General features: G+C 67.3%; 51 protein-coding genes (2 of these 51 only partly in view). 30 read left to right on the forward strand and 21 right to left on the reverse strand.

Annotation, left to right across the window (positions count from 1 at the left end):
• The 3 genes from KEC55_RS27475 to trhA all read left to right on the forward strand — a co-directional run.
• Positions 1-495, forward strand: the 3' portion of a protein-coding gene (locus KEC55_RS27475; RefSeq protein ID WP_122948294.1) for a carbon starvation CstA family protein. It extends 1,584 nt beyond the left edge of the window; only the last 495 of its 2,079 coding nucleotides appear in the window; its start codon lies off the left edge, out of view; the stop codon is at positions 493-495.
• 12 nt (positions 496-507) lie between these two features.
• A complete protein-coding gene (locus KEC55_RS27480) occupies positions 508-714 on the forward strand; it encodes a YbdD/YjiX family protein (RefSeq protein WP_011353713.1) in 207 nt (68 codons plus the stop codon).
• Positions 715-910: 196 nt separating this feature from the next.
• Positions 911-1,531: a PAQR family membrane homeostasis protein TrhA gene (trhA, locus tag KEC55_RS27485; RefSeq protein WP_282508256.1), complete on the forward strand. Its 621-nt coding sequence runs from the start codon at positions 911-913 to the stop codon at positions 1,529-1,531.
• Between the two features lie 24 nt (positions 1,532-1,555).
• On the opposite strand, the gene KEC55_RS27490 is transcribed toward trhA, so the two are convergent.
• From KEC55_RS27490 to KEC55_RS27500, 3 genes are all read right to left on the reverse strand, one after another.
• On the reverse strand, positions 1,556-2,965 hold the full coding sequence (locus KEC55_RS27490) for an MFS transporter (RefSeq protein ID WP_282508257.1): 1,410 nt from the start codon (positions 2,963-2,965) through the stop codon (positions 1,556-1,558).
• The gene (locus KEC55_RS27495) at positions 2,962-3,399 is read right to left on the reverse strand and encodes a nuclear transport factor 2 family protein (RefSeq protein ID WP_282508258.1); all 438 of its coding nucleotides are present in this window, start codon (positions 3,397-3,399) and stop codon (positions 2,962-2,964) included. Before KEC55_RS27495 ends, KEC55_RS27490 begins: the two co-directional genes overlap by 4 nt.
• 110 nt (positions 3,400-3,509) lie before the next feature.
• Positions 3,510-4,646, reverse strand: coding sequence for an FAD-dependent oxidoreductase (locus KEC55_RS27500; RefSeq protein ID WP_282508259.1), 1,137 nt, complete (start codon positions 4,644-4,646; stop codon positions 3,510-3,512).
• A 65-nt stretch (positions 4,647-4,711) separates the two neighbouring features.
• Here KEC55_RS27500 and KEC55_RS27505 point away from each other — a divergent pair, with 65 nt between their 5' ends.
• The gene (locus tag KEC55_RS27505; protein WP_282508260.1) at positions 4,712-5,176 is read left to right on the forward strand and encodes a MarR family winged helix-turn-helix transcriptional regulator; all 465 of its coding nucleotides are present in this window, start codon (positions 4,712-4,714) and stop codon (positions 5,174-5,176) included.
• 51 nt (positions 5,177-5,227) lie between these two features.
• On the opposite strand, the gene KEC55_RS27510 is transcribed toward KEC55_RS27505, so the two are convergent.
• Positions 5,228-5,581, reverse strand: a complete 354-nt coding sequence (locus tag KEC55_RS27510) for a DOPA 4,5-dioxygenase family protein (RefSeq protein WP_176047735.1) — start codon at positions 5,579-5,581, stop codon at positions 5,228-5,230.
• Positions 5,582-6,080: 499 nt separating this feature from the next.
• Here KEC55_RS27510 and KEC55_RS27515 point away from each other — a divergent pair, with 499 nt between their 5' ends.
• Positions 6,081-6,458, forward strand: a complete 378-nt coding sequence (locus KEC55_RS27515; RefSeq protein ID WP_282508261.1) for a DUF4148 domain-containing protein — start codon at positions 6,081-6,083, stop codon at positions 6,456-6,458.
• A 127-nt stretch (positions 6,459-6,585) separates the two neighbouring features.
• A complete protein-coding gene (locus KEC55_RS27520; RefSeq protein ID WP_282508262.1) occupies positions 6,586-7,074 on the forward strand; it encodes a hypothetical protein in 489 nt (162 codons plus the stop codon).
• A gap of 223 nt (positions 7,075-7,297) precedes the next feature.
• On the opposite strand, the gene hpnH is transcribed toward KEC55_RS27520, so the two are convergent.
• Positions 7,298-8,458 (reverse strand): adenosyl-hopene transferase HpnH, encoded by a 1,161-nt coding sequence (gene hpnH, locus KEC55_RS27525; RefSeq protein ID WP_176047732.1) that lies wholly within the window; start codon positions 8,456-8,458, stop codon positions 7,298-7,300.
• Between the two features lie 12 nt (positions 8,459-8,470).
• Positions 8,471-9,412 (reverse strand): 4-hydroxy-3-methylbut-2-enyl diphosphate reductase, encoded by a 942-nt coding sequence (gene ispH / locus KEC55_RS27530; protein WP_059238498.1) that lies wholly within the window; start codon positions 9,410-9,412, stop codon positions 8,471-8,473.
• Positions 9,413-9,814: 402 nt separating this feature from the next.
• On the opposite strand from ispH, the gene KEC55_RS27535 reads away from it, so the two are divergent.
• Positions 9,815-11,002 (forward strand): glycosyltransferase, encoded by a 1,188-nt coding sequence (locus KEC55_RS27535; protein ID WP_282508263.1) that lies wholly within the window; start codon positions 9,815-9,817, stop codon positions 11,000-11,002.
• A 102-nt stretch (positions 11,003-11,104) separates the two neighbouring features.
• Here KEC55_RS27535 and KEC55_RS27540 read toward each other — a convergent pair whose 3' ends face one another.
• Positions 11,105-12,508 (reverse strand): phage tail protein, encoded by a 1,404-nt coding sequence (locus KEC55_RS27540; RefSeq protein WP_282508264.1) that lies wholly within the window; start codon positions 12,506-12,508, stop codon positions 11,105-11,107.
• A gap of 108 nt (positions 12,509-12,616) precedes the next feature.
• On the reverse strand, positions 12,617-13,624 hold the full coding sequence (hpnA, locus tag KEC55_RS27545; protein WP_011353724.1) for a hopanoid-associated sugar epimerase: 1,008 nt from the start codon (positions 13,622-13,624) through the stop codon (positions 12,617-12,619).
• A 155-nt stretch (positions 13,625-13,779) separates the two neighbouring features.
• Here hpnA and KEC55_RS27550 point away from each other — a divergent pair, with 155 nt between their 5' ends.
• The 3 genes from KEC55_RS27550 to KEC55_RS27560 all read left to right on the forward strand — a co-directional run bounded on the left by KEC55_RS27550 (position 13,780) and on the right by KEC55_RS27560 (position 16,524).
• A complete protein-coding gene (locus tag KEC55_RS27550) occupies positions 13,780-14,076 on the forward strand; it encodes an acylphosphatase (RefSeq protein WP_027781702.1) in 297 nt (98 codons plus the stop codon).
• Between the two features lie 16 nt (positions 14,077-14,092).
• Complete coding sequence (gene rarD / locus KEC55_RS27555) at positions 14,093-14,992, forward strand: EamA family transporter RarD (protein ID WP_176047729.1); 900 nt, start codon at positions 14,093-14,095, stop codon at positions 14,990-14,992.
• A gap of 407 nt (positions 14,993-15,399) precedes the next feature.
• Positions 15,400-16,524, forward strand: a complete 1,125-nt coding sequence (locus KEC55_RS27560; RefSeq protein ID WP_282508265.1) for an OpgC domain-containing protein — start codon at positions 15,400-15,402, stop codon at positions 16,522-16,524.
• 46 nt (positions 16,525-16,570) lie between these two features.
• On the opposite strand, the gene KEC55_RS27565 is transcribed toward KEC55_RS27560, so the two are convergent.
• On the reverse strand, positions 16,571-16,777 hold the full coding sequence (locus KEC55_RS27565) for a hypothetical protein (protein WP_282508266.1): 207 nt from the start codon (positions 16,775-16,777) through the stop codon (positions 16,571-16,573).
• A gap of 119 nt (positions 16,778-16,896) precedes the next feature.
• Entirely contained in the window at positions 16,897-18,417 is a 1,521-nt protein-coding gene (locus KEC55_RS27570; protein WP_282508268.1) for a peptide MFS transporter, read from the reverse strand.
• Positions 18,418-18,917: 500 nt separating this feature from the next.
• On the opposite strand from KEC55_RS27570, the gene KEC55_RS27575 reads away from it, so the two are divergent.
• From KEC55_RS27575 to KEC55_RS27605, 7 genes are all read left to right on the forward strand, one after another.
• Positions 18,918-19,499 carry a cupin domain-containing protein gene (locus KEC55_RS27575; RefSeq protein WP_021162455.1) on the forward strand — a complete coding sequence of 194 codons (582 nt, stop codon included), beginning with the start codon at positions 18,918-18,920 and terminating at the stop codon, positions 19,497-19,499.
• Between the two features lie 179 nt (positions 19,500-19,678).
• Entirely contained in the window at positions 19,679-21,289 is a 1,611-nt protein-coding gene (locus KEC55_RS27580; RefSeq protein WP_282508270.1) for a peptide ABC transporter substrate-binding protein, read from the forward strand.
• Positions 21,290-21,300: 11 nt separating this feature from the next.
• Positions 21,301-22,239 (forward strand): ABC transporter permease subunit, encoded by a 939-nt coding sequence (locus tag KEC55_RS27585; protein ID WP_282508271.1) that lies wholly within the window; start codon positions 21,301-21,303, stop codon positions 22,237-22,239.
• Positions 22,240-22,252: 13 nt separating this feature from the next.
• The gene (locus KEC55_RS27590) at positions 22,253-23,155 is read left to right on the forward strand and encodes an ABC transporter permease (protein WP_282508272.1); all 903 of its coding nucleotides are present in this window, start codon (positions 22,253-22,255) and stop codon (positions 23,153-23,155) included.
• A gap of 1 nt (position 23,156) precedes the next feature.
• Positions 23,157-24,149, forward strand: a complete 993-nt coding sequence (locus KEC55_RS27595) for an ABC transporter ATP-binding protein (RefSeq protein ID WP_282508273.1) — start codon at positions 23,157-23,159, stop codon at positions 24,147-24,149.
• Positions 24,146-25,165 (forward strand): ABC transporter ATP-binding protein, encoded by a 1,020-nt coding sequence (locus KEC55_RS27600; protein ID WP_282508275.1) that lies wholly within the window; start codon positions 24,146-24,148, stop codon positions 25,163-25,165. Before KEC55_RS27595 ends, KEC55_RS27600 begins: the two co-directional genes overlap by 4 nt.
• A 164-nt stretch (positions 25,166-25,329) precedes the next feature.
• Positions 25,330-26,802, forward strand: a complete 1,473-nt coding sequence (locus KEC55_RS27605; RefSeq protein ID WP_282508276.1) for an OprD family outer membrane porin — start codon at positions 25,330-25,332, stop codon at positions 26,800-26,802.
• 58 nt (positions 26,803-26,860) lie between these two features.
• Here KEC55_RS27605 and KEC55_RS27610 read toward each other — a convergent pair whose 3' ends face one another.
• The 3 genes from KEC55_RS27610 to KEC55_RS27620 form a co-directional block, all read right to left on the reverse strand.
• Complete coding sequence (locus KEC55_RS27610) at positions 26,861-27,856, reverse strand: DedA family protein/thiosulfate sulfurtransferase GlpE (RefSeq protein ID WP_282508277.1); 996 nt, start codon at positions 27,854-27,856, stop codon at positions 26,861-26,863.
• 154 nt (positions 27,857-28,010) lie between these two features.
• The gene (locus tag KEC55_RS27615; protein WP_282508278.1) at positions 28,011-28,280 is read right to left on the reverse strand and encodes a hypothetical protein; all 270 of its coding nucleotides are present in this window, start codon (positions 28,278-28,280) and stop codon (positions 28,011-28,013) included.
• A 274-nt stretch (positions 28,281-28,554) separates the two neighbouring features.
• Positions 28,555-30,912: a phosphocholine-specific phospholipase C gene (locus KEC55_RS27620; protein ID WP_282508279.1), complete on the reverse strand. Its 2,358-nt coding sequence runs from the start codon at positions 30,910-30,912 to the stop codon at positions 28,555-28,557.
• Between the two features lie 587 nt (positions 30,913-31,499).
• On the opposite strand from KEC55_RS27620, the gene KEC55_RS27625 reads away from it, so the two are divergent.
• Positions 31,500-32,000, forward strand: a complete 501-nt coding sequence (locus KEC55_RS27625) for a GNAT family N-acetyltransferase (protein ID WP_282508280.1) — start codon at positions 31,500-31,502, stop codon at positions 31,998-32,000.
• A 248-nt stretch (positions 32,001-32,248) separates the two neighbouring features.
• On the forward strand, positions 32,249-33,847 hold the full coding sequence (locus KEC55_RS27630; protein ID WP_282508281.1) for a thioredoxin family protein: 1,599 nt from the start codon (positions 32,249-32,251) through the stop codon (positions 33,845-33,847).
• A 39-nt stretch (positions 33,848-33,886) separates the two neighbouring features.
• On the opposite strand, the gene KEC55_RS27635 is transcribed toward KEC55_RS27630, so the two are convergent.
• Both KEC55_RS27635 and KEC55_RS27640 read right to left on the reverse strand, forming a co-directional pair.
• A complete protein-coding gene (locus KEC55_RS27635) occupies positions 33,887-34,138 on the reverse strand; it encodes a DUF4148 domain-containing protein (protein WP_282511443.1) in 252 nt (83 codons plus the stop codon).
• 342 nt (positions 34,139-34,480) lie between these two features.
• On the reverse strand, positions 34,481-35,884 hold the full coding sequence (locus tag KEC55_RS27640) for a GntP family permease (RefSeq protein ID WP_176047715.1): 1,404 nt from the start codon (positions 35,882-35,884) through the stop codon (positions 34,481-34,483).
• A 316-nt stretch (positions 35,885-36,200) separates the two neighbouring features.
• On the opposite strand from KEC55_RS27640, the gene KEC55_RS27645 reads away from it, so the two are divergent.
• The 5 genes from KEC55_RS27645 (at position 36,201) to KEC55_RS27665 (ending at position 41,940) form a co-directional block, all read left to right on the forward strand.
• Positions 36,201-37,688 carry a sigma-54 interaction domain-containing protein gene (locus KEC55_RS27645; protein ID WP_282508282.1) on the forward strand — a complete coding sequence of 496 codons (1,488 nt, stop codon included), beginning with the start codon at positions 36,201-36,203 and terminating at the stop codon, positions 37,686-37,688.
• Positions 37,689-37,742: 54 nt separating this feature from the next.
• Positions 37,743-38,270, forward strand: coding sequence for a BON domain-containing protein (locus tag KEC55_RS27650; RefSeq protein ID WP_282508283.1), 528 nt, complete (start codon positions 37,743-37,745; stop codon positions 38,268-38,270).
• 61 nt (positions 38,271-38,331) lie between these two features.
• Positions 38,332-38,604, forward strand: coding sequence for a hypothetical protein (locus KEC55_RS27655; RefSeq protein WP_282508284.1), 273 nt, complete (start codon positions 38,332-38,334; stop codon positions 38,602-38,604).
• Between the two features lie 103 nt (positions 38,605-38,707).
• On the forward strand, positions 38,708-39,010 hold the full coding sequence (locus KEC55_RS27660; RefSeq protein ID WP_176047711.1) for an H-NS family nucleoid-associated regulatory protein: 303 nt from the start codon (positions 38,708-38,710) through the stop codon (positions 39,008-39,010).
• A gap of 572 nt (positions 39,011-39,582) precedes the next feature.
• Positions 39,583-41,940 (forward strand): GNAT family N-acetyltransferase, encoded by a 2,358-nt coding sequence (locus KEC55_RS27665; RefSeq protein ID WP_282508285.1) that lies wholly within the window; start codon positions 39,583-39,585, stop codon positions 41,938-41,940.
• 645 nt (positions 41,941-42,585) lie between these two features.
• On the opposite strand, the gene KEC55_RS27670 is transcribed toward KEC55_RS27665, so the two are convergent.
• Together KEC55_RS27670 and KEC55_RS27675 are read right to left on the reverse strand one after the other, a co-directional pair.
• Positions 42,586-43,137: a hypothetical protein gene (locus KEC55_RS27670; protein ID WP_282508286.1), complete on the reverse strand. Its 552-nt coding sequence runs from the start codon at positions 43,135-43,137 to the stop codon at positions 42,586-42,588.
• Between the two features lie 186 nt (positions 43,138-43,323).
• Positions 43,324-44,145, reverse strand: coding sequence for an IclR family transcriptional regulator (locus tag KEC55_RS27675; RefSeq protein ID WP_282508287.1), 822 nt, complete (start codon positions 44,143-44,145; stop codon positions 43,324-43,326).
• A gap of 664 nt (positions 44,146-44,809) precedes the next feature.
• Between KEC55_RS27675 and KEC55_RS27680 the strand changes: the two genes are divergently transcribed.
• Positions 44,810-45,658 (forward strand): ureidoglycolate lyase, encoded by an 849-nt coding sequence (locus KEC55_RS27680; RefSeq protein WP_282508288.1) that lies wholly within the window; start codon positions 44,810-44,812, stop codon positions 45,656-45,658.
• Between the two features lie 81 nt (positions 45,659-45,739).
• Here KEC55_RS27680 and KEC55_RS27685 read toward each other — a convergent pair whose 3' ends face one another.
• Positions 45,740-46,123 carry a VOC family protein gene (locus KEC55_RS27685; protein ID WP_282508289.1) on the reverse strand — a complete coding sequence of 128 codons (384 nt, stop codon included), beginning with the start codon at positions 46,121-46,123 and terminating at the stop codon, positions 45,740-45,742.
• A 251-nt stretch (positions 46,124-46,374) separates the two neighbouring features.
• Here KEC55_RS27685 and KEC55_RS27690 point away from each other — a divergent pair, with 251 nt between their 5' ends.
• Positions 46,375-47,019, forward strand: coding sequence for a CGNR zinc finger domain-containing protein (locus KEC55_RS27690; RefSeq protein ID WP_282508290.1), 645 nt, complete (start codon positions 46,375-46,377; stop codon positions 47,017-47,019).
• A gap of 21 nt (positions 47,020-47,040) precedes the next feature.
• Here KEC55_RS27690 and prpR read toward each other — a convergent pair whose 3' ends face one another.
• Positions 47,041-49,023, reverse strand: a complete 1,983-nt coding sequence (gene prpR, locus KEC55_RS27695) for a propionate catabolism operon regulatory protein PrpR (RefSeq protein WP_282508291.1) — start codon at positions 49,021-49,023, stop codon at positions 47,041-47,043.
• 170 nt (positions 49,024-49,193) lie between these two features.
• Between prpR and prpB the strand changes: the two genes are divergently transcribed.
• From prpB to prpF, 4 genes are all read left to right on the forward strand, one after another.
• On the forward strand, positions 49,194-50,087 hold the full coding sequence (gene prpB / locus KEC55_RS27700; protein WP_166956116.1) for a methylisocitrate lyase: 894 nt from the start codon (positions 49,194-49,196) through the stop codon (positions 50,085-50,087).
• A gap of 115 nt (positions 50,088-50,202) precedes the next feature.
• Entirely contained in the window at positions 50,203-51,375 is a 1,173-nt protein-coding gene (gene prpC, locus KEC55_RS27705; RefSeq protein ID WP_166956119.1) for a bifunctional 2-methylcitrate synthase/citrate synthase, read from the forward strand.
• Positions 51,376-51,456: 81 nt separating this feature from the next.
• The gene (acnD, locus tag KEC55_RS27710; protein ID WP_282508292.1) at positions 51,457-54,054 is read left to right on the forward strand and encodes a Fe/S-dependent 2-methylisocitrate dehydratase AcnD; all 2,598 of its coding nucleotides are present in this window, start codon (positions 51,457-51,459) and stop codon (positions 54,052-54,054) included.
• Positions 54,055-54,080: 26 nt separating this feature from the next.
• Positions 54,081-55,274: a 2-methylaconitate cis-trans isomerase PrpF gene (gene prpF, locus KEC55_RS27715; protein WP_282508293.1), complete on the forward strand. Its 1,194-nt coding sequence runs from the start codon at positions 54,081-54,083 to the stop codon at positions 55,272-55,274.
• Positions 55,275-55,332: 58 nt separating this feature from the next.
• Here prpF and KEC55_RS27720 read toward each other — a convergent pair whose 3' ends face one another.
• Positions 55,333-56,271 (reverse strand): alpha/beta hydrolase, encoded by a 939-nt coding sequence (locus KEC55_RS27720; RefSeq protein WP_282508294.1) that lies wholly within the window; start codon positions 56,269-56,271, stop codon positions 55,333-55,335.
• Between the two features lie 38 nt (positions 56,272-56,309).
• On the reverse strand, positions 56,310-56,585 hold the end of the coding sequence (locus tag KEC55_RS27725; RefSeq protein WP_282508295.1) for an acyl-CoA dehydrogenase family protein. The gene runs 879 nt beyond the window's last position; only the last 276 of its 1,155 coding nucleotides appear in the window; the start codon falls outside the window, past its right edge; its stop codon occupies positions 56,310-56,312.

Raw genomic sequence — 56,585 nt, forward strand, 5'->3', positions numbered from 1 at the left:
TATCAGGGCGTGGTCGATCCGCTCGGCGGCATCAACACGCTGTGGCCGCTGTTCGGCATCTCGAACCAGATGCTCGCCGCGATCGCGCTGGTGCTCGGCACCGTCGTGCTGTTCAAGATGAAGCGCGAGCGCTATGCGTGGGTGACGATCGTGCCGACCGTGTGGCTGCTGATCTGCACGCTGACGGCCGGCTGGCAGAAGATTTTCGACGCGAACCCGAAGGTCAGCTTCCTCGCGCACGCGGCGAAGCTGCAGGCCGCGGTGGACGAAGGCAAGGTGCTGGCCCCGGCGAAGTCGATCGCGCAGATGCAGCGGATCATCTTCAACGACTACATCGATGCGGCGCTGGCCGGGCTGTTCATCTTCGTCGTCGTGGCGATCGCGGTGTACGGCGTGATCGCCGTGCTGCGCGCGCGCCGCGAGTCGAAGCCGACCGTGCGCGAGACGCCGTACGAAGCGATGCCGGCCGCGCAAGCGCTCGGCAGCGGACGTTAAGGGGAGGCCGCGATGTTCAGCGATCTTGGCAGCGACCTGCGCAGCGCGGGGCGTTACCTCGGGCAGGCGTTGCGGCTGATGGTCGGCCTGCCCGACTACGACACCTACGTCGCGCACATGCGCGCAACCCATCCGGACCGCGAGCCGATGACGTACGAGGAATTTTTCCGCGAGCGTCAGAATGCGCGGTACGGGTCGGGAGCAGGGAAGTGCTGCTGAACCAGGCTGTTCAAGCCGTTCGGTAATCGAAAGGGAAGCGCCGCGATCGAGATCGCGGCGCTTTTTCTTTGGGGCCGCGGCGGTACGCATCGCGCGGCGGCCGCTTCGCCGTTTGCCAAGGCGCAGCACGGCGAAATCCGGCCGCCGGTATCATAGGGTTCTCTCTTTTCCCGATGGACCCGTAGGAGAACACGTCGTGCATGTCGGTGAGCGTTTCAACAGCATTTCCCACCTCGTCGGCGCGGTGCTGTCGGTGGCGGGCCTCGTGGCGCTCGTGACGATGGGCGCGCTCGAAGGCGATCCGTACAAGGTGGTGAGCTTCAGCGTGTACGGCGCGATGCTGTTCCTGCTCTACGCGATCTCGACGCTGTATCACAGCGTGCGTAGCCCGCGCCTGAAGGCGATCCTGCAGAAATGCGACCACTCGGCGATCTACCTGCTGATCGCCGGCAGCTACACGCCGTTCACGCTCGTCACGCTGCGCGGCCCGTGGGGCTGGTCGCTGTTCGGCGTGAGCTGGGGGCTCGCCGTGTTCGGGATCGTGCAGGAACTGACGCTCGGGCGCCGCACGCGCATGCTGTCGATGATCCTGTACGTGGCGATGGGCTGGCTCGCGCTCGTCGCGGTGCGTCCGCTGATCCACGCGCTGCCGCCGGTCGGCACCGCCTGGCTCGTGGCCGGCGGCCTGATCTACAGCGCGGGAATCTACTTCTTCATCAACGACGAACGCATCCGCCACGGGCACGGCATCTGGCACCTTTTCGTGCTGGCCGGCAGCCTGTGCCAGTTCGTCAGTGTCGCGATGTACGTTGCGTGAGCGGCGCGCCTGCCGCGCAATGCGCTAGCGGCGCGTGGCGGCTGCCTGCAGGTGAGCGGCCGTTTCGCCGGTTGCCGGTGTCGGCCGCGTCGTGATCCACCACGTTACCGCGGCGAGCGCCGACAGCGCGATCGCCAGGACCAGCGCCACCCGCATCGCAACCGGAAACGGCTGCAGCGTCGCGATGCACGCCCCGAAGATCGCCACGCCGAGCGCCGATCCGCTCTGCCGCGCCGCGTTCAGCGCCGCTGCCGCCACGCCGGCGCGGCGCCGGTCGACCGTCCCGAGTGCCGGCGACGTCGCGGCCGGCGAGATGAATCCCGATGCGAAGCCGATCGCGAGCATGGGCGCGACGGCGAGCCACGCGGGTGTCGTCGCCCCGATGGCCGTCATGCCGAGTGCGCCGGCCGCATAAAGCCCGAACGCCGCGCACATCGTGCCGCGCGCGCCGAAGCGCGCCACCAGCCGCCCCGAACACAACCCGCCGAGCGCGACCATCGCGGTCATTGGCAGGAACGCGAGCCCCGTGCCGAGCGGGCTCGCGCCGCGAACTTGCCGATAGAACAGGCTGAGCACGAACAGCAGGCCGTAGAACACGAACGCCGACGCCATCGATACGAACGTCGATCCCGCGAACAGCCGGTTGCGGAAGAACGCGAGCGGCAGCATCGGCTCGCGGCGCCGCGCTTCGATCGCGACGAACGCGATCCACGCGACGGCGCTCGTCACGGCGCCGCCCAAGATCGGCGTCGAGCGCCAGCCGAGCGACGGGCCTTCGATCAGCGTGCCGATCAGCGCCGCGATCGCGACGATGGCGGCTGCCTGTCCGCCCCAGTCGAACCGCCGCGACGCGTCGGCGGCGCCGCGCGCGATCCTGCGGCCGAGCCAGATGCCGGCGAGCCCGAACGGCAGGTTCACGAAGAACAGGCTGCGCCATCCGAACAGATCGATCAGCAGCCCGCCGATCAGCGGGCCCGACGCCATCGCGATGCCGCCGCAGCCCATCCACAGGCTGATCGCCGATGCGCGCGCGGCCGGTGCGGGGAATGCGCGGTTGATCAGCGCGAGCGAGCAGGGCACCAGCATCGCGCTGCCGACGCCTTGCAACGCGCGGGCGGCGGCGAGTGCCGGGAGGGTCGGCGCGAGGCCGCACAGTGCCGACGCGGCGACGAATACCGCGAGCCCCGCGACATAGATCGTGCGGTCGCCGAGCCGGTCGCCGAGCGTGCCGCCCGTCAGCAGCAGGCTCGCGAACGCGAGCGTGTAAGCGTTCACTATCCATTGCAGGCCGGCCACGCGGCTGCCGAACGTGTGCGCGATGTCGGTGAGCGCGACGTTGACGATCGACGCGTCGAGCAGCACGAGCGTATAGCTCACGCAGGTCGCGGCGAGCACGCGGCGGGTGGCGGCCCGGTCGGGCGTGGCGGCCGTCATGCGCGGTCGGGCGACGGCGTGGCAGCCTGCAGCGCGAGGAAGCCGACCCATCCCCAGTACACGCGATGATGCGCGATCAGGCCGTGGCTGAGATCCATCACTTCGACGAGATCGACCTGGTCGCCGTCCGGCGTGGCGCGCGGATATTCCCACGTGAGCTGGCGGCCGTTCGAGAAGAACAGCCCGGTCCGGTACCAGCGGCCGAGTGGGCTGCCCGGATTGTGCAGGCCGGCCGCGAAGAATGCGCCGATCGCGGCCTTGCCGTGCAGCACGCCCGAGCCGTGCGCGGGCAGCGTGACGACGACGAGCGGTGTTTCGAGCACCGCGTCGTCGGCATACAGCGCCATCAGCGCATCGAGGTCGCGCGCGACGACGGCTGCGTGCCAGTCTTCATGGATGCGCCGGGCGCCGGCGTCGGTTTCTGCGGGTGTCATGGCGGGCGTCCGGAAGCGTCGTTGGCGGAAACCCACTGTATGGGCGCACTGCCGCGATACGTTTCACGTCAACCCGAAACGTGGATGTCGACGCGCGGCGCGCGTGCCGCTCAAGCCGCGTGCAGGTCGCGGTACCGCGCGAGAGTCAGTGCCTCGGCATCGTGCGAAAGCTGGGTCGCGGCGGCATCGGCGGCCTCCCGCGCCGATTCGGTCACGCGCGCGAACATCCGCTGCTCGAAGGCCGCGACGGCCGCGTCGCGGTCGGCATCGGCGATGAGGCCGGCCGCGAGTTCGGCCGCGTCGCGCATCGCGTTGTTCACGCCTTCGCCGCCGAACGGCGACATCACGTGCGCGGCGTCGCCGATCAGCGTGATGCCGCGACGATGCGCCCAGCAGTGACCGACCGGCAGCGCGAAGATCGGCCGCTCGGCGAACCGGTCGCCGCTGGCGCGGAACAGGTCGTGGATGGCGTCGGCGAAGCCGTCGAATTCGGCGATCAGCGCGCCGCGCATCGCATCGGGTGCCGCGAAGTCGAAACGCCGCTCGACCCAGTCGAGCGGTACGCGAAAGATCGCGTAACCGCGCACGTGCGCGTGCCCGTTGCGTTGCGCGATGATCGCCTTGCCGTTGCCGTGCACGCCGATCTTGCCGCGGCCGACGAGCCGCGACAGCGCGGGATATTGCCGATCGATGTCGTCGATGCCGAATTCGATGAACGTGAGGCCGCTGTACTGCGGCTGATACGGCGACAGCAGCGGACGGATGCGTGACCACGCGCCGTCGGCGCCGACCACGAGATCGAACGGGCCTTCCGTCCTGTGCTCGAACGCCAGCATCGCCCGCCCGTCGGGCCGCAAGCTGACGTCGCGTACCGTGCGGCCCCATTGCACGCAGTCCGGCGGCAATGCGTCGAGCAGCAGCGCGCGCAACGCGGTCCGGTCGACCTCGGGCCGGTTGCCGCCGGCGCCGTTGTCGTCGAACAGCACACGGCCCGAGCGATCGAGCAGGCGCGAGCCCTGATCCTCGTAGCGCGCGACGGCCAGGAACGCGTCGGTCAGGCCGGCCTGCTCGAGCGCCAGCAGGCCCGATTCCTCGTGCAGGTCCAGCGTGCCGCCCTGCGGGCGCTCGAGCGGGTGGGCTTCGCGTTCGTACACGATCGCCTCGATTCCGCCGAGCGTCAGCAGGCGGGCGAGCGTCAGGCCGCCGGGCCCGCCGCCGACGATGGCAACACGAAAGCGCGTACTCATGGTTCGCTCACGATCTGATAACATAGGAGCCTATATAAAAACATAGCCTCCTATGGAATGTCAACATGAGCGACGCTGACACGAAGACGAATCCGTTGCCGCTGGTCGGCATCACTTACCGGCTGTTCACGCGCGTGGTCGACCGGCAGCTGCGCGACCTGGGCTTCGCGGTGAGCCAGTTGCCGGTGCTGGTGTCGTTGAAGAAGGCGGGTGCGCTGTCGCAGACCGAGCTCGCGAGGCGCGCGCAGGTCGAGCAGCCGAGCATGGCGCAGTTGCTGAACCGGATGGAGCGCGATGGTCTCGTGCTGCGGGTGCCCGATCCGGACGACCGGCGCAGCCGGCTGATTTCGCTGACCGATTCGGCGTCGAAGGGGCTCGCCAGCGGGCGGGCCGTGATGGAAGGTGCGAGTGAACAGGCGCTCGCCGGGTTGAGCGACGCGGAGCGCGATCAGCTTGCGGCGTTGCTCGGGCGCGTGAATGCGAATCTCGAACGGATGGTCGGCAACGCGCGCGCGAACGACATCGAGTGATCGCGGGCGGCGGTTGCATCGCCGTCGCCGAACACCGCTTTTCTCCGCCGCTTATCCGGCCAGTGCATCGAGATTCAGCCCATACGATTTCCCGATCCACACCGCGCAATCGCGGTGATCGCGCAGATCGTCGCCCGTATTCGGATGCAGGAAGATGTCCAGCGCGCCGTGGTTCAGCACGAGCCACGGCACGATCTCGTCGAAGCGCGCGGCATCGAACGCGATCTGGTACGACCAGGCCGGATGCGGACCGACGAGGCGCTCGTGAAAGCGGCCGAGCTCGATCACCGCGCCGAACCGCTCGTCGACGACCTGGCGAAACGCCCAGGCCGCGTCGCGGCTGGCCGCATCGAAATAGACGTGCGCGTGCCAACTGTCGATGGCGGTGGTGTCGAGGGCAGCCATGGAAGGACTCGATGAAAAAGGGGAATGCATGAGAGGCCGTGCGAAACGAAGCAAATGGCCGATGCGTGATTATCGCGCGTCCTTGCCGGGCACGTCGTGTCGCGATCCGGCAATCCGGCGCCGATGATTTGTCCTGTATCAGGAGAACCGTTGGTCCGACGCATTCGTTTCTGCGCTATCCGCGTGCGCGATATCACGCCGGAACCCTTGCCGGCAGGGGCGCAGGCGGGGATCGCACCGGCAACACGTCATTTCGGAAATTGAAAAAGCGCGATGCGCGCCGCTTCCGGTCGCGCGCAAAAGCGCGATCAGGTCGTTGAATGAAATAAAGAAATTCCCGTTCGACGGGATTCGCGAAAGACGCGCCCGCACGCCGGATTCCGAAGCCGAAAATATCAATTGCGGAATCGGCTATTCAAGTGGCATGCGGCACGACATACGATGATTTCAACGCATCGACGATCACGATCGATGCGGGGACAACCATCTGGAGGCCACTATGCGATCCCTCGTTCCCGTTGCTGTTCTTTCCTGCGCACTCGTTGCGCTGCCTGCCGTCAGCTTTGCGCAGTCTGCCGGCCCGGACTGGTCGTCGAACGCCGCGCAGTCGACCTGGTCGGCGGCGCGTGCCGAAACCAATGCGCAACTGATGCAGATGACCCGCGCCGGCTATCGCGCGACGACGGCCGGCAACCAGAACTATCCGCTTGCGATGCAGCAAGCGCTCGACCGTGTCCACAATCCGGTGCCTGACCGGTCGCGCGAGGAGCGGGCCGCGATGGAAGCGCGCGCCGCTCGCGACGCGCAGAGCGGCCATTCGGTGAAGGCCTTCTTCGTGAAGACCGCGTACTACCTGAAGGGCGAGAACACGTTCTGATGCAGGAGACGAGCATGGCATGCCCGAACCGATTGGCCGGCGTCGTGCGCGCGTTGGCGCTATGCCGGCTGCCGGACGCGCGAGCAGCGTCGCCGCGCCGCGAAGCGCCCGCAAGTGGGCACGAATCATGAAGGCCGCCCGGAAACACCGCCGCCACGTGCCGCTGACGCGCGAGTGGCTGCTGCCGCTGCCCCCCGCGCATGCACGCGACATCTCGCTGAAATGCCACATGGCGCTCGTCGCGCTGCGTGGCGAGCACGGCAACGAAGCGCTGCTGATGCGGTTGCGCACGAGCGTCTATCTGGTGTTCCTCGCGCTCGACGATACGCGGTACGCCGAAGCGGACATCGACCTGTGCGTTCACGCGGAGCGCGTGCTCGAAGCCAGTGCGGCGCGCGCGGCGCAAAGCGGCGCATGGACGTTGCACGATGACGAATGTGGGGTGCTCGAGCGTGTGCTTGCCGCGCACGACGCCTGCGTTGCGACGCTCACGCGGCATCGGCTGGCGGAGCTGTGGCGTCATGTCTGCACGTTCGCGTCATGCGGCCAGCCAGCGCTCGTCGCGAGCGCGACGGAGAAGATGCGTTCGCACGTGATCGACTCGCTGGCCGCCTAGCGCCGCACACCGGTTTTGCAGGGAGGATGGAGGAGACAGGGCCGACCGCACCGGCACGGTCGATGCAATCGCGCGGCTTCGGCGATTGCGCGGCCGTCGCGGCGTTACGGTGACACGGTGACGGCGAAACGCTGGCCCAAAGCAAAAGCGCCACGGAGCGAATCCGTGGCGCTTTATTCTTGTCACCTGCGCGGAGGCACAGCCCCCGCGTGGCGCAACGCGCTTAAGCCGCGGCTGCCGGCTTGGCCGGCTTCTGCAGCTTGCCCTTGCCGGCGCGCTGGATTTCCTCGAGCTTGATCTCGACGTGGCGCGAGAACACGTACTCGGCCGGACGCTGCTTCGCGATCGAGATGTCCGGTGCGAACGGGCCGTCGGTCTTGATGCCCTTGCGGCTCACCTTCAGCGCCTTCAGCGGGTTCGAGATCGTGTCCATCACGGCCGTCGCCTCGAAGCCGCAGTGGACCATGCAGTCCGCGCACTTCTCGTAGTTGCCGACGCCGTAGTTGTCCCACTCCGTCGTTTCCATCAGTTCCTTGAAGGTCTTCACGTAACCTTCGCCGACCAGGTAGCACGGCTTCTGCCAGCCGAACACCGTACGCGCCGGGTTGCCCCACGGCGTGCACTTGTACGTCTGGTTGCCGGCCAGGAAGTCGAGGAACAGCGACGACTGGCTGAACGACCAGCGCTTGCCGCCTTCGCCGCGCTTCAGGATTTCGCGGAACAGGTTCTTCGTCTTGTCGCGGTTCAGGAAGTGCTGCTGATCCGGCGCGCGTTCGTACGCGTAACCCGGCGACACCGTGATGCCGTCGACGCCGATCGGGCCCAGCGTGTCGAAGAACTTCGCGACGCGCTCCGGCACTGCATCGTTGAACAGCGTGCAGTTGATGTTCACGCGGAAGCCGCGGCGCTTCGCTTCCTTGATTGCCGCGACGGCCTTGTCGTACACGCCATCCTGCGACACCGAGTGATCGTGCGCTTCCTTGTCGCCGTCCAGGTGGACCGACCAGACGAAATACGGGCTCGGCTCGTAGTCGTCCATCTTCTTTTCCATCAGCAGCGCGTTCGTGCACAGGTACACGAATTTCTTGCGCTTCATGATGCCCTTGACGATTTCCGGCATCTCCTTGTGGAGCAGCGGTTCGCCACCGGCGATCGACACGACGGGCGCGCCGCACTCGTCGACGGCCTGCAGGCATTCCTCGACGGACAGGCGCTGGTTCAGGATCGGATCCGGATAATCGATCTTGCCGCAGCCGTTGCACGCGAGGTTGCAGCGGAACAGCGGCTCGAGCATCAGCGCGAGCGGATAGCGTTTGTTGCCGGACAGGTGCTGGCGCACGATATAGGCGCCGACACGGACTTGCTGGAGCAGCGGAATAGACAAGGGATGTCCTCCTTAAACTTCGCGGGCGACAGCTTGCGTGAGCTTCGCCGGCAGCTTGAATTCGACTTTTTCCTCACGGCCCGCCATCGTCGCGACATCGACGGGCCCCAGCGCGCGCAGCGCGCCAATTACATCTTCGACCATCTCTTCGGGCGCCGACGCGCCGGCCGTCAGGCCGACCGTCTGCACACCCGCGAACCATTCGGCCTTCACTTCCGAGCCGTCGGCGACGAGATAGCTCGGCACGCCGCTTTCGGTGCCGATCTCGCGCAGGCGGTTCGAGTTCGAGCTGTTCGTCGCACCAACGACGAGCAGCACGTCAACCTGTTCGCTCAGCTCGCGCACGGCGGCCTGGCGATTTTGCGTGGCGTAGCAGATGTCACGCGTGTCCGGGCCGACGATGTCGGTGAACCGGCGCTGCAGCGCTTCGATGATGCCGCGCGTATCGTCGACCGACAGCGTGGTCTGCGTGATGTACGCAACCGGCGTGTCGACGGGCAGCGTCAGCGTATCGACTTCGGCTTCGCTTTGCACGAGGATCACCTCGGCCGGAATCTGGCCGATCGTACCCTCGACTTCCGGGTGGCCCGCGTGGCCGATCAGGATCAGCCGGCGACCCGCCCCGACATACTGACGGCCCTGCACGTGCACCTTCGTGACGAGCGGACAGGTCGCGTCGAGCACGTCGAGCCCGCGCGTTTCCGCGTCGCGCTCGACCGTCTGGGCGACACCGTGCGCGCTGAAGATCGCGACAGCGCCGTGCGGCACCTCGTCGAGCTCCTCAACGAATCGTGCCCCTTTATTACGCAGATTTTCTACGACGTGCCGGTTATGCACGATTTCATGGCGTACATAAACCGGCGCACCGTGCTGTTGCAGCGCGCGATCGACGATCTCGATCGCACGGACAACCCCCGCGCAAAAGCCGCGGGGCTGGGCAAGGATGACTCGCATAGGTGAGCGAACTCCGACGACAGACACCGGGGTTCGAGGAGCTGGCACTCGCTCGCTCGCCCCGGCTTGATGTTATGAAGGCAGGAACGAACCGGCCGGCCAGGCCCCGGAACCCCGAATTAATCGCGCATTTTAACCCTATCGGGCCGTCCGTGCTTTGGTGCTGTATCGGCGCTGTTGCAATTGCGGGAGAGCCGCGTCGGCGCTGGCGCGCGCGGAACCCAGTAAACTACGCGGTTTCGCGGGCAGCCGCTCCGGCTGCCCGGCGTCGCGCTCATTTCAAGGCCATTCGATGACCGTCGATTCTTTTGCGTATTGCCCGGCCGCCTGTGCGGTTTCGGGCGTTTTGTTCCTGACCCCTATTGAAATCGGGCAAGCCGGCGCCCGGCAGGAGGCAAGCCGATGATGCTGGTGATTGCTTTCCTGGTGTCCGGCCTGTCGCTGATGATCTGGATCGTGCTGCTCGTCGCGCGCGGCGGCTTCTGGCGCGCGCAGCCCGCGCGGCCGCTGCCGCCCGAGGCGCGCGGGGCGGCTGCCGAGGCCGGTTGGCCGGCCGTCGTCGCGGTCGTGCCGGCGCGTAACGAGGCCGACGTGATCGCCCGCGCGGCGACTTCGCTGCTCGAGCAGGATTACCCGGGCGAATTTCATCTGATCATTGTCGACGACCACAGCGACGACGGCACCGCCGATGCGGCCCGCGCGGCCGCACTCGCGATCAACCGCGCCGACCGGCTGACGGTGCTGAGCGCGAAGCCGCTGCCGGCCGGCTGGTCGGGCAAGGTGTGGGCGCAGTCGCAGGGGATCGCCGCGGTGCAGACGCTCGGCCTGCCGGCCGATTACCTGCTGCTGACGGATGCCGACATCGGCCACCCGCCCGACGCCGTCGCGCAGCTGGTCACGCGTGCGCAGGCCGAGAATCGCGATCTCGTGTCGCTGATGGTGCGGCTGCGTTGCGATTCGTTCTGGGAAAAGGCGCTGATCCCGGCGTTCGTGTTCTTCTTCGCGAAGCTGTACCCGTTCTCGTGGATCAACAACCCGCGCAATCGCACGGCCGGCGCTGCCGGCGGCTGCATGCTCGTGAAGCGCGCGGCGCTCGAGGAAGCGGGCGGCATCGAATCGATCCGCGGCGCGCTGATCGACGACTGCAGCCTGGCCGCGCAGATCAAGCATCGCGGCAGTGGCCGCCATCCGATCCGTCTCGACCTGGCCGATCGCAGCGTGTCGCTGCGCCCGTACGACAGCTGGCGCGACATCTGGAACATGATCGCGCGCACCGCGTTCACGCAGCTGCACTATTCGCCGCTGCTGCTGGCCGGCACGCTGCTCGGGATGACGATCATCTATCTCGTGCCGCCCGTCGCGGCGCTCGCGTATGGCGCGCGTGCATGGCCGGCCTGGCTCGCGTGGGCGTCGATGTGCGCCGCGTATGCGCCGATGCTGCGCTACTACCGTCGCTCGCCGCTGTGGGCGCCCGCGTTGCCACTCGTCGCGCTGTTCTATGTGGGCGCGACGTTCGCGTCCGCGTGGCGCTACTGGCGCGGCAAGGGCGGCCAGTGGAAGGCGCGCGTGCAGGCGCCAGTGGAGCGCTGAGTGCTGCCGGGAGGCACGCCTCCCGGCAGCCGGCAAGCAAACGGCCCGATCGGTGCGAACCGGTCGGGCCGTTGCGTTTTCGGCGGTGCTACCTGCCGGCGCTTACCGCTGGGTCAGCATCATGTACATCTGGACCACGACGTCCGGCGAGAACGTGAACGGCACCCAGCCGTAGCCGGTGTGGCGGGCCACCAGCAGGCGATCGCCGTTCGACTGCTTCTGCACGGCCATCATCGGGTTCTTCGTCGTCACGAAACGCCAGCCGGACGGGATGCCGGGCGGCGGCTCCGGCTGCATCGACGCGCGTGCGTGCGCGAGTTCCTCGATGAGCTGGCCAAGTTGCTCCGGATGCAGCGTGATCGACTGGCCGTTGACGGTCAGCGTGAGTTCGTTCTGCGTCGGACGCGACACGTGCAGCGTCGCCTTGTCAGCGGCGACCGGCGCGGCCTCGACCTCGGTCACGGGTTCGGCTTGCGCCGCCGGGACGAGTGCGGTTTCGGCAACAACCGGTGCGTCGACGACGTCGAGCGTTTCGGTCGCAGCCGGCGAGGCCGCGTTCACGACCGGTTCCGCCGCCGGCGTATCCGCCGGTGCCGGGTCGACGACCTCGGCCGCCACCGCACGGTCGGCAACCGCGTTCGTCGCGGCTTCCTTGACGACGGCCTCGACCAGCGCCTCGGCGTCGGCAATGGCCTTCGCGTGATGCTGCGCGGCGGCTTCGGCCTGCGCGATCGCTTCCGTATGGCGCTGCGTGACGGCCTCGGCTTCGGCGGTCGCGTCGGCGTGGCGTTGCGCAGCGGCTTCGGCCTGCGCGATCGCTTCGGCGTGGCGCTGCGTGACGGCTTCGGCCTCGGCGGCCGCAGCGGCGTGACGCTGCGCGGTAGCCTCGGCGTCGGCGATCGCCTGCGTGTGACGTTGTGCGAGCGCTTCGGCCTCGGCAATCGCGGCCGTGTGGCGTTGCGCGGCGGCTTCGGCTTCGGCGGTCGCTTCCGCGTGGCGCTTCGCGGCGGCCCCGGCCTCGACGGTCGCGGCCGCATGACGTTGCGCGGCCGCATCGGCGTCGGTCGCGGCGGCGTGATGACGCTGCGCGGCGGCCTCGGCTTCGGCGATCGCAGCCGCGTGGCGCTGCGAGGCGGCTTCGGCATCCGCGTGACGCTGCGCGAGCGCTTCGGTCAGTGCGGTGGCTTCCGCATGGCGCTGCACGGCCGCTTCGGCCTGCGCGGCGGCATCCGTATGACGTTGAGCGGCAGCTTCGGCCGTGGCGGTCGCGTCGGCGTGGCGCTGCTGCGCGGCTTCCGCGTCGGCGGCAGCGGCCGTGTGGCGCTGCGCGGCGGCCTGCGCTTCGGTTTCCGCGGCGGCGTGACGTTCGGCTGCGGCCTGGGCTTCCGCCGCGGCGGCGCGCGCGAAGGCTTCCGCGCTGCGTGCCGCCTGCTGTGCGGCGTGGTGATCGTGGAGGAGCTGATCGACGCCCGTGGTGAGCGAAGCGATCTGATCGTTCAGGTTCATGCGTGTCTTCTCTGCGTAAGACCCGCGATTTTACCCGCTGCGCCGGCGCCGGTCCGCGCGGGACGTGTAACAAAGTGCGCAAAGCGGCGCGAGCCGCGCCGCTTTGTGTTACTTCAGGTAGCCCGCCGAGCCGAACCAGTCGAGCGCGTCGCGCAGTCCTTCGCGGTACGGACGCGCACGGTAGCCGAGCTCGCGCTCGGCCTTCGCCGACGTGAAATACATCTTGTTCTTCGACATCCGCAGCCCGTCCACGGTGACGAACGGTTCCTTCTTCGTGAACTTCGCGACGGCTTCTGCGCCGACCGCGAGCGGGTACAGCGGCCAGCGCGGCAACGCGATCGTCGGCGCCTTGCGGCCCGTCATCTGTGCGATGTCGGCGAGCATCTGCTGCAGCGGCAGGTTCTCGCCGCCGAGGATGTAGCGTTCGCCGATCCGGCCGCGCTCGAGCGCGAGGAAGTGGCCGTGCGCGACGTCGTCGACGTGCACGAGGTTCAGCCCCGTGTCGACGAACGCGGGAATCTTGCCGAGCGCGGCTTCGACGATGATGCGGCCGGTCGGCGTCGGCTTCACGTCGCGCGGGCCGATCGGCGTCGACGGATTGACGATCACGGCCGGCAGACCTTCGTCGGCGATCATCCGCTCGACCGCGCGCTCCGCGAGCACCTTGCTGCGCTTGTACACGCCGATCGCCTGCTCGGCCGTGAGCGGCCGGTTCTCGTCGGACGGATCGCCGGCGCTCGTCACCTTCAGCGTCGCGACGCTGCTCGTGTAGACGATCCGCTCGACGCCCTCCGCGCGGGCCGCGCGCATCGTCGCGACCGCGCCCTCGAGGTTCGCGCGCTCGATCTCGTCGGGGTCCGGCGCCCACAGCCGGTAGTCGGCCGCGACGTGCAGCAGGTAGCGCACGCCGCGCAGCGCGGCGCGCATCGACGCCTCGTCGCGCATGTCGCCGGTGACGATCTCGGCATCGAGATCCGCGACGTTCGTGCGCGGGCTGGTCGGGCGCACGAGCACGCGCACCGCATAGCCTTTCTGCTGCGCGATGCGTGCGACGGCCGAGCCGACGAAACCGGACGCGCCGGTGACGAGAACGAGATCGCGGGAGGTATCAGTCATGCGTTTCCTTCAGGGCCGCGCGCGGGGCGGCGCGGCGGTTGAGCGTCGGCGAGATTGTACGTGGTCGGCACGCGCGGCGACGCCTGGCCGGCGCGTGTGCGAAGCCGCCGACGCGACTACAATGCCGGGCTTGAATGCAACGGGAGGGCGACGCGATGAGCCGCAATGAACTGGACGAACGGATCGAGACCTACTACGTGCGGGTGCGCGGCGTCGTGCAGGGCGTCGGTTTCCGTCATGCGACGGTGCGCGAGGCGCATGCGCTGAAACTGCGCGGCTGGGTCGCGAATCTCGAGGATGGCACCGTCGAGGCGATGATCCAGGGGCCCGGCGCGCAGATCGACCGGATGCTCGCGTGGCTGCGTCACGGGCCGCCCGCCGCGCGCGTGACCGAAGTGACGTTCGAGGAGCGTCGGACCGAAAGGCGCTTCGAGCGTTTCCAGCAACAGTAAGCGGCGCAGAACAATCATGACGGGGTATCCGGAAGCCGGGCGCGGCCTCATGCTGTCGGTGATGGCGTCGACGCTGTTCGCGCTGATGTCGGCTTACGCGAAACTGCTCGCGCCGCTCACGGGGCTCGACATCTTCGCGTGGCGCGTATTGTGGACCGCGCCGGGCGCACTCGCGCTGATTGCGCTGCGCGGCCGCTGGCCGGCGCTCGTCGAGCTTGCGCGGCGCACCGTGCGCGACTGGCGCCTGCTGATCGCGCTGCCGGTGAGCGCGGCGCTGCTCGGCGTGCAGCTGTGGCTGTTCCTGTGGGCGCCGCTGCACGGCCGCATGCTCGAGGTGTCGCTCGGCTATTTCCTGTTGCCGCTGACGATGGTGCTCGTCGGCCGCTTCTACTATCACGAACGGCTCGACCCGCTGCAGTGGGCGGCGGTTGCGTGCGCCGCGCTCGGCGTCGCGCACGAAGTGTGGGCGACGCGCGCGTTCGCGTGGCCGACGCTTGTCGTCGCGCTCGGCTATCCGCCGTATTTCGTGTTGCGCCGGCGGATCAACGCCGATTCGCTCGCCGCGTTCGCGGTCGAGATCGCACTGCTGTGCCCGATCGCGTTCGCGATGGTCGCGACGAGCACGACCCGCGTCGCGGAGCATCCGGTGCTGTGGGCGGTGTTGCTGCCGGGGCTCGGCGTGCTCAGCACGCTCGCGCTCGCCAGCTACCTCAAGGCGAGCCGGATGCTGCCGATGGCGCTGTTCGGGATCCTCGGCTACGTCGAACCCGTGCTGCTCGTCGCGGTGTCGCTGCTGCTGCTCGGCGAGACGCTGAGCGTCGCGAAGCTCGCGACGTACGGGCCGATCTGGGTCGCCGTCGCGCTCACCGCGTGGCACAGCGCGATGCTGATGCGGCGTCTGCCCGCACGCGGATAAGCGCCGATCGCGATGCCGCGGCCGCACGGAACGCGCCGCGCATCGCGTATCGATCGACGATCGAACCGCGCTCGTTCAGCGGTCGAATGCATCGAGGCTGACCGCAAGCTGGCGTCGCGCTGACGTGAATCTGGCGACGCCGACCGCTTTGCTCCACATGGCTTGCGCGTGTAATCGAACAGAAGATTCGGTTGCACTTTGTTACTTAGGGTCTCCCCCGATCGGCCATTAGACTGGCCTGACCGACTTCCCTTCGTATGCAGCTTTTCAATGAACGGTCATCTCCGTGCCTGGCCAGCCGGGTCGGCGCGATGCGAGCATACGCGTATCGCCGCTGATCGCGCTCGCCTTCTTCTTCCCGATCCCTCCCACGGTGCGTGCCGCACCGTCGTCGTGCCGGTGCGCTCATGTCGTTGAGCCCGCCGTCTTCCGCCACGGTCCAGTCGCTACGCAGCGGCCGCCTGATCGAAATCGACTTTTTCCGCGGGCTCGTGCTGTTGATGATCGTCGTCGATCACATCGGTGCAAGCGTGCTGTCGCGCGTGACGCTGCATGCGTTCGCGCTGTGCGATGCCGCCGAGGTGTTCGTGTTTCTCGGCGGCTTCGCGACCGCGAGTGCGTACGGCGCGATCGCCGAGCGGCATGGCGCGCGCGCCGCGCAGCGGCGGTTCGTGCGTCGCGCGATGCAGATCTACCGCGCGTTTCTCGCGACGTCGACGCTGATGCTGGTCGTGTCGGCCGTGCTCGACCACTATGGAATCGATGCGCCGAACCTCGCGCTCGACGACGTCAGCGTGATGCTCGCGTCGCCGCTCACGGGCCTCGCCGAATTGCTGACGTTCCAGCGCCAGCCGTATCTCGCGTCGGTGCTGCCGATGTACGTGCTGTTCGCGCTCGCGTCGCCGGTGCTCGTGCCGTTCGCGCGCCGTCGTCCGTGGCTGCTCGTCGCGCTCAGCGTCGCGTCGTGGGTCGCGGCCGGCTGGCTCGGCCCCGAGCTGCTGGATACCGACGGCTTCCGCTGGAGCTTCAACCCGTTCGCATGGCAACTGATGTTCGTCGTCGGCGTGCTTGCGCGCTGCCAGCCGTTTTACCGGCACGTCGCGCTCGGGCGCTGGGGCGCGGCGGCGACCGGGCTCGCGTGCGCGATCGTGCTCGGTTGTGCGAGCTACAAGCTGTTCTCGGGATTGCCGCTGCCCGAAGGCGTGTTCAAGCGCGACCTCGCGCTGCCGCGCGTCGTGAGCTTCGCGGCCGTCGCGTGGCTGATGGCCGATTGCGTGCGCTTCGGCTGGATCGCACGGATTGCGCAGGGGGTGCGGCCCGTCGTGGCGGTCGGCCAGCGCGGGTTGATCTGCTTCGTGGCGGGCGCGGCGATTTCGCTCGTCATCGATTCGCTGCTGCATCCGGTCGTACGCAGCGCCGATCTGCGGCATGTCGGCGTGGGCCTCGTGGCCGACGCGTGCGCGCTCGGGCTGATGATGGCCGTGGCCGGTTCGGGAACGTGGATCGCGCGGTGGCGCAGTGCGGCCGCGTAAGCGGCGCGGGAGGCGGTGCGAGCGGCACGGCGTGTGCCGCGCGGCGTCAGTGAGGTGAGCCGATACGGGAGCGGGGCACGGCGGTTGCGTCGTCGGATTCGGCGTCGTCGCGTTCGTCCTGCGCGGGATCGTCGTGTTCCGCGAGTACCGCGTCGGCTTCGGCTGCGGCCCGGGCGGCGCGCATCGCGGTGCAGCGCTGAGCGTGCCGGATGTCCGACAGTATCCTCAGCAGCCTCGTTGTCTTGCTTTTCATGGTTTTCTCCCGCCAGGCGCATCGCGCGAAGCGGATGCTTGTCCTGCAACCAGTGTAGGACGCGTTCGCGTGCCTGGCGGGAGAATGTGGCGTGCAGGCCGCACGCCAAGGGATAGTACTTACTGGGCCGCTGCGACGCCCTGCGTCTGCAGGGCTTCCTCGCGACGCTCTTCCGCGCAGCGCTGATGCTGGCGCGACAGGCGGTTCATCAGCGGCAGCAGCAGCAGGGCGAGCACCATGCCGATCGCGGCGAGCCAGCCGAGCTTCTCGAACAGCGACAGGTAGAGCGGCAGCGATTCGGTGGCCGGCAGTTCGTGCGACGGCATCTGCGCGAAGTTCGCGACGACGCTGCCCAGATACTGCGACACACCCGTCGCGACGAAATATGCACCCATCATGAAGCCGCTCATGCGCGCCGGCACGTAGCGGGCGATCATCGCGAGGCCGAGGCCGCTCACCAGCAGTTCGCCGAGCGAGTAGAGGCCGTAGCCCCACACCATGAACCACGACGACACGCGGCCGTCCACGGCATAGCGCCCGCTGATCGTGAACACCAGGTAGCCCGCGGCAACCGCGCCGAAGCCGAGCGCGTACTTCGCGGCGACCGGCAGGTCGCGGCCGCTTTTAGCGACGGCGTTGTAGACCCACACGAGCAGCGGGCTCAGCAGCATGATCCAGATCGGGTTCAGCGCCTGGAACTGCGCGGCGCTCCACGTGAACAGCGTCGTGTCGAACAGGATGAAGCGCGGATCGACGTTGCGCAGCGCGAACAGCGTCAGCGACGTCGACATCTGCACGTAGAAGATGAAGAACAGGATCACCTGGCCGATCAGCACGAGTGCCGCGATCAGGCCTGCGCGCTCCGAGCGTTCGGACTTCGCGATCATGTAGGCGAAGATCGCGAGGATCGCGAACGCCGCCGTCCACACGCTGGCCACGGCGAGCTGCTTGTGCTGCAGCACGTACAGCGTGACCAGTGCGAGTGCGACGCCACCCAGCGCGACCGCGCCGAGGCGCTTCCAGCGGATCGGTTCGTCGTCCGGCTGCGAGCCGACGTGTGCGAGCGTGCGATGCATCAGCATGAAGTTGAGGATCGCGAGCAGCATGCCGCCGCAGCAGACCGCGAATGCGGCGTGCCAGCCCCAGTGATCCTTGATCCACGGCGTCGCGAGCATCGACACCGTCGAGCCGATGTTGACCGCCATGTAGTAGATCGTGAACGCGCTGTCGATGCGCGCGTCGTCGCCTTCGTAGATGCGGCGCACGAGGTTCGCCGCGTTGGCCTTGAACAGGCCGTTGCCGACGACGATCACGCCGAGCGACGCGTACATGTACGTCAGTTGGTCGTTCGGTACCGCGAGCATCAGGTAGCCGGCGCACAGCACGGTCGCGCCGATGATCATCGTGCGACGGGCGCCGAGCACCTTGTCGCCGATCCAGCCGCCGATCGACGGCGCCGCATAGACGAGTGCGGTGAACGCACCCCAGGTCAGGTTCGCATGGCTGTCGGTGAAACCGAGCCGGTCGACCATGAAGAGGACCAGGAGCGCGGCCATACCGTAGTAGCCGAAGCGCTCCCACATTTCGATGAGGAAGACCGTCGTGAACGATCGGGTTTGTGAAACAGGTGAATGCATCATCAATCTCGGTTGAAACGGACGGCACGGATCGCGCGTCGTCTTGGGGTCGAACTGGCGCCGTTGCGCAATGGGCCGGGTAAGCTTTGCGCTGGCGATGGAACAGTCGGGCGGATTAGCCCGGGCCGGGGTCGGACACCGCCTGGTGGGGCGGGGAAGGTCCCCGACCGGCGCGCGCATGGTAACGGTTGCCGGTCCGGTGCGACAGGTGTGCGCCACCTAGGGAAACTCCCGATGTGGCAGCAGCTTTCAGGAACATTCGTCTCATCATCTATTTGTAAGAATCCGCGCAGGTCCTCCGAAGATTCCCGGAGAGCCGCTTGCAGCTTGCCTGTGAAGCCGGCGAGTCTGGCAAGATAGCGCGTCGTTTCGCTCGCCTCGTGCTCCGTTTAGTGCACCGGGCTCAACACCGGAGACGTGTGCGAACCCGAAGACTAAGCTATATCGATCTAACTTAGTTATTTTCCATCAAACATTTTTTGACGATCACTTTTCGGCCTGCTATGGTTCCCCCCACTGAAAACTCGCGGTCCGCAGACGCTGCCGCCGCACTGGGCAGCAAGATTCGCGCGTTGCGCCAACGACTCAAGCGCACGCTCGACGACACCGCTACCGCCGCGGGGATTTCGAAGCCGTTTCTGTCTCAAGTCGAGCGCGGGCTCGCGTCGCCGTCACTGACGTCGCTGGCCGGTATCGCACACGCGCTCGGTGTGACGGTGCAGTACTTCGTGGATACGCCGAGTGAAGAACGCTCGGTCTGCCGAGGCGAGCAGCTGCGCTTCTTCGGGTTTGCCGATTCGGCGAACCTGTTCGCGAGGCTGACGAACGTGTCCGAAGGGCGCCAGCTGGAGGCGATCCTCGTGAGGATGCCGCCGGGGCAGAAGCGGTCGGAGGTGACGACACATGCAGGAGAGGAGTTCCTGTATGTGATTGAAGGGGAAGTGTCGCTGACGCTGGAAGGCAAGACGTTCGTCCTGCAGGCCGGCGACAGTTCGCACTATCAGTCGACGGTGCCGCACAGCTGGGTCAACACCGCGAAGATCGAGTCGGTGGTGGTCTGGGTGGGTACACCGAGGCTGTTCTAACGCACAGGTATTCCTTCGTTTCGAAGACGGGATGCCTGTCGAAAGAAACGTAAGGAATACTAAAATGCTACACGAGAATCACGGGCCTCCTCAATCGCTGCACCCGTCAGCGTCTCACGCGTAATCCGCGGCATCCGCCGCGCGACGCTCACCGAACAACCCTTCTCAAGACTGCCACGATGAAATCCTTGCATGCCATGTCGGCCGTGCTGGCCGCGCTCGCCCTGACGCCTGTCGCCCACGCCGTTTCCGTTCCGTCGAACGTCGCGCTCGCTCCTCAACAGGACCTGACGCGACAGGTGCCCGCCGAAGTCGAGTCGCTCGACCCCGCGCACATCGAATCGTGGACCGGCAACACGATCGGCCTCGACCTGTTCGAAGGGCTGGCCCGCATCGATGCGGCCGGCCAGGTCGTGCCGGGTGTCGCGCTGTCGTGGGAACGCAAGACGCCGACGACGTGGATCTTCAAGCTTCGCCATGACGCGAAGTGGAGCAACGGCCAGCCGGTGACGGCCGCCGATTTCGTCTATTCGTGGCAGCGCCTCGTCGATCCGAAGACGGGCTCGAAGTACACGATCCTTGTCGAATTCGTGAAGAACTCGAAGGACATCATCGCGGGCAAGGCCGCGCCGTCGACGCTCGGCGTGCGTGCCGTCGATCCGTACACGCTGGAAGTGACGACCGACGTGCCCGTCGCGTTCTTCCCCGAGCTGACGGCGATGGTGCCGCTCGCGCCGGTGAACAAGGACACGGTGACGAAGCTTGGCGACGCGTGGACGCGCCCGGGCAACATCGTCAGCAACGGCGCGTACCAGCTCGTCGACTGGCAGCCGAACAACCGCATCGTGATCTCGAAGGATGCGAAGTACTGGAATGCGCCGAAGGTCGTGGTCAACAAGGTCACGTACCTGCCGATCGAGAGCGACGAGACGGCGATGCGCATGTACCAGGCCGGCCAGATCGACTACAGCTACTCGATCCCGTCGGGGATCTTCCAGCAGGTCAGCAAGCAGTTCGGCGGCGAACTGCGCCAGGGCCTGCAGCTTGCGACTTACTACTACTACCTGAACAACAACGATCCGGCGCTGAAGGACAAGCGCGTGCGCCAGGCGCTGTCGATGGTGCTCGATCGCGACGTGCTGACGCAAAAGCTCACGCAAGCCGGCGAGAAGCCGATGTACGGCCTGATGCCGAACGGCACGAAGGGCGTGCAGCCGTTCACGCCGGACTGGGCGTCGTGGCCGATGGCCAAGCGTGTCTCGGCCGCGAAGGACCTGCTGAAGCAGGCCGGCTACTCGGATGCGAAGCCGCTGGCGTTCACGCTGACCTACAACACCAACGACCTGCACAAGAAGGTCGCGCTGTTCGCGGCGTCGGAATGGCGCACCAAGCTCGGCGTCAACACGAAGCTCGAGAACGTCGAGTTCAAGGTGCTGATGAAGGAGCGTCATGACGGCAAGGTGCAGATCGCGCGCGACGGCTGGTTCGCCGACTACAACGACGCGATGACGTTCTTCGACCTGCTGCGCTGCGGCAGCGCGCAGAACACCGTCGGCTACTGCAACAAGCAGGCCGACGCGCTCGTCGACGAAGGCAACCAGAAGCTCGACGACAAGGCGCGCGCCGCGCTGCTCACGCAGGCGCATGACATGGCGCTGAACGACACGCCGATGGTGCCGCTGTTCCAGTACTCGGCCGATCGTCTCGTGAAGCCCTACGTGGGCGGCTACTCGCTGAAGAACGTGATCGACATGCGTGCTTCGCAGGACATGTACCTGATCAAGCACTGAGCGGAGCGATCATGCTGGCCTACGCATTGAGGCGCACGTTGTGGGCGGTGCCGACGATCCTCGCGGTCGTCACCGTCTGCTACCTGCTGCTGCATTTCACGCCCGGCGGTCCGTTCGATACGGAAAAGCAGTTGTCCGCCGCGACGCTCGCGAACCTGAACGCGAAGTACCACCTCGATCAACCGTTGTGGAAGCAGTACCTGATGTACCTCGATTCGCTGCTGCATGGCGATCTCGGTCCGTCGTTCCGCTACGTCGACTGGTCGGTGAACGACCTCGTGATGAAGGCGCTGCCCGTGAGCCTCGGCGTGGGCGGCGTGTCGATCCCGATCTCGATCGGGCTGGGCGTGCTGCTCGGCACCGTCGCGGCGGTACGCCGCGACAGCTTCGTCGACCGCGTCGTGATGCTGATCGGCAACGTCGGCAACGTCGTGCCGCCGTTCGTGCTCGGCCCGGTGCTCGTGTGGATCTTCGCGATCCTGCTGAAGACGTCGGCCGGCAACGGCTGGCTGCCGGCGGGCGGCTGGGGCGACGGCGGCTGGCAATACCGGCTGCTGCCGATCGTGCTGCTGACCTTCATCAACATGTCGCTGCTCGCGCGGGTGATGCGCGGCTCGATGATCGAGACGTTGTCGAGCAACTACATCCGCACCGCGCGCGCAAAGGGCCTGCCGGGCTCGACGATCGTGCTGCGCCATGCGCTGAAGCCCGCGCTGATGCCGGTCGTGTCGCTGTTCGGCACGGTCTGCATCTCGTCGATCACGGCGGCCGTCGTCACCGAATCGGTGTTCGCGCTGCCGGGCCTCGGGCAGCTCGTCGTGAACGGCGCCATCAACCGCGACTACACGCTGGTGCTCGGCCTCGTCGTCCTGACCACCGTCTGCGCAGTGCTGTTCAACCTGCTGGTCGACCTCGCATATGCGTGGCTCGATCCGCGCATCCGTTATTGAGCGAGGCACCGCGATGACTCCGACTACCCCCGTCGTCGGTCTGCCCGTGCAGACCGATTCGCCGCCGCGTTCGCGCTCGCCGCTCGCGCTCGCGATGGCGCGTTTCCTTCACAACCGCGCAGCCGTGTTCAGCCTCGTGCTGCTGGCGCTGGTCACGCTCGCCTGCTTCGTCGGCCCGTGGCTGCTCGCGGCCGATCCCGCCGCGAGCGACTGGGGCGCGATCAGCCTGCCGCCGACCTGGGCGAACCAGCACTGGTTCGGCACCGACGAGCTCGGCCGCGACCTGCTCGTGCGCACGCTGATCGGCGGCCGCGTGTCGATCGAGGTCGGCGTGCTCGGCACGCTCGTGTCCGGCCTGTTCGGCGTCGCATGGGGCGCGACCGCGGGCTTCGCGGGCGGCCGCGTCGACTCCGTGATGATGCGCATCGTCGACATGATGTACGCGATCCCGTACCTGCTGATCGCGATCCTGATGATGACCCTGTTCGGCCGCTCGTTCATGCTGGTCGTGCTGACCATCAGCGCGTTTTCGTGGATCGACATGGCGCGTGTGGTGCGCGGCCAGACGCTGTCGCTGCGCAACCGCGAGTTCGTCGATGCGGCGCGCGCGATCGGCGTGACGCCGGCCTCGATCGTGCTGCGCCACGTCGTGCCGAACCTGCTCGGCGTGGTCGTCGTGTACGCGACGGTCTCGGTGCCGGGCATCGTGCTGACCGAATCGGTGCTGTCGTTCCTCGGCCTCGGCGTGCAGGAGCCGATGACGAGTTGGGGCGTGCTGATCCAGGACGGCGCGCAGAAACTCGAATCCATGCCGTGGCTGCTGCTGGCCCCGGCCGTCATGCTGTGCGTGACGCTCTATTGCGTGAACTTCGTCGGCGACGGCCTGCGTGACGCGCTCGACCCGAAGGATCGCTGAAATGGCTGCACTGCTTGAAGTAGACAACCTCGGCGTGCGCTTCACGCGCAAGGACGCACCGCCGATCGACGCCGTGAGCGGCGTGTCGTTCTCGCTCGAGGCCGGCAAGACGCTCGGCATCGTCGGCGAATCGGGCTCGGGCAAGAGCCAGACCGTGATGGCGCTGCTCGGCCTGCTGGCCGGCAACGGCACGACGACCGGCGCCGCGCGCTACCGCGGCGACAACCTGCTCGACATGGACACGCGCGCGCTGAACGCGGTGCGCGGCGACCGGATCGCGATGATCTTCCAGGATCCGATGACGTCGCTCAATCCGTTCCTGACGATCGAGCGGCAGATGACCGAGACGCTGCAGCTGCATCGCAAGCTGTCGCGCAAGGAAGCCACGAAGCGCGCGATCGAGGCGCTCGAATCGGTGCGCATTCCCGACGCGGCGCGCCGCATCCGCATGTATCCGCACGAGTTCTCGGGCGGCATGCGGCAGCGCGTGATGATCGCGATGGCGCTGCTGTCCGAGCCGGAAATCCTGATCGCTGACGAGCCGACCACCGCGCTCGACGTGACCGTGCAGGCACAGATCATCGACCTGCTGCGCGAACTGAACCGCGAGCGCGGCACCGCGATCGTGTTGATCACGCACGACATGGGCGTGGTCGCCGGCCTCGCGGACGACGTGATGGTCATGTACTCGGGCCGCACCGTCGAATACGCACCGGCCGAATCGATCTTCGCGGCGCCGTCGCATCCGTACACGATCGGCCTGCTCAATGCGCTGCCGCGCCTGACCGACGCGGACGATGCGCCGCTCGTCGCGATTCCCGGCAACCCGCCGATGCCCGGCACCGCGCCGGCCGGCTGCGCGTTCGCGAAGCGCTGCACGTATGCGGAAGAACGCTGCGGCGCGACGCGCCCCGCGCTCGAAACCTATGGCGCCGTGGGCGCGGTGCGCGCCTGCCACCGCCCGGTGGCCGATCTGACGGGAGGTCTGCGATGAGCGTCAATGAACGCCGCGATGCCGGCGCGACGGGCGACACGCTGCTGTCCGTCGACAATCTGAAGGTGCATTTCCGCGTGCCGCTCGGCGGCTATCCGTGGTCGCCGAAGGGCACGCTGCGCGCGGTCGACGGCGTGTCGTTCGACGTGAAACGCGGCGAGACGGTCGGTCTCGTCGGCGAATCGGGCTGCGGGAAGTCGACGCTTGCGCGCGCGCTGATCGGCCTCGTGCCGATGACGGCCGGCACGGTGAAGTGGCGCGGCGACGCCGTCACGCCTGATCACCTGCGCGGCACAGCGATGCGGCGCGAAGTGCAGATGATCTTCCAGGATCCGCTCGCGTCGCTCGATCCGCGCATGACGATCGAACAGGTCGTGGCCGAGCCGCTCGTCACGCACCAGGCTGGCCTCGGCCGCGCCGAAGTGCGCCGCCGCGTGGTCACGATGCTCGAACGCGTCGGCCTGAACGCGCATCACCTGCTACGTTATCCCCATGAATTTTCGGGCGGGCAGTGCCAGCGCGTCGGCATCGCACGCGCGCTGATCGGCGAGCCGAAGCTCGTGATCTGCGACGAACCGGTGTCGGCACTCGACGTGTCGATCCAGGCGCAGATCGTGAACCTGCTGCGCGATCTTCAACGCGAACTGTCGTTGTCCTATCTGTTCGTGGCACACGATCTCGCCGTGGTGAAGGCGATCAGCCAGCGTGTGCTCGTGATGTATCTCGGCCGCGTGATGGAGTTCGGCACGCGGCATGACGTGTACGGCGTGCCGCAGCACCCGTACACGAAGGCGCTGCTCGATGCGGCGCCGACGCCGGAGCCGGCGCGCGAGCGTGCTCGCCGTCCGATGCTGCTGGCGGGCGAGATGCCCTCGCCGCTCAACCCGCCGTCCGGCTGCGCGTTCCGCACGCGTTGCCCGGTCGCGATCGACGCATGCGCGCAGGACGTGCCGCTGCCGGAAGTTCGGCAGGGGTCGGCGGCGCGTGTCGCGTGCATCCGTGCGGGTGTGGCGTGAAGTGAAGTAGCTGGGCAAATAAAACCAGGCAGGTCAACAGGGGCAGTGGCGGCGCGAATGATCTTCGCGTCGCGGGTAAAGGCGCGTCCTTAACCGGGCGCGCCGGGGGGCCGGGAGCGGATCGCGACTGGCGTGGACGGATATCAAACAAGACGAGAATGACGATGAAAAAACAGAAGACGATCGGGACGGCATCGAAGATGCTGCTTGCATGGGGACTGCCGGCACTCGCAGGCGTCTCGCTGACGGGCGTGGCGCACGCCGACGACGCGGCGCCCGCGCCGCTGACGATGGCGCAGGCCGCACCGGCCGCCGGTACGGCCACGACCGTTGCGCAGGCATCGACCCCGAACGCCATCATCAACGCCGAAGCGACCCAGGCCGTCACGCCGCCCGACGAGCCGTCGGCGCAGTCGAAGTCGAAGGGCTTCATTGCCGACAGCCATCTCGACTTCCTGTTCCGCAACTACTCGGACGTGCTCGACAGCAAGGGCGGGCCGCATCGCCACGCGTGGGTCCAGGGCGCGATGGCGAACTTCGAGTCGGGCTATACGACGGGCCTGATCGGCATCGGCTTCGACGCATCGCTGTATGCGGCGCTGAAGCTCGACGGCGGCCAGGGCGCCGGCAGCATGGTGCACATCGCGAAGGGCGGCGGCGGCGGCAACCAGCTCGCGTGGGCGTACCCGGGCATCTACGACATCAAGGCGCGTATCTCGAACACGGTGGTCAAGTACGGTCTGCAGGCCGTCGACAACCCGTTCATGGAGCAGCACGACAATCGTGCGCTGCCGCCGACGTTCCTCGGTGCGACGATCGTCAGCAATGAATTCAAGAACGTGATGCTCGAGGCCGGCAGCTTCACGAAGACCGACGCGCGCGGTCACACGACGCTCACCAACCTGACGACGCAGTACGGCGGCACGCGCATCAACCGCCTGTCGTATGTCGGCGGCACGTGGGACTACTCGCCGAACGGCGAAGTCGCGCTGTACGCGAACCAGGCCGACGACGTGTGGCACCAGTACTACGCGTCGGTGAAGCACAGCATCGGCAGCCCGCAGACGATCAAGTGGACCGGCTTCGGCAACGTCTACTCGACGCATGACACGGGCGATGCGCTGCAGGGCAAGATCGACAACAACGCATACAGCCTGTCGGTGGCCGCGCAGCACGGCCCGCACGAGCTGCTGCTCGGCTTCCAGCAGGTGCTCGGCGACCAGTTCTTCGACTACCTGAACGAAACGAACGGCATCTTCCTGACCAACTCGATGGACGTCGACTACAACGCGCCGCACGAAAAGTCGCTGCAGCTGCGTTACACGTTCTACGGCAAGGAAGCGGGCCTGCCGGGCTTCAAGGCGATGGTCTGGGGCGTGACGGGCTGGGGTGCGGACGGCAGCGCGGGTGCGGCCAACGACCCGAGCAAGTCGAGCATCTACTGGAGCAACGGCGCGCCGGTGCAGGGCCGTCACCACGAGTTTGGCTTCATCCCGTCATACACGTTCCAGAGCGGCAAGCTGAAGGACACGAAGGTCACGTTCATCGCGATGTGGCACAACGGTTCGGCGCACTACTCGGACGCAACGAACCGCGAGTACCGTCTGGTCGTGAACCTGCCGCTGCACGCGTTCTGATCGAAGAAGGGGGACACCGGTTCCCCCGCATCGCGCAGCCGGCCTGACAGCAGTGCGCTCAGGCCGGCTTGTGCAACCCCGCGACGGGATCGTTCGCTGCGGGCATTTCTTCCGCGAGCGACGTGAGCTGGCGGCCCGTGTCGCGCCATGCGTCGAGGCCGCCGCGCAGCGCAAGCGCATCGGTGAAGCCTGCGTCGAGCAGTCGCTTCGCCATCAGTGCGGCCGTCACTTCGTTCGGGCACGAGCAATACACGACGAACTTCTGCGAGAACGGATAGCGCGCGACGATGTCGGCGATCTGCCGCTCGTCGGCGAACTGCGCACCGGGAATCGAGAACGGGTCGAGCTTGCGGTGTTCGGGCGAGCGCACGTCGAGCACCACCGGCGCGGCGTCGTCGCGCAGCAGGTTTTCGAGTTCGTCGACGCCGATTCGCGCATGGGCGAGCTGGCGGATCAGTGCACGGCGGCGCATCCAGCGCACGGCCGCATAGATCGCCAGCAGCGCGACGATGACCAGCAGCACCGCGCGGCCGAGATGGCTCGCGCCGGCGAACAGCCAGTCGATCTGCTGGCAGAACACGATGCCGGCGACCAGCCCGACGATCGTCCACAGTGCGGCGCCGAGCGCGTCGTAGCCGGCGAACGTGCGATAGCGCGTGCCGAGCGCGCCGGCCATCGGCACCGACACCAGCGACAGGCCGGGAATGAAGCGCGCGACCGCGAGCACGCGCACGCCGTAGCGGCCGAAGAAGCGTTCGGTCTTTCTCACGCACGTATCGCGCGACAGCGACAGCCGGCAGATCGTCTTCAGCGTCGTGCCGCCGTAGCGCCGCCCCGCGATGTACCAGACGGTGTCGCCGATCAGCGCGCCGAACACCGACAGCGCCACCACCGTCACCAGTTGCGAGCCGATCATTTCCGGGTGCATCCCGGCCATCGCGCCGAACAGCACGAGCGTCGGCATCGCGGGCACCGGCAGGCCGATGGCCGCCGCGAGCACGTTGGCGAACACGAGAAGCGGCCCGTACTGGGCGACGAGGTCACGTAGGAGCATGACGGCTGGCCGAAAAGGAAACGCGTGGGCAGGAAACACAGATGGGCCGATTATCGGCCTTTTTCAAGACAACCGCGGGAATGACGGAAAGCGCCTGACGGCGGCAGGGGGATGCCGGTGAGCCGGCGCGCTGCGCGCGGCTCACCGATCGGAATCAGGAGAGGGTGCGGGCGAGCGAGGCGGCGCCGTGGTTTTCGCCGGGCAGCTCGGCGCCGTGCGAGCGGATCGCCGCGATCAGTTCGGCCGGCGTGATCTCGTAGCGGACCTCGCGGTGGATGCCGGGCTTGCGTTCGTCGATCTCGATCAGCAGCACGCTTTTACCGTCGCTCGTTGCTTCCAGCCGCAGCGAGCGCAGTTCGCGGCCGTCGGCCGGGTCGTGTTCGGTGAGCAGGGTCATTGCCCCGGATGAGCCGGTAGTGCGCATCGAACCTATCCTCGTATCGTGTCGTGGATGCCGTAACGGCAAAGATGACTTTGTTGAATACAGCTTCACGCAGTTTAACGCGAACGGGCCGCAAGACGGAGCATTTTCGTGCGGTGAAATGAGGGCTACACCACCGATCCTTCTGATGTTTGAGCCAAGCCGGGCGGGCGTTTCAGCCGGATCGGCCGCCGCCGCGGCCGGCGCGTGACCGGCGTTCGCGGCCGTGACGGCGCGCGCGGCGACACGCGGTGCGATGCGTGTCGCCGCGGCGGCGTCAGAAGCGGTCGGCGAGCCCCATCGCCGGGTCGCTGACCGAGTGGCGGCCGGTCTCGACGCGGCCGGCCACGCGGCGCGAGAAGCTCGCGTCGCTGTCGGCGGTGACGATGAAGTCGTACCAGTGGCCGGTCGAGTCGAGTTTCCAGTGCAGCTCGGCCTGGTCGCCGGCCCGTACCGTGACGGTCCACGTGGTACCGGTACCGGTACCGTGGCCGTTACCGCGGCCCTGGCTGTTGCCGTCCTCGTCGCCATGGCCATGACCGTGGCCGTCGCTGCCGCCGCGGCCGGACAGCGGGCCGTAGACCTGGTTCGACTTCACCGTGAAGCGCACCGTGCCGCCGCCGTCGTTGCGCAGCCGCAGGTGGAGGTTACCGCTCGCGCCCGCGTAGCCGACGCGCACTTCCGGCTGCGGCGCGCGGGCGCCGGCGAGGCGGCTCAGGTCGCCGGTGAAGCGGCGGTGATAGCCGTTCGGGCCGAGCACCCACAGGTCATATTTACCGCCGTTGTCGGCGCGCGCGGCCCAGTCGCCGTGCAGCGTCTTGCCCGGCTCGACGACGTAGCGCTGCGGCAGCCGGTCGAGGTGCAACTTGTCATAGACGTGAAACACGGCGGCGGCGCGGCCCGTGTTCGCGAATTTCAGCGTGACCGTCCCGGCGCCGGCATCGGTGCGCGCGCTCGCATGCAGCTCGTAGGGCAGCGCACGCGACGGGCGCACGCCGGTGGTTTGGGTGGGCAGGGCCGGGGAGGTCGGCGGCACGATCTTCGGCGCGGCCTGCTGCGCGGCGCTCAGCGCGTCGACCTGGCTTTTCGTCGTATGGCCCGCGAGCGTCGGCAGCGGTTCGTTGTTCGGCGAGTGGAAGTTGAATGCGCTCGTCAGGTCGCCGCACACCGCGCGGCGGTACGCGCTGATCTGCGGCTCCGCGACGCCGAAGCGCTTCTCGAGGAAGAGCAGCGTCGACGTGTGGTCGAACACCTGCGAGTTGACCCAGCCGCCGCGGCTCCACGGCGACACGATCCACATCGGCACGCGCGGGCCCGGGCCGTACGGACGGCCGTCGCTGGCCGGCTGGCTCGACGTGGCCGGCGTGAAGTCGTGGTATTCGGCGGCGACATCGGTATCGCGCAGCGTATGGCCGCCCGCGAGCGTGCCGTCGGCGTTGCGCGACGGCACGGCCGGCGACGGCATGTGGTCGAAGAAGCCGTCGTTCTCGTCGTAGTTCACCAGCAGTACGGTCTTGCTCCACACCTCCGGGTTCGCCGTCAGCGCATCGAGCACGGCCTGCACGTACCAGCCGCCCTGCGCGGGGCTCGACGGCCCCGGGTGTTCGCTGTACGCGGACGGCGGGATGATCCACGACACTTCCGGCAGCGTGCCGTTGCGGATGTCGTCGCGCAACGTTTCGAGAAAGCCGTACGGCATCGTGTTGCCGAAACCCTTCGCGAGCGGGCTCAGCGGATCATCGATCGCCGGGTCGTAGAACGCGCCGGCTGCCGTCACCGGCTGCGTGATGTCCGTCGACGCGACGTAGGCGGGCCGGCGCGCGGCCGGCATCTGCTCGATCGCCGCGCGCCAGTGGCGGAAGCTCATCATCTCGTTGCAGCCGAAGTTGTCGATCAGGCTCTGGTAGACCTTCCAGTTCACGCCGGCCTGCTGCAGCCGGTCGGCATAGGTCGTCCAGGTCCAGCCCTGGCTCGACGGGCCGATGTCGTTGCCGCCGTTGAACTGGTTGTTCAGCGCGGCGATCTTCACACGGCTGCCGTCGGCCGGGCTGACGCCGTTCGGGCCGTTGGTGCCGCTCCAGTAGAACAGGCGGTTCGCGATCGTGCCCGTGTGCATCCCGCAGTGGTAGTGGTCGCACAGCGTGAACGCATCGGCGAGCGCGCGCTGGAACGGCACTTCCGCCGCGTCGTAATAGCCCATCGACAGCGGCGTCTTCGCGTCGGGCCAGCGGTTCATCCGGCCGTGATCCCACGCAGCCTGCGCATCGGCCCACGTGTGCGGCGTGCCGCCCGCGCGCTGCGCGTTGCCCTGGCTCGCGTCGAGGTGATACGGCGTCACGGTCGTGGCGGGCGTCGCCTTCGTGTACGACTGGTAGAACACGTCGCGGCCGTTCGGCGACGGCACCGCGAAGCGGTCGCCGTAGCCTCGCACGCCCTTGAACGTGCCGAAGTAGCTATCGAACGCGCGGTTCTCCATCATCAGCAGCACGACGTGCTTGACGTCCTTGATGGTCCCCGTTTCATGAAACGCGGGGATCGCGAGCGCGCGGCGGATGCTCGGCGGAAACGCGGACAGCGCGGCGGCAGCGAGGCCGGAAGTGGCGGTCTGCTGAAGGAATTTACGGCGTGACGTCATGGCGTTCGGATCCTGTGATGGTGGGAGCGTTCGTGACTTCGTCTGGGGCGCCCGTGCGTCGTCCCCCCTGGGACGATCCGCGCTGCGTGTGCGTTCGGGTGCGTCGGCTGCATGTGGCGGAGGTGCGCGCATCGCGTTCGGCACGCGGTGTCGAGCGAAGGCAGCGGCCGTCGTCGTGATCCCGTGCGCCGCGCGCTCGTGATGCGCGGGGCAGGGTGTCGGTGTCGGCACACACCGGCCCGGCGCATGCCGGGCTGGGCGGCGCCTAGTCTAGGGAGACGACATGACGTCGACGTGATGAAGGCGTGACATCGCATGTCGCGTTTATGACGTTGCGTGCGCAACGATTTGCCAAGGCGCGATGCGTGATCGAAAAAGGTAAGAAATTACCGGGCGGAACATGCGCGACCGGTCAGAATTTTCCGGATTCCGCTCGAATCCATGGGCCACGTTCGTTGCGGGTGCAACTTGACGCGAGGCGACGTGACACCCATGTTTCAAATGCGTGAAATCGGATAAGCTCGACACATTGCCGCGCACACGCGCAGTCCGCGCCTTCAGCGCGATTTTTCGGAACCGGCCCACCCATGACCGACATCACGATCCGGCACAGCGAGACGCACGACGTCGACGCGATCCGGCAAATCGCCGCGCATCCCGCGGTGTACAGGAATACGCTGCAGTATCCGTTTCCATCGCTCGAGAAATGGCAGAAGCGGCTCGCAAACGCGCACGAGCGCGGCGTGAGCCTCGTCGCCGAAATCGACGGCACGGTGGTCGGCCATCTCGGCCTCGAGTTCGAACCGAATCCGCGCCGGCGCCATGCCGCGGGGCTTGGCATGATGGTCGACGCGGCCCGGCATGGGCACGGCATCGGCACACGGCTGCTCGCGGCCGCGATCGATCTCGCGGAAGGCTGGCTGAACCTCACGCGTCTCGAGCTGACCGTATTCACCGACAACCGCGCGGCGATCGCGCTCTACGAGAAGCACGGTTTCCGGATCGAAGGCGAATCGCCGGGCTACGCGTTGCGTGACGGCGTGCATGCATCCGTGTATCACATGGCGCGGATCAAGGGCCGCGAGTGATGCGCGTGCGGACGCGCATGTGAGCACATGCGCCGGCGCATGCCGCGCGTCATATTCATTCGAGAATTCGTTCGTTTTCCACTGGCTTCACGCGTCGTATCGTTGAACGATTTGCCGGCCGTTTCGGCCGGCGTTCGCTTTTTCCGATTCGACGCCGGCTTGGCGTGGCGTTGCACACCGCGCCGGCTTCATCGTCGTCGCTTCACGGCCATCGTTTCGCGCCGTCTCTTTCAACGGAACCCGCTTCGATGAAAACCGCCCTCCGGAATCTGACCGCCGCCTGCCTGTTCGCCACCGCCGCGGGTGCGGCGTTTTCCGCTGCCACGCCCGCCGGCGCTCCGGTGGCGAGCGCATCGCCAGATGGCGCACATTTGCCGCCCGGTATCGCGTGGCAGCACGGCGACGTCGATGCCGCGTTCGCGCTCGCGAAACGCACCGGCAAGCCGCTGCTGCTGTACTGGGGCGCGGTGTGGTGCCCGTCGTGCAACCAGGTGAAGTCGACGATCTTCAGCCAGCAGGCCTTCAAGACGCGCTCGTCGTTCTTCGTGCCCGTGTATCTCGACGGCGATACCGAAAGCGCGCAGAAGCTCGGCGAGCGTTTCAAGGTGCACGGTTATCCGACGATGATCCTGTTCCGCCCGGACGGTACCGAAGTGACGCGGCTGCCGGGCGAAGCCGATCTCGACCGCTACATGCAAGCGCTGTCGCTCGGGATGACGGCGGCCCACCCGGTGCGGCAGACGCTGGCGACGGCGCTGAAGAACGGCGCGTCGCTGACGCCGGACGAATGGCGCCTGCTGGCCGACTATTCGTGGGACACCGACGGCGCACTGCCGGTGCCGGCCGATCGCGTCGCCGAGACGCTGCAGTCGCTCGCGCAACGCGCGCGGGCGGCCGGTGCGAAGGCCGAAGCGGCACGCTTCGCGTTGAAGTCGGCGGTAGTCGCCGCATCGGACGATCCGGCGCAGGCCGGTGCGCTCGACAAGGCGGCGCTTGCCGATTCGCTGCGCACCGTGCTGCACGATCCGGTGCTGTCGCGGGCCGATTCGGACGTGCTGGTCGCGGCGCCCGCGCGCGTGGTCGCGTATCTCGGCAGCGACGACGCGCAGCGCGCGAAGCTGCGCGGCGCGTACGACACGGCGCTCGCGCGCCTGTCGACCGACACGACACTGTCGCCGATCGACCGGCTGATGGCATTGCACGGCCGCGTGCTGCTCGCGCGCGACGACGCGCGCAAGGGCGCGCCGCTCGCCGCACCGGCGCTGGCCGATACCGCACGCAAGCAGATCGCCGCGTCGGTGCAGGGCGCCGCGAACGCGTACGAGCGGCAGGCGCTCGTCAGCGAAGGCGCGGACACGCTGACCGACGCGGGGCTGTACGACGAGTCGGATGCATTGTTGAAGGCCGAGCTGCCGCGTTCGTCCACGCCGTACTACTTCATGTCCGGGCTGGCCGCGAATGCGAAGGCGCGCGGCGACAAGGCCGCCGCGCTCGACTGGTATCGCAAGGCATACGACGCGGCGAGCGGGCCGGCGACGAAGCTGCGCTGGGGCGCCACCTACTTTGCGAATGCGGTCCAACTGGCGCCGGACGATTCGGCACGTATCGAGGGGATTGCCGCGAGTGTGCTCGCGCAGGCCGACAAGACCCGCGACGCGTTCTACGGCGCGAACCTGCGCGCGTTGACCAAGGTCGTCACGCAACTGAACCGCTGGCGCGGCAGCGGCGCGCACGATGCGTCGGTCAGGTCGGTCGTGAAGCAGTTCGACGGCGTATGCGGCAAACTGCCCGCGGGCGATCCGCAGGCAGCGGCATGCGCGAAGCTGATCCAGCCCGTGAAGGCGTAACGACGCAGGGGTGCATCGTCGAGCGGGCCGGACGCTGGATTACTGGCCCGACTCCGACGACGCGCCGCGGTCACTGCCGTATCCGGCGTCGTGCTGGCGGGCTATCTTCGCTTCGGCGGACACGATGCTGGCCGGGTAGAACCAGTCGCTCGACTGGAAGCCGGCCTGTTTGAGCGCCTTGACTTCGGCGCGCACCTGCGCGCGCGTCAGCGGCTGGTTCGACTGGGCTTGCGCGGCGAGCGGGGCCGAGATGGCGAGAGTAATGGCAACGGCTTGGATCAGGCGCTTCATGATCGGGACCTCCAGGATTCCGGTGAATCGCTGCACTTCGTTCGTCGAAGCGCCGTGCGACGTTGAACCCAGTGTAGGCCGGAGCACGCGTGCGAAAAATGCGATCGCGCCCAACGCAGTGTTTTGTTGCGGGTAACAATGGGTGTGCCTGGGCGGACGCCGAATCGCGGCGCGGCCGCTACGCAAGCGCCCGGCGGGTACGGATTCGACCGGGTTCGCGAGCGGGGCAATGAAATCGGACCGGGTGCGAATTCCGGAATCCGTTCCGGTTCGCATGCGGTCCGATCCTGAAGCGCAGGTGCGGCGGGAGGCGGCGTACGAAACGCCGCCCCGGGCAGGTACTTACACGAGCCCCGTCGTGTAGTACACGGCGATCACGAAGAACACGGCGAGCGTCTTGATGACGGTGACCGCGAAGATGTCGCGATACGACTCGCGGTGCGTGAGGCCGGTGACCGCGAGCAGCGTGATGACCGCACCGTTGTGCGGCAGCGTGTCCATGCCGCCGCTGGCCATCGCGACGACCCGGTGCAGTACGTCCATCGGAATGTTGGCGGCCTGTGCGCCCTTGATGAACAGGTCCGACATCGCGGCGAGCGCGATGCTCATGCCGCCCGACGCGGAACCCGTGATGCCGGCGAGCGAGCTGACCGACACGGCTGCGTTGACGAGCGGGTTCGGGATGCTCTTCAGCGCATCGCTGACGACGAGGAAGCCCGGCAGCGCGGCGATCACGCCGCCGAAGCCGTATTCCGACGCGGTGTTCATCGCGGCAAGCAGCGCGCCGCCGACGGCGGCCTTCGAACCGGCGGCGAAGCGGTCGCTGACGCGCTTGAACGCGGTCAGCACGACCAGCACGATGCCGAGCAGCAGTGCGGCCTCGACCGACCAGATCGCGACGACGGTCTTGATCGACGCCGTGACCGGCGCATGCACGCCCGGCAGCACGTCCGGCGCGACCGTGTACGACGCGGCGCCGTACCACTGCGGGATCAGCTTCGTGAACGCGAAGTTCGACACGCCGACGAGGATCAGCGGCAGGATCGCCAGTGCGGGATTCGGCAGCGACGTCGCCTCGACGCGCTCCGGCTCGTTGACGAGCGACGTGCCGTAGCCTTCGCCCTTCGCCATGGCCGAACGGCGGCGCCATTCGAGATACGTGAGGCCGACGACGATGATGAACAGCGAGCCGATCGTGCCGAGCGCGGGCGCGGCCCAGGCAGTCGTCTTGAAGAACGTGGTCGGGATGATGTTCTGGATCTGCGGCGTACCGGGCAGCGAATCCATCGTGAACGAGAACGCGCCGAGCGCGATTGCGCCGGGCATCAGCCGCTTCGGGATGTTGCTCTGGCGGTAGAGTTCGGCGGCGAACGGATAGACCGCGAACACCACGACGAACAGCGAGACGCCGCCATAGGTGAGCAGCGCGCACACCGCGACGATCACCGCATTCGCGCGCGAGCGGCCGATGTAGCGGATCGCCGCATGGACGATCGACTCGGAGAACCCGGACAGTTCGATCACCTTGCCGAACACGGCGCCGAGCATGAAGACCGGGAAATACAGTTTGACGAAGCCGACCATCTTCTCCATGAAGATGCCGGAGAAGACCGGTGCGACGGCGGCGGGTTCGGTCAGGAGCACCGCGCCGAGCGCGGCGATGGGCGCGAACAGGATCACGCTGTAGCCGCGATACGCGGCGAACATCAGGAACGCCAGCGCGGCGAGGACGATCACGAAAGACAAGGGAGTCTCCTAATGGCTTTGGTTGTTGTTCGATCGCGCGATGCGCCGCGGACCGGCTCAGGTTCGTGCAGGTTTCGTGCCATCGGCCGGATTGCGCCGCCGGACATGGGTCCGCCGGAGGCTGGCGGGCCCGCGCCGGCCTATGTCTGACGATTCTATATAAAACGTCTCCATCGGGAGACGAAATGGCCGTCCGGCCGGCCCGTGAAATCGGGCAGGTCTTTCCCGGACAACGCCTTGCGGCGTGTCTCCAGAGTGAGATAATCCGTCTCGTTCCGGAGACATCCGGTCGAAAATACACGGAGACGAAGACACGATGATGAACGACTGGGCCCGCCTGCCCGTCAACTACGGCGACGTGCTGCGGCGCGCCGCCGAGTCGCTGTTCCGGACCTTCGAGGATTCGAGCGCGGGCACGGTGGTCGTCGATCGCGATGCGCGCGTCGTGTGGATGAACGATCGTTACGCGGCACGCTTCGGCTTCGCCGATCCGCAGCAGGCCGTTGGCCTCGACTGCGAAGCCGTGATTCCGAACAGCCTGATGCGCGAGGTCGTGTCGACCGGGCAGCCGATCCTGCTCGACATCATGGAGACGGGCCGCGAGCCGCTCGTCGTCACGCGCCTGCCGCTGAAGAACGAGGCGGGCGAGACGGTCGGCGCGATCGGTTTTGCGCTGTTCGACCAGTTGAAGACGCTCACGCCGATCATTTCCCGCTATGCGCAGCTTCAGCAGCAGTTGATCGCGACGCAGCGTTCGCTCGCGCAGGCGCGCCGCGCGAAATACACGTTCGCGAGTTTCGTCGGCACGAGCGCCGCGAGCCTCGAAACCAAGCGTCAGGCGCGGCGGGCCGCGCAGGTCGATTCGCCGGTGCTGCTGCTCGGCGAGACGGGCACCGGCAAGGAACTGCTCGCGCACGCGATCCACGCGGCGTCGGCGCGTGCGCTCCAGCCGCTCGTGACGGTCAACGTCGCTGCGATTCCCGATACGCTGCTCGAAACCGAATTCTTCGGCGCGGCGCCCGGCGCGTATACGGGCGCCGACCGCAAGGGGCGCATCGGCAAGTTCGAGCTGGCCGATCGCGGCACGCTGTTTCTCGACGAGATCGGCGACATGCCGCTGCCGTTGCAGGGCAAGCTGCTGCGCGTGCTGCAGGACAAGGAGTTCGAGCCGGTCGGCTCGAACCGCATCGTGCGCGCGGACGTCCGGATCATCGCCGCGACGTCCGCCGACCTGCCGGCGCTCGTCGCGGCCGGGCGTTTTCGCGCGGATCTCTATTACCGGCTGAACGTGCTGACGATCCATGCGCCGCCGCTGCGCGAGCGCGCATCCGACATCGCGGCGCTCGTCTACGCGACGCTCGAGGAACTGGCTGCGCAGCACGGGCGCGCCGCGCATTGCGAACTGACCGACGATGCGCTGCGGATGTTGTGCGCGTATCCGTGGCCCGGCAACGTGCGCGAGTTGCGCAATACGCTCGAACGCGCGCTGATGCTGTCGGATCGTTCGGTGATCGATGCACGCGCGCTCGCACCGTTTCTCGGGCCGGTGCGCCTTTCGCCGGACGGCGCGGCGGCCGCGCAGCGGGTGGCCACGACGCCGGTCGAGCCGCGCGCGCGCGATGCATCGGGTGCATCCGGTGCGCCGGTCGCTTCGTATGCCGATGCGTTGGCGGCGTGGGAGCGCCAGTTCCTGACCGATGCGCTGGCGGCCTGTGACGGGAAGGTCGTCGAGGCAGCCACGCGCATCGGGATCGGCCGTGCGACGCTTTACAAGAAGCTGGCGGCGCTGGGCATCGACCGGTAGGCCGATCGGCGATGCCGATCCGGCCGGACGTGAGGCATCGAACAGGAGATCACGATGAAGCGGATCGGTATCGCAGGGTGGCTGACCATGTTGCTGGCGACTTCCGTGCTCGCGCAGTCCGGCGACGCCGACGCGCCGGAGGCGCGGCGCAACTGGTACAACGATCCGTTCGTCGCGTTGTCTCGGGACGTGGCCGAATGCCCACTGCCGCTTGGCCCGTGGATGACGCACGCCGAGATGACGGACGACGCGCATTACCGCGCCGAGCGCGGCACGACCTGCTGGCTCGCCCACCGCTGCACGAAGCCGAACTCGTATATGTATGACGCGTCGATCGCCGATGCCGCGAAGGCGCATTTCGCCGGTTCGGATCGCCTGCGCGGCACGAGCCTGTGGATCACCGTGCAGCGACGTTTCATCTACGTCGAAGGGTGTGCGGAGACGGCGTTCGATCGCCAGGCGCTGCAGCGCGAATTCGAGGCGCTTCCGGACGTCGAGCAGGTTTTCGTTCGCATCACCGACGATCCGCGCCGGAGCTTGCCGTACAAGGCGCGTGGGCAGCCGGACCGTGTGCCGAACTGACGGGGGAAGGGCCGCGCATGGCATACTCGCGACATTCAAAAAAAGGTTGACGGGAAGAACAATGAAACACATGCTTGCGTCGGTCTGTCGGCGGTCTCGGGCGGCCGCATTGTTGGCTCTGGTTGCCGGGCTCGGCGGATGTGGCGGCAGCGCGCCGCTGTTCACTTCGGACGGGCGTCCGACGACGCAGGTGCAATGCACCGGCAGCGACTGGAGCAATTGCACGGACAATGCCCGGGCGATGTGCAACGGGGATTTCGAAGTGATCCAGCAATCGACTGATGACGCTGTGCGAAATCTTCTCTTCGCATGCAAGAAGAAAAGCGGCTATTGATCCTGGAATGACCGGCTGAGGAGACCACGTTCGGGCGAAGCGCTTTTTTGTTTGCTTGGTGTTACCTATTTTTCACGAATAACACTCACGGAGTCCCATCCATATGGCGACCTACAGGCAACTGTCCGTACAGCTCGAACGGCTTCAGCAAAAGATCGACAAGGAACGTGAAAAGGCGATTGCCGACGCGATTGCCGAAATCCGCGCGAAAATCGAGGAATACGACATTACGCCGGAGGAACTCGGTTTTCGTCCGATAGGGTCCGCCGTCGCTGCCGCCGCGAAGCCGAAGCGGTCGCTGCCGCCGAAGTACCTGAATCCGAAGACCGGCGAAACGTGGAGTGGCCGCGGGCGGGCGCCGACCTGGCTTGGCAAGAATCGCGCGCGTTTCCTGATCAAGGACTGACTCCCGAAAATCCTCACCTTTGGTGTGCCGGCTGACGGTGCGAATGGCCATGCGGCCGTCGCACCGTTTTGTTTTTGCGCAGTCGCCGGGTGATTTTCCCTGGCGAATGGATGCGCAATGCCGCGCAATTAACGGATCCCGTTTTGCGAATTCGCCGCGATTCGGCCGTATATCGCGGCGAATTCCCGTAAACAAACGTGCAATTACGCCGCGCATGCGCATTGGCATTCGCGATTTTCGCGGTGCATGCGTGCCGTGGATTCTCATCACCTTTCGCGTGTTCGCGTACTGCGTCGTGCAAATCCCGTAGATACTCACCATGGCTCCTGTAAATCCTCACCTTTGAGGAAGCGGCCGCCGCGTCGTGCGGCGTTGTCTGCACCGTGCGGCGATGCGTTGCCGCGTGTGTTGCCGATCCATGGTGCGGGCGTTGACGCTTGTCGAATAGTCAGCCGTTCGGCATATAGGCAGCCGCATGCGCTTCGCCTATGCTTGGGGTTCGCGTCGATCGGCGCACGGCCTCTCGGGCCGGATGCCGATCGTGTCGTCTTTCGTCACCGCAGGGAGCCGATGTGACCGTTCGCCATCTCGATGCGTTGTTCCAGCCCAAGTCCGTTGCAGTCGTCGGCGCGTCGTCGCGTGCGGGCAGTATCGGCGCGATGGTGTGGTCGCGCGTGCTCGACGGCGCATTCCAGGGGCCCGTGTGGCCCGTCAACCCGAAGTATCGCGAGTTGAACGAGCATGCGGTCGTGTCGGACGTCGACCGGCTGCCCGCGGCGCCGTCGGTTGCCGTGATCTGCACGCCGCCCGCAACCTGGGCCGGCATCGTGCGCAAGCTCGGTGAGCTCGGCACGCGCGTCGCGGTGATCGTCGGCGAGGCGCGCACGGATGCCGATCGCGCCGCGGTCGATCGCACGCTGAAGGCGGCGAAGCCGTTCGTGCTCCGTATCGTCGGGCCCGGTAGCCTCGGTGTGTTGTCTCCCGCGCGGCATGCGCATTTCGGTGCGCCGGCGTATACGGCGCGATCGGGCGGCGTCGCGTGGGTGTCGCAATCGAATGCGCTGACGAACGCGGTGCTCGGCTGGGCCGATGCGCGCGGCCTCGGCTTTTCGCATGTCGTCGCGCTCGGCAGCGAGTCCGACGTCGATGCGGGCGACGTGCTCGATTATCTGGCGAGCGATCCCGGCACGCGCGCGATCCTGCTCGAACTCGATACCGTGCGCGCCGCGCGCAAGTTCATGTCGGCCGCGCGTGCGGCTGCGCGCAACAAGCCGGTCCTCGCGTTGCGCACCGGGCGTGCCGATCCCGGCGATGCACTCTATACGGCGGCGTTCCAGCGCGCGGGCATGGTGCGTGTCGATGCGCTCGACGATCTGCTCGACGAGATCGAGACGCTGGGCGTCGGCCGCGTTACCGCGCGTGGCGCGGCGACGCTCGTCACCAGCGATGCCGGTGTCGCGAAGCTGGCGGTCGATGCGGTCGCGGAGGTACGCGTCGCGCTGGCCGACTGGTCGCCGGCGGCAACGTCGGCCGTGTCGGCCGCGCTGCCGCATCTCGCGGCGCCCGGCAATCCGCTGACGCTGGGCGACGATGCACGCCCCGAGCACTTTGCCGCGGCGATCAAGGCGCTTGCGCCGTTCCCGCAAACGGGCGCGCTGTTCGTCGTCCATTCGACATCCCACAGTGCGCCGGCCGAGTCGGTCGCGCGCACGCTGATCGACTCGCGGCAGTACGCGCATCGCGGCATCCTCGCGTGCTTCTTCGGTGCGGTCGACGCGGCCACGCGCGATGCGCTGCACGCGAACGGCATTCCGGTTCATACGACACCGCAGCGGCTCGCGCGCGCGTATGCACGTCTCGTCGACTACAACCTCGGGCGGCAACTGCTGATGCAGACGCCCGAAGGCACGCCGCCGCAGCCGGCCGAATGCGTCGCGTCCGCGCAGGCGGAGGCACGCCGAATGGTCGAAACCGGCCAGCATGAACTGGCCGGCGACGCCGCATTGCGCTGGCTTGCCCATTTCGGTTTGCATGGCGAGCAGGCTGCCGAGCCGGTCGGCAAGAAAGTCGTCGATGTCACGGTCGACATGTACGACGATTCGAACTTCGGTCCGGTGTTTCGCTATGCCGTACCCCCTGCGGACGGCGTCTCGGCGCCATTCGTCGTCTACGGCCTGCCGCCGTTGAATACCGTGCTCGCGCGCGCGGTGATGGAGCGCTCGCCATATGCGCGCAGCACACCCGTCGAGCCGACGCTCGACGCGTTGACGGCGTTGTCGCAGGTCGTGTGCGACGTGCGCGAAGTCGTCGCGCTGTCGGTCACGCTGCGCGTGCTGTCCGATGGCGCGCGCGTGATCGCGCCACGCATCACGCTGGCCACGGGTCGCAGCCGGCTCGCGATCATGCCGTATCCGCGGCACCTCGAACAGACGCTCGAGTGGCGCGGTGAGACGGTGACGATCCGCCCGATCCGTCCGGAAGACGAGGCCGCGCACAACGAACTGCTCGGCGCGATGACGCCGGACGATTTGCGGATGCGTTTCTTCGGCGCGGTGCGCAGCTTCGATCATTCGCAGGTGGCGCGCATGACGCAGATCGACTACGACCGTGAGATGGCTTTCATCGTGTCGTTCACCGATGTGTCGGGGCGTGACCACACGCTCGCGGTGGCGCGCGCGGTCGCCGATCCCGACAACGAGACAGCAGAGTTCGCGATCGCGGTACGCCCCGATCAGAAGGGCAAAGGGCTCGGCAGGCTGATGATGGCTCGCATCATCGACTACGCGCGCTCGCGCGGAACCGCCTGGATGATCGGCGAGGCGCTGCGCGAGAACTCGGCGATGATCTCGCTCGCGAAGTCGTGCGGTTTTGCGGTGTCGACGACGGAGGAGCCTGGCGTTGTGGGCTTCAGGATGAAGTTGCAGCCGTAGCGTTGGCCGGCTGCGCGAAGCCGGGAGGCATCGGTATGCAGGTGGATGTCTCCTGCCATTCGCCGTGTTGCGAACGTATTCGTTCAGGAATGCAAAGTATTGGAGCGGGTTTCTGGATGAGGCCCGCGAAACGTATCGACTCAGTTTGTCACGCTGGTCCAGACCGTGTCCGAAGGGGCTTGCCGATCGCCGCATTACCTCTCCACGCGGCCGTTTTACGCGATGTGTTCAAGCGTTTTGCGCACCGCATTCTGGCCTCGCCAATTCGGATCGACCGTAAAGGTGAGATTTTTCGGGAGCTGCAAGTGAGTGTTTACGGGAACGTGTGGTGAGCTGATACGGGCACGTGTGGTGAGCCTTCCCGGGAGCGGCCGGTGAGCCCCTGCGGGAGCCGCTGGTGAGCCTTTCCAGGACACATCGGTGAGCGCTTGCGGGAGCATCCGGTGAGGACATTCGGGAGGCGTTGGTGAGCGTCTCCGGGAGCTTGAGGTGAGCTTGTTCGGGAGGTGTCGGTGAGCGCTTTCGGGAGGCTGAGGTGAGACTTTTCGGGAGCAGGCGGAGGCACTGCTCCCGGGGGCGCAGCGCCAGTCAATGCGGGCGTCACGCCGGGGTTCGGGCACGCATGAACCGTGCCCGAGGCCCCATTTACGCGGCGAGTTTCGACGCTGCGTCGTTCACCTGATCGCGCGAAATCGCGAGTTCCTCGAGGTGCGGATCGGCATAGACGGCGCCGGTTTCGCGCTCGAGGCGGGCGATCGTCAGCGCACAGCGTGCGGTGTCTTTCGGCATCGCGATGAAGCGCTTGACCGACTCGCCGGACGTGAATGCTTCGAACAGCGCGCCGCGCACGTCGTCCGGAAGCGTCTTGGTCCATTGGTACGGCTTGCCGTTGAACGTGATCGACGGCGGCAGCGTGCGTTCCTTCTTGGTCGCCGTGATGAGCCCGTAGGTGCGGGCCGCGTCGCCGATCTGTTCAGGCGAGAAGAGTTCGTCGGGCGTGATGTCGAACTGCTCGATGTAGTTTTCGATCGCCTGCATTGCGGCGGCACGATCGTCGCGCTTCTGCTGCGCGCGCGCGACGATATCGCGCAGCTCGTCCGCTTCGTCGGGCGTGATCGTGAAGCTTGCCTGCTTCTGCTGAAGTTCGGAGAAACGCTGGAATTCTTGATCGTTCAGAAGTTTGGCCATGACATCCATCGGACACGACGGCCGCGACAACCGGCCGTCGTAGTTTTTGAGAGGGCCGCTATTTTAGCGTAGCGCCGCGGGCGCACGATATGGCACCGCATATGCGTACCGCGCGGGCATCGCACGAGCATCGCGGGCAACCGGGGGCGGCGGCGCTGCGCCGCCCCCGGTGTGCTTCGTGGAGGAATCTGCCGGTCAGCAGATCTCGGTGCGGCCCATCGACAGATCGGCGGCCGTGTCACGCAGCCCTTCGACGACGTGGTCGACGGACGGGGCCGTGTGCGCGTCGATCCGGCGCATGAACGGGCAGGTCAGCACCGCGATCGCATGGCCGGACGGCCCGAGGATCGGCGCGGTCAGGTCGGTCACGCCATAGGCCTGGCGGCTGTCCTGGCGCAGGTAGCCATCCTGCCGGATGGACTGGCACGCATACGCGAGTTCCTGCTCGTTCAGCGGCGCCTCGCCCTTGACCTTGCGATGCTCGGTCAGCATGTGCGCGCGCTGCTCGGGGCCCTGGAACGACAGCATCACGCGTCCCGACGCCGTATCGGCGAGCCCGACGCGCGAGCCGAGCCGGACCGACACGCCCCATGAGCCGGGGCCGTCGACCTGAGCGATCACGAGCAGGTTGCCGCGATCGTAGACGGACAGGTGGCACGACTGTTCGGCCGCATCGGCGAAGCGCTGCATCGGCGGCAGCGCTTCGGCAATCAGCCGGTTCATCGGTGGATGCCGGTGCGCGAGCGCGAACAGCTTGAGGCTGAGCATGTAGCGATCGCCGCCGGTCGAGCGCATCACGTAGCGGCGTGCGACGAGGCGTTCGAGCATCCGGTAGATCTCGCTCGCGTTGCGGCCGAGTTCCTTCGTGATTTCAGTGCGGGTGAGTCCTTCTTTCTGCTCGGACAGGAGCTCGAGAATGTCGAGTCCCTTGTCGAGCGCGGGGGCGCGATACCGGTCGATAGCGGCCATCGATTCCCGAGCGTCGCAGCCGGGAAGCGGGTCGTTGGTTGTCTGCATTGTCGGTGTGAGGTTGGGGATTACCGTCGATCGGCTGGCGACGCACGCTGGCTGGCTCTGCACGCGCATAGGGCGGGCCCGCGTATGGCGATGAAAGCCATTCGTGCGAGCTTAGCAATAAACATACAGTGTGCAATGCAGCGTCTTTTTACCGATCGTTACCGGATAAGAACGGATTGGCAAACGTTCCCGATGACAGGGGCACCCCGAATATCCAGTATTCATGGTCTGATGGCAGGCGATGCCGGCCGTCCCGACCGGTCGGTCCATGCATGCGCATCCAATGCTGCGCCGCAGCGTCTGCAGGCGCACCAATAGTCGGTATCCGTCGCGTGTCATTTCACGGCGCACGGCCGGTGGTACAAAGGCTGGCGGGCCAACGACGGCACGGCCGCGCGTGAAGCCGGCCGGCATGGGCCGGCACGCGTCGCGGGTGCCGGGCCGTCGTCGCCGATGCGCAGACCGGCGGCCGCCCGTTCGATGCGCGCCGTACTGTTCGTGCGGCGCCGCGATCGCTGCGCCCGCGCGACCCTCGCGCGTCGAACCGCCCGCCGGATGCGGTATCGACGCGCGCAATCGACGATCGACAATCAGTCCGGCGCGCGGCCGCAAAAGGTCGCGTCGGCCGGTATCCTGTCCCATTCGACAACAGAGGTTGAGCACGATGAAACTGCTTCGCTATGGCCCGTCCGGCCAGGAAAAGCCCGGTATTCTCGACGCGGACGGCCGGATTCGCGACCTGTCCGCGCACGTGCCGGATCTTGCCGGCGATGTGCTGTCCGACGCGGGTCTCGCGCGACTGCGCGCGATTGATCCGGCCACGCTGCCGCTCGTATCCGGCGAGCCGCGCATCGGCGCGTGCGTCGGGCACGTCGGCAAGTTCATCGGCATCGGCCTGAACTATGCCGATCACGCGGCCGAAGCCGGCATGCCGGTGCCGAAGGAGCCGGTCGTGTTCGGCAAGTGGACGAGTTCGATCTGCGGCCCGAACGACGGCATCGACATCCCGAAGGGTTCGGTCAAGACCGACTGGGAAGTCGAACTGGGCGTCGTGATCGGCGCCAAGTGCAAGGACGTCGCCGAAGCGAACGCGCTCGATTACGTCGCGGGCTATTGCGTCGTCAACGACGTGTCCGAGCGCGAATGGCAGATCGAGCGCGGTGGCCAGTGGGACAAGGGCAAGGGTTTCGACACGTTCGGCCCGATCGGCCCGTGGCTCGTCACGCGCGACGAAGTGCCCGATCCGCAGCGTCTCGACCTGTGGCTCGAGATCGACGGTCACCGTTATCAGAACGGCAACACGCGCACGATGGTGTTCACCGTCGCGCAGTTGATCGCCTATCTGTCGACCTGCATGACGCTGCAGCCGGGCGACGTAATCACGACCGGCACGCCGCCGGGCGTCGGCATGGGTATCAAGCCGTCACCGGTGTTCCTGAAGGCCGGCCAGATGGTGCGCCTCGGGATCGAAGGGCTCGGCGAGCAGTTGCAGCACACGCGCGGCGCGCAGTAACCGGTCGCCAAGTACTAAAACCAAGGGCCCGATTCCGCACCGCGCGGAACCGGGCCCTTGGCATTTGTACGCGGCGCGGCATCACACGATGTTGTCGAGCTCGCAATGCGCTTCCAGCCGATATCCGTCGGGATCGACGACGAACGCCGCGTAATAGCCGGGGCCGTAGTGTTCGCGCTTGCCGGGCCCGCCATTGTCCTGGCCGCCATGCTCCAGCGCCGCACGGTAGAACGCGTCGACCTCGACCGGCGAAGCCGCCTTGAACGACAGGTGCAACCCCGAATCGGGATCGGCGGCGATGGGGCGCGCCGCGTGCTGCAACCACAGTTCCGGCTCGGTCGTGCCGTACCCGATGGAGCCATCGTCGCTGTACAGCCGCTTATAGCCGAGTGCGCCGAGCGCATTGTCGTAGAAGGTGCGGCTGCGGCCGATGTGGGCAACGCCGAACGAAAGGTGATCGATCATCTATGGCTCCTTGGACTGAAGTGGGACGTCAGTACGGCAAACCTGCCTACAAGCACCATGCCAGCCGCTTGTAGCGCAGCACGCCGAGCGTGCTGTCGTGGAACGCGCGGCTGCGGTCGTTGTGGATAACTTCGAAGGAAAGGCGATCGATCATCTGTGTCTCCTTGAACTGAAAGGGCGCAGTGCCGTGAACCTGGTTTTAACCACCATGCTGGTTATGTTAGAAAGCGTCCGGAAGCTTGTCAACCGGCATGATGGTTAGATACGATCGCGTCATGAGCAAAACGCAACCTTCCGTCACGATGGACTGCCTGATTCCGGCGCCGCCCGAAACGCTGGGCATCGATTTCATGAACACGCTGTACTGGCGCGGCAGCGATCCGCCGACGGAAACCTTCGGCACGATGGACGACCTGCTGGCGTGGTGCCGCGAGCACGCAGGCGTGCCGGCCGGCCTGGCGGAAGCATGTCGTGCAGGTGGCGTGAAGGAAGGCGAGCCGGCGATGCTGGCGCGGGCGCTCGCGTTGCGCGAGGCGCTGTATCGGCTTTTTCATGCGCAGGCCGAGCAACGCGAGCCGCACGCCGACGATCTCGCGCTGCTGAGCGGCTTTCTGGCGGAGGCGTCGCCGCGTGTCGCGCTGGCGCGCATCGACGGCGGCTATGCGTGGCGGATCGATGCGTCAGGCGCCACGCTCGCGGGGCTGCTGAGCCCGGTGCTGTGGTCGACGATCGACCTGCTCGGCGGCGCGCGGCTCGCGAAGGTCAAGCGCTGCGCGAACGATGCGTGCCAGTGGCTGTTCATCGACGACAGCAAGAACGGCAGTCGCCGCTGGTGTTCGATGTCGTCGTGCGGCAATCGCGCGAAGGCGTACCGCCACTATCACAAGGCCGACTGACGGGCCGGCCGCGCGCCGGACCTATTTCGCCGACAGCTTCCGCCACAGCGTCGTCTTGCTGATGCCGAGCATCGCGCATGCGCGGTCGCGGTCGCCGCCGCACGCGTCGAGCACCGCGCGGATCTCGTCGGCTTCCGCGCGACGGCGGCGTGCGTGCAGTGTCTGCGCGTCGTCGGTGTCGGCCGTGTCGGGCGGCGCGGCGAACAGTTCGGGCGCGATTGCCTGCAGCGCGTCGGGATCGAGCGCGCCGCACGCAGCCGCGGGATCGTTTTCATCGGCTTCTTCGGCGAGTTCCACCGCGATCCGCTCGATCACGTTCTGCAGTTCGCGCACGTTGCCGGGCCACCGGTAGCGCGCGAGCGTCGCACGGGTTGCCTCGAGTACGCGCGCGGCATCGCCGGCATCGCGCAGGCGTTCCGCGAGTCGCGATTCGCGGCGCGCGGCTTGCACGAGCAGCGTCGCGGCGAGCGCGGGGATGTCGGCCGCGCGCTCGCGCAGCGGCGGCAGGCCGACGTTCAGGATGTTGAGCCGGTAATAGAGATCCGCGCGGAACGTGCCGGCCTCGACGGCCGCGAGCAGCGGACGGTGTGTCGCGGCGATCACGCGCACGTCGATGCGGATCGGCTCGGTCGAGCCGAGGCGGATCACCTCGCGCTCCTGCAGCACGCGCAGCAGCCGGCTCTGGAGCGACGGCGGCATCTCGCCGATCTCGTCGAGAAACAGCGTGCCGCGATGCGCGGCTTCGAACAGGCCGGTCTTGCCGCCGCGCCGCGCGCCGGTGAACGCGCCTTCCTCATAACCGAACAGCTCGCTTTCGAGCAGCGCTTCCGGAAACGCGCCGCAGTTGACCGCGACGAACGGGTAGCTGCGCCGCACCGACAGCGCGTGCAGGCTCTGCGCGATCATTTCCTTGCCGGTGCCGCTTTCGCCGAGCACGAGCACGGTTGCGTCGGATTTCGCGTAGCGGCGCACGAGGTCGCGCACGCGCGTCATCGGCGCGGAGGCGCCGACCACGTCGTCGAGCGCATAGCGCGCGGCGAACTGCTGCGTGGTCGGCTGCGAACGCAAGGCGCGATCGAGCCGTTCGACCGCGCGCGACTCCTGGAACGTCAGCACGCTGCCCGAGGTGACGCCGCGATCGACGAGCGGGCCGCGATGCACGACGTAACGCACGCCGCGTACGGTTGCGAGCGCGTCGCCGTCCTCGCCGCGCAGCGTACGCAACTCGGGCCGCAGGTCGACGAGCGCACGGCCGACGGCCGCCGCGGGTTCGACCCCGAGCGCCGACGCGAGCCGCTCGTTGATCGCCTCGATGCGGCCGCGCGCGTCGAGCGCGACCACGCCGTCGCGCAGGTGCTGCAGCAGGTTGTCGAGCCGCTGGCGGCGGAACGCCTCGGCGTGCGTCGCGTATGCGACTTCGAGCGCCGTATCGACGGCCTTGCGTACCGACGCATGCGAATACAGGAACACCGCGCCCATGCCGGCGCTGGCCGCGAGGTCGGTAACGAGGCCGGGGCCGACGATCGTCTCGATGCCGCGATCGCGCAGGTCGTGCACGCAGGCTTCCGCTTCCTGCGCGGACTGATATGACGCAAACTGCACGTCGAGGCCGTACGCGGCGACGAAGCGGCGCACTTCGGGCGGCGTTTCCCCGGCGCTGACGAGCGCGATCCGCGACGCGTCGCGCCGGGCGCGCGCGAGCGCCTGCATCACGTCGAAGCCGGTCGGCGATACCACCACGACCGGCACCTGCGCACGCGTCTTCAGGAAGGCGCCGTTCGAGCCGGCCGCGACGATCACGTCGGGCCGCGCGGCGCCGGCCTCGGCGATCGCGCTGAGCGCATCCTCATAGGCGCGCGTCACGATGCGCACGTCGGCGCGTTCGTCGAATTCGCCGGCGATCTCGCGAAAGAGCTCGCGCAGGCGGCTGATGCCCATCGCCCAGATGCGCGGGCGCGCCGCGCGATCAGCCGGGCCGGCAGGCTTGGTCGAGGAGAGGTCCATGACGATCGATTATGCGCGTGCGATTTCATTTTTGAAACATGAAATTGCCGAATTGAAATCACAGGGCGCTGCATCGCTCGTGCCGGTTGCTTAAGAATCAGTGGGTTAGCGACGTTTCGCGAGCTGGCCCGGTCCTTGCTGTTATCGGGCATTCCATCAGGAGGCCGTTCATGAGCAATACGCATCTTCAGAGCGCCGGCGCGAAATTCCGCGCGGCAGTCGCGGCGGAACAGCCGCTGCAGGTGGTCGGCGCGATCACCGCGTACGCGGCCAAGATGGCGCAGGCCGTCGGCTTCAAGGCCGTGTACCTGTCGGGTGGCGGCGTCGCCGCGAACTCGCTCGGGATCCCCGACCTCGGCATCAGCACGATGGAAGACGTGCTGATCGACGCGAACCGGATCACCAACGCGACCGACCTGCCGCTGCTGGTCGACATCGATACGGGCTGGGGCGGCGCGTTCAACATCGCGCGCACGGTGCGCTCGTTCATCAAGGCCGGCGTCGCGGCCGTGCACCTGGAAGACCAGGTCGGCCAGAAGCGCTGCGGCCACCGTCCGGGCAAGGAAGTCGTGCCGACCGACGAAATGGTCGATCGCGTGAAGGCCGCGGTCGATGCGCGTACCGACGACCAGTTCGTGATCATGGCGCGCACCGATGCGGCCGCCGCCGAAGGGATCGACGCCGCGATCGAGCGTGCGATCGCTTATGTCGAGGCCGGCGCGGACATGATCTTCCCGGAAGCGATGAAGTCGCTCGACGACTACCGTCGCTTCAAGGCGGCCGTGAAGGTGCCGATCCTCGCGAACCTGACCGAGTTCGGCTCGACGCCGCTGTTCACGCTCGACGAACTGCGCGAGGCGAACGTCGACATCGCGCTGTACTGCTGCGGCGCGTATCGCGCGATGAACAAGGCCGCGCTGAACTTCTACGAAACGCTGCGCCGCGACGGCACGCAGAAGGCCGCCGTACCGACGATGCAGACGCGCGCCGAGCTGTACGACTTCCTCGGCTATCACGAATACGAACGCAAGCTCGACGAGCTGTTTGCGCAGGGCAAGAAGTAACGCGGCCCGCGCGCCGGGACTCGGTTCCGGAACGCTTCGCATCGGTCGGGCCCGGCGCTGCGGCGTCGGTTCAACCGACCGATGACACCCCCGATACACATTGGAGAACGGAAACATGAGCGAGACGAAAGACGCAGCAGCACCGGCCGCCGCAGGCGCATTCAAGCCGAAGAAGTCGGTGGCGCTGTCGGGCGTGACGGCCGGCAACACGGCGCTGTGCACGGTCGGCAAGACCGGCAACGACCTGCACTATCGTGGCTACGACATTCTCGACGTCGCCGAATCGTGTGAATTCGAGGAAATCGCGCACTTGCTCGTGCACGGCACGCTGCCGAACCTGACCGAACTGGCTGCGTACAAGACCAAGCTGCGCGCACTGCGCGGCCTGCCGAGCGCGCTGAAGGTGGCGCTCGAGCAGATCCCGGCGTCCGCGCACCCGATGGACGTGATGCGCACGGGCGTGTCGGTGCTCGGCACCGTGCTGCCGGAGAAGGACGACCACAACCTGCCGGGCGCACGCGACATCGCCGACCGCCTGATGGCGTCGCTCGGCTCGATGCTGCTGTACTGGTATCACTTCTCGCACAACGGCAAGCGCATCGAAACGGAAACCGACGACGACTCGATCGGCGGCCACTTCCTGCACCTGCTGCACGGCAAGACGCCGTCGAAGTCGTGGGTCGAGGCGATGCACACGTCGCTGATCCTGTACGCGGAGCACGAATTCAACGCATCGACGTTCACCGGCCGCGTGATCGCGGGCACGGGCTCGGACATCTACTCGGCGATCACCGGCGCGATCGGCGCGCTGCGCGGGCCGAAGCACGGCGGCGCGAACGAAGTCGCGTATGAGATCCAGAGCCGCTACAGCTCGCCGGACGACGCCGAAGCCGACATCCGCCGCCGCGTCGAGAACAAGGAAGTCGTGATCGGCTTCGGCCACCCGGTCTACACGATCTCCGATCCGCGCAACAAGGTGATCAAGGGCGTCGCGCACAAGCTGTCGAAGGAGGCGGGTGACGTGAAGCTGTTCAACATCGCCGAGCGCCTCGAATCGGTGATGTGGGACGCGAAGAAGATGTTCCCGAACCTCGACTGGTTCAGCGCGGTGTCGTATCACATGATGGGCGTGCCGACCGCGATGTTCACGCCGCTGTTCGTGATCTCGCGCACGTCGGGCTGGAGCGCGCACATCATCGAGCAACGCGTCGACAACAAGATCATCCGCCCGAGCGCGAACTACACCGGTCCGGAAGACCTGCAGTTCGTGCCGATCGAGAAGCGCTGATCGTCCGCCGCGCGCACCGGCGCCCGTGATGCGGGACGCCGGCGCGCGCGGAACGTCATACCCAGATTCCCGCCCCACATCATGAATACCGCCAACCGCAAACCCCTGCCCGGCACGTCGCTGGACTATTTCGACGCGCGTGCCGCGGTCGACGCGATCGCGCCCGGTGCCTACGACACGCTGCCGTACACGTCGCGCGTGCTCGCCGAAAACCTCGTGCGCCGCTGCGACCCGGCGACACTCGCCGATTCGCTGAAGCAGATCATCGAGCGCAAGCGCGAACGCGACTTCCCGTGGTTCCCGGCGCGCGTGGTGTGCCACGACATCCTCGGGCAGACGGCGCTCGTCGATCTCGCGGGCCTGCGCGACGCGATCGCCGACGGCGGCGGCGACCCGGCGAAGGTGAACCCGGTCGTGCCCGTGCAGCTGATCGTCGATCACTCGCTCGCCGTCGAATGCGGCGGCTTCGATCCGGACGCGTTCGCGAAGAACCGCGCGATCGAGGATCGCCGCAACGAGGATCGCTTCCACTTCATCGAGTGGACGAAGAAGGCGTTCGAGAACGTCGACGTGATCCCGCCGGGCAACGGCATCATGCACCAGATCAACCTCGAGAAAATGTCGCCGGTGATCCAGGTCAGCGGCGACGGCGTCGCGTATCCGGACACCTGCGTCGGCACCGACAGCCACACGCCGCACGTCGACGCGCTCGGCGTGATCGCGATCGGCGTCGGCGGCCTCGAAGCCGAGAACGTGATGCTCGGTCGCGCATCGTGGATGCGCCTGCCCGACATCGTCGGCGTCGAGCTGACCGGCAAGCGCCAGCCCGGCATCACCGCGACCGACGTCGTGCTCGCGCTGACCGAGTTCCTGCGCAAGGAAAAGGTGGTCGGCGCGTATCTGGAATTCCGTGGCGTTGGCGCGGCGAGCCTCACGCTCGGCGATCGCGCGACGATCTCGAACATGGCGCCCGAATACGGCGCGACGGCCGCGATGTTCTTCATCGACGGCCAGACGACCGACTACCTGCGCCTCACCGGCCGCAGCGACGAACAGGTGAAGCTCGTCGAGACCTATGCGAAGGCGGCGGGCCTGTGGGCCGATACGCTCGCCAACGCGCAGTACGAGCGCACGCTGACGTTCGACCTGTCGAGCGTCGTGCGCAACATGGCCGGCCCGTCGAACCCGCACAAGCGGCTGCCGACGTCGGATCTCGCGGCACGCGGGATTGCTGGCCAGTGGGAAGAGAAGGCGGGCGAGATGCCCGACGGCGCGGTGATCATCGCCGCGATCACGAGCTGCACGAACACCAGCAACCCGCGCAACGTGATCGCCGCGGCCTTGCTCGCCCGCAACGCGAACGCGAAGGGCCTCGTGCGCAAGCCGTGGGTGAAGAGCTCGCTCGCGCCGGGCTCGAAGGCGGTCGAACTGTATCTGGAAGAAGCGAACCTGCTGCCGGAACTCGAGAAGCTCGGCTTCGGCATCGTCGCGTTCGCGTGCACGACCTGCAACGGGATGTCGGGTGCGCTCGACCCGAAGATCCAGCAGGAAATCGTCGATCGCGACCTGTACGCGACGGCCGTGCTGTCCGGTAACCGCAACTTCGACGGCCGGATCCACCCGTATGCGAAGCAGGCGTTCCTCGCGTCGCCGCCGCTCGTCGTCGCCTATGCGATCGCCGGCACGATCCGCTTCGACATCGAGAAGGACGTGCTCGGTCACGACCAGGACGGCAAGCCCGTCACGCTGAAGGACATCTGGCCGACCGACGAGGAGATCGATGCGATCGTCGCGTCGAGCGTGAAGCCCGAGCAGTTCCGCAAGGTCTACGAGCCGATGTTCGCGCGCAGCGCCGATGCGGGCGAGCGCGCGGCGCCGCTGTACGACTGGCGCGCGCAGAGCACCTACATCCGCCGTCCGCCGTACTGGGAAGGCGCGCTGGCCGGCGAGCGCACGCTGCAAGGGATGCGCCCGCTCGCGGTGCTCGGCGACAACATCACGACCGACCACCTGTCGCCGTCGAACGCGATCCTGCTGGATAGCGCGGCCGGTGAATACCTCGCGAAGATGGGCTTGCCGGAAGAAGACTTCAACTCGTACGCGACGCACCGGGGAGACCACCTGACCGCGCAGCGCGCGACCTTCGCGAACCCGACGCTGATCAACGAGATGGCGGTCGTCGACGGCGCGGTGAAGAAGGGCTCGCTCGCGCGCGTCGAGCCGGAAGGCAAGGTCATGCGGATGTGGGAAGCGATCGAGACGTACATGAATCGCAAGCAGCCGCTGATCGTCGTGGCGGGCGCCGACTACGGCCAGGGCTCGTCGCGCGACTGGGCCGCGAAGGGCGTGCGGCTCGCGGGCGTCGAGGCGATCGCCGCCGAAGGCTTCGAGCGGATCCACCGCACGAACCTGATCGGGATGGGCGTGCTGCCGCTCGAGTTCAAGCCCGGCACGAACCGGACGACGCTCGGCATCGACGGCTCCGAGACCTTCGACGTGATCGGCGAGCGCACGCCGCGCGCCGACCTGACGCTCGTGATTCACCGCAAGAACGGCGAGCGCGTCGAGGTGCCGATGACGTGCCGGCTCGATACGGCCGAGGAAGTGTCGATCTACGAGGCGGGCGGCGTGCTGCAGCGCTTCGCGCAGGACTTCCTCGAATCGTCGCAGGCGGCTTGATCGAGTCACACAGGGATAACGCACACATGGCTCACACTCCTCAAATCAGGATTCCCTCGACCTATATCCGCGGCGGTACCAGCAAGGGCGTGTTCTTCCGGCTGCAGGACCTGCCGGACGCCGCACAGGCGCCGGGCGCCGCGCGCGACGCGCTGCTGCTGCGCGTGATCGGCAGCCCCGATCCGTACGGCAAGCAGATCGACGGGATGGGCGGCGCGACGTCGTCCACCAGCAAGACGGTGATCGTGTCGAAGAGCACGCGGCCCGGCCACGACGTCGACTACCTGTTCGGCCAGGTCGCGATCGACAAGGCCTTCGTCGACTGGACCGGTAACTGCGGCAACCTGTCGGCGGCCGTCGGCCCGTTCGCGATCAGCGGCGGGCTCGTCGATCCGGCGCGCGTGCCGCGCGACGGCGTCGCGACCGTGCGGATCTGGCAGGCGAACATCGGCAAGACGATCGTCGCGCATGTGCCGGTCACGAACGGCGCGGTGCAGGAGACGGGCGATTTCGAGCTGGACGGCGTCACGTTCCCGGCCGCCGAAGTGCAGCTCGAATTCATGGATCCGGCCGCCGAGGAAGAAGGCGCGGGCGGCTCGATGTTCCCGACCGGCAACCTCGTCGACGATCTCGCGGTGCCGGGCGTCGGCACGCTGAAGGCGACGATGATCAACGCGGGCATCCCGACGATCTTCGTCGAGGCGGAAGCGATCGGCTATACGGGCACCGAGTTGCAGGACGCGATCAACGGCGATGCGAAGGCGCTCGAGAAGTTCGAGACGATCCGCGCGCACGGCGCACTGCGCATGGGCCTGATCGATACGCTCGATGAAATCGCGACGCGGCAGCACACGCCGAAGATCGCGTTCGTCGCGAAGCCGGCCGATTATGTTGCGTCGAGCGGCAAGCGCGTGAACGCAGGCGACGTCGACCTCCTGGTGCGTGCGATGTCGATGGGCAAGCTGCATCACGCGATGATGGGCACGGCGGCGGTCGCGATCGGTACGGCCGCGGCGATCCCCGGCACGCTCGTCAATCTGGCGGCAGGCGGCGGCGAACGCAACGCGGTGCGCTTCGGCCATCCGTCGGGCACGCTGCGCGTCGGCGCGGAAGCGCAGCAGCAGGAGAGCGGCGAGTGGACCGTCACCAAGGCGATCATGAGCCGTAGCGCGCGCGTGCTGATGGAAGGCTGGGTGCGGGTGCCGGGCGACGCGTTCTGATCGTTGCGGGCGGTATTGATGAAGATGCGGGCGGCTTCGGCCGCCCGCGTCGTTTTCATCAGCCGTGCAGGAAGCGGCGCAGCGCGTCGTGGCTCAGTCGGCGCGCCGTTTCGGACACACGTGCGCCGGGCACGATGTCGAAACCGTGCACGCCGCCGGGCAGCACGTGCAGTTCGGTCGGCACGCCCGCGCGCAGCAGGCGCTGCGCATAGTCGAGATTTTCATCGAGGAACAGGTCGAGCGAGCCGACCGACAGGAACGTGGGCGGCAGGCCGTCGAGCTGCGTGGCGCGTGCGGCGGCAGCGTAGGGCGACACGCCGTCGATGCCCGGCGCGTGACCGGCAACGAGGTCCAGCCGAACCGGTTGTTGGCCGCGTGCCAGACGAATTCGCCGGTATGCGGATGCGGCGTGCGCGTGCAGGTGCGATCGTCGAGCATCGGATAGACCAGATGCTGGAACGCGAGCCGATATTCGCCCACGGTCGCGGGCCAGCAGCGCCAGCGAGGCGGCGAGCCCGCCGCCCGCGCTCTCGCCTGCCACGCCGACGCGGGCCACGTCGATGCCGAGCGTATCGGCATGGCGGAAGACCCATGCGAGCGCCGCGTAGCAATCCTCGATCGCGCCGGGAAACACGGTTTCCGGCGCGAGCCGGTAGTCGATCGAGATCAGCGCGCAACCGAGCTGCGTCACGAGAGACCGGTGTACCGCCTCGAGATCCTTCGCCTTGCCGCGCACGAAGCCGCCGCCGTGCATGTGAACGATCGCCGGGAGCGGACGCGCGTGATGGTCGGGCAGGTAGACGAGGACCGGGACGTCCGGCGCGCCGGCGGGGCCGGGCACCGCGCGGCGCTCGAGCGTGCTGCCGGCAAGGTCGGGCGGCGGCAGCGGCAGCACGCGTTCGCGCGACGGTGCGAGGTTGTCGATGCCGAGCGTGACGGTCGGCCAGGTTTCGAGCAGCGGGCGGATTTCAGGATCGACGAGATGCAGGGTGTCCAACGCGTAGCTCCATCGTGAAGGTGGGCGGTGCACCGCGGTCAGAGCACGCTGCGCGCGACGACCCAACGATGCACCTCGGTCGGGCCTTCGAAGATGCGCATCAGCCGCGCTTCGCTGGCCATCTGCTGCAACGGCATTTCCTTCGTCATGCCCATCGCACCGAGCGTCTGCATCGCATGATCGATGACGCTCGACGCCATTTCGGTGGCGAACACCTTGACCATCGAGATCTGCGTGCGTGCATCCTGCCCGGCATCCACGCGCGTGGCCGCTTCGTAGGTCATCAGGCGGCATGCGTGGATTTGCGTGAGCGC

Source organism: Burkholderia cepacia (assembly GCF_029962485.1).
Classification (GTDB): domain Bacteria; phylum Pseudomonadota; class Gammaproteobacteria; order Burkholderiales; family Burkholderiaceae; genus Burkholderia.

What these genes read in the sequence shown, in the direction of transcription:
- KEC55_RS27540 (WP_282508264.1), bottom strand. Translation starts at nt 12,508, where the DNA reads ATGAACCTGAACGATCAGATCGCTTCGCTCACCACGGGCGTCGATCAG.
- KEC55_RS27560 (WP_282508265.1), top strand. Translation starts at nt 15,400, where the DNA reads ATGTCGTTGAGCCCGCCGTCTTCCGCCACGGTCCAGTCGCTACGCAGC.
- KEC55_RS27505 (WP_282508260.1), top strand. Translation starts at nt 4,712, where the DNA reads ATGAGCGACGCTGACACGAAGACGAATCCGTTGCCGCTGGTCGGCATC.
- KEC55_RS27660 (WP_176047711.1), top strand. Translation starts at nt 38,708, where the DNA reads ATGGCGACCTACAGGCAACTGTCCGTACAGCTCGAACGGCTTCAGCAA.
- KEC55_RS27685 (WP_282508289.1), bottom strand. Translation starts at nt 46,123, where the DNA reads ATGATCGATCACCTTTCGTTCGGCGTTGCCCACATCGGCCGCAGCCGC.
- KEC55_RS27520 (WP_282508262.1), top strand. Translation starts at nt 6,586, where the DNA reads ATGAAGGCCGCCCGGAAACACCGCCGCCACGTGCCGCTGACGCGCGAG.
- KEC55_RS27680 (WP_282508288.1), top strand. Translation starts at nt 44,810, where the DNA reads ATGAAACTGCTTCGCTATGGCCCGTCCGGCCAGGAAAAGCCCGGTATT.
- KEC55_RS27605 (WP_282508276.1), top strand. Translation starts at nt 25,330, where the DNA reads ATGAAAAAACAGAAGACGATCGGGACGGCATCGAAGATGCTGCTTGCA.
- KEC55_RS27565 (WP_282508266.1), bottom strand. Translation starts at nt 16,777, where the DNA reads ATGAAAAGCAAGACAACGAGGCTGCTGAGGATACTGTCGGACATCCGG.
- KEC55_RS27655 (WP_282508284.1), top strand. Translation starts at nt 38,332, where the DNA reads ATGAAACACATGCTTGCGTCGGTCTGTCGGCGGTCTCGGGCGGCCGCA.
- KEC55_RS27635 (WP_282511443.1), bottom strand. Translation starts at nt 34,138, where the DNA reads ATGAAGCGCCTGATCCAAGCCGTTGCCATTACTCTCGCCATCTCGGCC.
- prpC (WP_166956119.1), top strand. Translation starts at nt 50,203, where the DNA reads ATGAGCGAGACGAAAGACGCAGCAGCACCGGCCGCCGCAGGCGCATTC.
- KEC55_RS27535 (WP_282508263.1), top strand. Translation starts at nt 9,815, where the DNA reads ATGATGCTGGTGATTGCTTTCCTGGTGTCCGGCCTGTCGCTGATGATC.
- acnD (WP_282508292.1), top strand. Translation starts at nt 51,457, where the DNA reads ATGAATACCGCCAACCGCAAACCCCTGCCCGGCACGTCGCTGGACTAT.
- KEC55_RS27625 (WP_282508280.1), top strand. Translation starts at nt 31,500, where the DNA reads ATGACCGACATCACGATCCGGCACAGCGAGACGCACGACGTCGACGCG.
- prpB (WP_166956116.1), top strand. Translation starts at nt 49,194, where the DNA reads ATGAGCAATACGCATCTTCAGAGCGCCGGCGCGAAATTCCGCGCGGCA.
- KEC55_RS27570 (WP_282508268.1), bottom strand. Translation starts at nt 18,417, where the DNA reads ATGATGCATTCACCTGTTTCACAAACCCGATCGTTCACGACGGTCTTC.
- prpR (WP_282508291.1), bottom strand. Translation starts at nt 49,023, where the DNA reads ATGGACCTCTCCTCGACCAAGCCTGCCGGCCCGGCTGATCGCGCGGCG.
- hpnA (WP_011353724.1), bottom strand. Translation starts at nt 13,624, where the DNA reads ATGACTGATACCTCCCGCGATCTCGTTCTCGTCACCGGCGCGTCCGGT.
- KEC55_RS27585 (WP_282508271.1), top strand. Translation starts at nt 21,301, where the DNA reads ATGCTGGCCTACGCATTGAGGCGCACGTTGTGGGCGGTGCCGACGATC.
- prpF (WP_282508293.1), top strand. Translation starts at nt 54,081, where the DNA reads ATGGCTCACACTCCTCAAATCAGGATTCCCTCGACCTATATCCGCGGC.
- KEC55_RS27580 (WP_282508270.1), top strand. Translation starts at nt 19,679, where the DNA reads ATGAAATCCTTGCATGCCATGTCGGCCGTGCTGGCCGCGCTCGCCCTG.
- KEC55_RS27610 (WP_282508277.1), bottom strand. Translation starts at nt 27,856, where the DNA reads ATGCTCCTACGTGACCTCGTCGCCCAGTACGGGCCGCTTCTCGTGTTC.
- KEC55_RS27495 (WP_282508258.1), bottom strand. Translation starts at nt 3,399, where the DNA reads ATGACACCCGCAGAAACCGACGCCGGCGCCCGGCGCATCCATGAAGAC.
- KEC55_RS27515 (WP_282508261.1), top strand. Translation starts at nt 6,081, where the DNA reads ATGCGATCCCTCGTTCCCGTTGCTGTTCTTTCCTGCGCACTCGTTGCG.
- KEC55_RS27630 (WP_282508281.1), top strand. Translation starts at nt 32,249, where the DNA reads ATGAAAACCGCCCTCCGGAATCTGACCGCCGCCTGCCTGTTCGCCACC.
- ispH (WP_059238498.1), bottom strand. Translation starts at nt 9,412, where the DNA reads ATGCGAGTCATCCTTGCCCAGCCCCGCGGCTTTTGCGCGGGGGTTGTC.
- KEC55_RS27620 (WP_282508279.1), bottom strand. Translation starts at nt 30,912, where the DNA reads ATGACGTCACGCCGTAAATTCCTTCAGCAGACCGCCACTTCCGGCCTC.
- KEC55_RS27490 (WP_282508257.1), bottom strand. Translation starts at nt 2,965, where the DNA reads ATGACGGCCGCCACGCCCGACCGGGCCGCCACCCGCCGCGTGCTCGCC.
- KEC55_RS27480 (WP_011353713.1), top strand. Translation starts at nt 508, where the DNA reads ATGTTCAGCGATCTTGGCAGCGACCTGCGCAGCGCGGGGCGTTACCTC.
- KEC55_RS27510 (WP_176047735.1), bottom strand. Translation starts at nt 5,581, where the DNA reads ATGGCTGCCCTCGACACCACCGCCATCGACAGTTGGCACGCGCACGTC.
- KEC55_RS27645 (WP_282508282.1), top strand. Translation starts at nt 36,201, where the DNA reads ATGATGAACGACTGGGCCCGCCTGCCCGTCAACTACGGCGACGTGCTG.
- KEC55_RS27650 (WP_282508283.1), top strand. Translation starts at nt 37,743, where the DNA reads ATGAAGCGGATCGGTATCGCAGGGTGGCTGACCATGTTGCTGGCGACT.
- KEC55_RS27575 (WP_021162455.1), top strand. Translation starts at nt 18,918, where the DNA reads ATGGTTCCCCCCACTGAAAACTCGCGGTCCGCAGACGCTGCCGCCGCA.
- KEC55_RS27670 (WP_282508286.1), bottom strand. Translation starts at nt 43,137, where the DNA reads ATGGATGTCATGGCCAAACTTCTGAACGATCAAGAATTCCAGCGTTTC.
- KEC55_RS27595 (WP_282508273.1), top strand. Translation starts at nt 23,157, where the DNA reads ATGGCTGCACTGCTTGAAGTAGACAACCTCGGCGTGCGCTTCACGCGC.
- KEC55_RS27550 (WP_027781702.1), top strand. Translation starts at nt 13,780, where the DNA reads ATGAGCCGCAATGAACTGGACGAACGGATCGAGACCTACTACGTGCGG.
- KEC55_RS27675 (WP_282508287.1), bottom strand. Translation starts at nt 44,145, where the DNA reads ATGCAGACAACCAACGACCCGCTTCCCGGCTGCGACGCTCGGGAATCG.
- KEC55_RS27590 (WP_282508272.1), top strand. Translation starts at nt 22,253, where the DNA reads ATGACTCCGACTACCCCCGTCGTCGGTCTGCCCGTGCAGACCGATTCG.
- KEC55_RS27615 (WP_282508278.1), bottom strand. Translation starts at nt 28,280, where the DNA reads ATGCGCACTACCGGCTCATCCGGGGCAATGACCCTGCTCACCGAACAC.
- KEC55_RS27600 (WP_282508275.1), top strand. Translation starts at nt 24,146, where the DNA reads ATGAGCGTCAATGAACGCCGCGATGCCGGCGCGACGGGCGACACGCTG.
- KEC55_RS27500 (WP_282508259.1), bottom strand. Translation starts at nt 4,646, where the DNA reads ATGAGTACGCGCTTTCGTGTTGCCATCGTCGGCGGCGGGCCCGGCGGC.
- KEC55_RS27690 (WP_282508290.1), top strand. Translation starts at nt 46,375, where the DNA reads ATGATGGTTAGATACGATCGCGTCATGAGCAAAACGCAACCTTCCGTC.
- rarD (WP_176047729.1), top strand. Translation starts at nt 14,093, where the DNA reads ATGACGGGGTATCCGGAAGCCGGGCGCGGCCTCATGCTGTCGGTGATG.